Consider the following 48,424-nt stretch of genomic DNA (forward strand, 5'->3'; position numbering starts at 1 on the left):
ATAAGGGGTTTTGGGTTAGTATTCGAGCAGGTAATTCTTGAAGGTCAATTTGTGTTTTTAAAAATTGGAATGTAACAGTAGAAAACATGACAAAAACTCCTGCCAAATGACGTTTCGAGCACCTCCCGGTCAAAATGACCTATAGAGGTGCTCGATAACGGTTCAAATGAAGAGAATACAGAATATATCCGGGGGATGAGCTTTCAACTCGTGGCACAAAACCCGGAACAAAGGCGATCCTAGAACGCCTTTTTCTGTTTTTTATTATATAATATGCCCATCGGTTTATACAAGATATTCAAAAAATTAAAGTTAAATTTTTTAACTAAGCTTTTTATGATTTCCGTTTGTTTAAAAATCAATATCACCAATTTAGCTATCACTCAAGTGTCATCTCACTTAAAATTCTTATGGCTACATAAACTGCCCGGTATTCTTCCTATACTGTAATCTTTCGGCTTTTCGATATATCTGTTATGTATTGTCATCATATCCGGTTTTCACTAGCCAACACAGTTAAACGGCTCGCAACGGAACAAGATCTTTTTTGGAGCCCCGATTATTATCAGAATATCAAATTTTTCAAATCAAGTGGTATATAATCTCTGCCAACAGTCGAAATTCTCTTATCAAGTTGGATATCGTTAACCGGTCCAATATGTACAAACATAACTTGGTCATCTTGGTGATGAACAATATCTTCCAAGGCCGCTTTTAATTTTGCCTCTTGAAGCTCACTTAACTGGCAAAGGAATACAGAGTATTGAATGTGTTCCCCATAACCCTTCATGGTTTTATAAACTTTTCTCCAGCGTTTATCATCGGAAATGTCATATGAAACCAAAACATATTTTTTTGGCATACGGAACCCCTTCGTATAAAAGTTTCAATCATTCTTCAAACATTTTGTGATTCATCACCATCGAATAGCCTAGATTTTACCTCGGCATCAGAGGTCGGTATTCGGGCAATTCACCGTCAACGAATCTCGCTAGCATCCTCATATGTAAGTCAAGAATCCGTCGATAACTGATTTTATATCCGAAAATCGGATCCGTAATCGTATCGTGCATGCGCCGTTCATAGATGCCGAAAAAGGTATCGCGTCCGCTTTTCTTAAGCAAGCAGCTGTCTTTTCCAATATAAAAATCTTTAAGCGTAATTTCTCTAGTATTCACGGCCCTAAGCACCACACTGTCAACGATAATGGGTCGGAAAGGTTCCATCATGTCTAAAACAAGTGCCGGGCGTCCGGCTTCAGGGCGATGGTAAAAACCGTACATCGGATCAAGGCCTGAAGAAGCACAAGCTGCATAAATATCACGAACGAGCAAAGTATATCCAAGGGAAAGTAAAGCGTTGACAGGATCCTTAGGCGGGCGACGCTTACGTCCGTTCATGGCAAAATCTATAGGGCTGTCAGTCTTGAGCAAGGAAGGAAACGCCGAAAAATATGCCTTAGCCGCCATCCCCTCAATACCCAGCAATGCATCGAGCGAATCGACATTTTCCACTTTCTCACTCAATCGCTTCAACTCATCTAAAACATTTTGTGTATTCGACGGGAGATTCCTTCGCAGCAACGTGCGTTGATTGCGAATCTTCGCGTACACTATCTTTTTTGCCAAACTTAACGAATATTCTTGGTTAGTAAACTTAAGAAATTGTTTCCTACGCGTAAAAATATTTTTCGAAACCAGCGGTGAAGTCATGCCAATTAACGTACCGTGAGTGGTTAAATGACTAACCGTAATGTTGGAAAACATTAACGTCTGAAGTAATTGCTCTGAACATTGGACATTTCCGAATAAAGAAACATGAACGAGATCTTTAATTGGAATGCCCTTTTTCGAGCCGTCGGGTAACTGTATGATCAATTCTTCACCAGATTTCCCAAGACGGGCTCCCGGTTCGGATACATATAAAACACCGCCATCAATGCGTTGGGGGACAATTTTACGTACATTGGAACTCGTCCCTTGCAAGTAATTTGTTTCATCAGGCAGGCAAATATAATTTAATGAACAACGAAAGCATTTCTGTGAATCTAATAGCGGTTTAGGCATCTTTTCCGGTATTTGGGTAAGTTCGTGTGCCCGATTGATGCACTCCAATGTTGCGGCAACCAACGCTTCGGAAAACAGAATTTTAACCTTCTTTCGATTCCCCCTATAAAAAAGATACCCGTATGTGCACGGGTATCCGTTTGCACGCAATAATAGTCCTTGGGCGCATAATTGAATTTGGTCATTTGGCCAGGCGGAGCCGTCCAGTTCGTATTCCTTAAAATGAAAGGTATTTGACCCGTCCGGAGCATGACTATGTTTGGCCTCAACCGGTACCCATTGCCCATCTTCATGTTTAATCGTATCTAAGACACCCGTAATCTTATATTGTTCATCCCCCAAGCGTAGGCTTAAGGGGGCTTGGCCCCAGAGTTCATCCGGGGCCATTTGACCAGGGCGTCGCCTTTTTTCAGCGCGTTCGTGTTGGGCTTTACCTTCGACCGTATCGGCACTTTCTTCAAATAATCCTTGTACATGCATGAGATGAAAGAGGCGTTCACAATATTGAATCTCATTCAACATTCGTATTGGAATCGGTTCCATTAAACAATCCTCTCCTGGAACTCCCCCCGTCGAATAACCGTCGTTCAGCCAATTTTCTTTTTAGCAAATGCTCCAATGTCCCAAAATAACGCCCGCCGGTATACCAGCGGTCTTTTGGAAAGACATATCCGCTTGGGTCACGGAATAATGTTTTCCTGTTACCTTTTAGCTCATCGGCCATAACGGAAGCTTCCTGCAAAATCTCTGAAACTAATTCCTTATCATCCGATTGGGAGGAGGTTTTTTTACCTTTTATTTTTTCCCCCTTCACCCATTTATATACATCGTTTTCTTGTTTGAATGGTTGTAAATAACCAATGCCGAACAAGTTTTCCATTTTTTCTTTTTGATCTTTATCTGACGGAACGAGGACAACCGCGTCTTTTATTTCCCGACTTTCACAACGGATCCTATAGAGGCCGTGGGTGCGTGTCCAAAAACGTTTTTGTAAATTTTGTGCAGCATTGATATCAGCATGGGTGATGACAAGTTCACCCCGTTCGTCTAAAGTGGCAAATTTATCACCGCCTTGATCACGGATGAGGTCACCAGGCTCCAATCGCCGTGCGTCGTCGGGTTCAATAATGTTATTTTCAACAAGACTGTCCAAAAACTTTTGATTTCTTACCTTTTGACCACCTTCTGTAATATACAGCTCGTGCTCCTTCACCACGCGGCAACGTATGCCCGGCGCTCCGGATTTGGCATGAAAGCGCGAGCTATATTGGGCACCGACTTCTCCCACTAAAAGTCCGTACAATCCACCAATTTGGGCGACTTGTTTCGGAATTTCCCGCCGCGACCAACGCATCAGGTTGCGATTTTCAAGGCGCGAACGTTCGTCATAAAAGGCATATCGGGATAAATCTTCAAATAAGACTAATTGACAAGCCGGATGTTTTGCGATCCATTTCTTCCGTTTTCCATCGTAGCGATAACCAAGAGCCGTCATCACGATTTGATTAGCCAGTTTTTTGATGCGATCGTCTTTCAGATGGTTCAAATGGTTTTGCTGATCAATGGCAAACCGCTCACCGGGTTGCAGCTGCTTCACTTCACCTGGATTTTCCGGTCGCATTGACCAACGGAACAATAACCTCCGTGTTTTTTCAATATCCTCTATGTTTTTTAGAGAGATACCGTAGACGCCTTGACGACCTTGGCTAATTGATTGACGCCATTTCGAAATTTCCTTTCCCAATTGTTCTTCTAACTTGCGATGAATGCTTTTAAGTTGGTCCACCCATACCGAGTGCGGACTGTACAACACTTTACTTATCATTTCAAATTCCTGAACATAGACCGGATTCTCTTCTTCCCGTTCCCTGTCCTTGATCCAACGATTGACGCGTTTTTCTCTTTCATCGGTTTTTTCAAGCTTTTGCATGTTCAACACATTTTTCAAGAATTTGAGTTTCCGGCTTAAGTCACGGATGGCTTGGTCACGCTTTTGCTGTTCCAACATTCTTCTTTCTGTCCGTTTTTCTCCCGGGAGTTTTATGTTAAAACTCGTCCGATGAACGGCAAATAAATCCGTGTCCTTAACCGGATAGAATAACTTGTTATCATCCGGTTTCTCTGAGACGACTTCGAAAATGGAAATGGCGGCCGCTTGCCGTTGTCCGAGATCCACGCTCATGACCCGCAGCCCGGTTGGAAGTGACTCAACACCTAGAGTGAGCGTATTTTTTTCGCTTTCTTTAATATGCTCGGTGAGCTCCTTTGGTTTAAAATTGACGACTTTCGGATAACCATCAACATATACTTTCAAGGCTTTCCCAACGGATGTCTGTAGGTTCCCGGAACGCGAAAATGGCTGCATTGGTTCGATATTCAGCGTCACGTTTAAGAAAATGCGCCCGACATTTCCAGCTTTTACGCCCTGCCTCCGCAAGAGATGTTCACGATCAAACTGTATACGCGCCCCGCCAAGTGTCCCCTTTAATTCATAATTGATCCCTTTATGATAGTAAGAAAAGTTGTGTTTTCCTTTTCCCGTATCTTCTGAAGAAAATTTGATTTGATCATCAAATTGCTGGGAAGGAGCGAGGGGCACCGTTACATCTTCCTGTTCTTCATAGTGACCATCTGCATTTAGGCAAATGAGGCGATCGAATTGCACTACTTTTTCCTTCTCATTCATAATTAGGCGGTACTTGTTCAAGTTCGTGCCGCTTCGTTCTTCATAACGCACCCATAAAGGATGTCGGATGGGATCGCATAATGTAAAGGTAGCTTGTTTTTTGGCGGTTTTCATGCGTTGTTCGGCATGTCGATATTTGACATAGAGCGGCAAAAATTCGGGATATTCTCGCCAGGCAGCTTGATTTTCGGGACGGCTGAGCAATTCAAAGAGCTTAAAATCACCGCTTTCACGCGGATGACGTCTCTGGTAGTCTTTTACGACGTCTAAATAGTTGCCTTGGGGTGCGCTAGGGTCAAGCTTCATCCATTTTTTTACGATTTCCGTCCAGCCGCGAATCGCCCTGTTGCCGATTCGGTAAGTGCTGTTACTGAAAGTGATTTCGCGCAAATGGGCTTCATACGCTTTTTCCACACGTTCCATTATCTCAAAAGCCTTAGTGCTTATTCCCTTCAATTCTTTTTGTAATGATTCATAAATTGATACGGTTTTCTCGTAATCTTCAGCCACCTTCTCGTTCCAACTTTCCCATGAGAGGAATCTTTCAATGGCTTGATTAAACATATCCTTATCAAATTTGCGAACACTTTGGTTTTTAGATTTCGGCATCCACTTGACGGAAATGACGGCTTTGTGGTCATTTTCGGTAAATGGACGAAACAGCGGAATCAAACCGAATGACTGTAGAGCGGCTAATATTTTTAGTTTCGGGTCCTCTTGCCGTTCTTTTTCCCATTTTTCATATGCATCTTTCCAAGACGGGTCTCCTGCTTCCTTTAACTTCTTCCAACGCGGTTTTCGACCCGAATTAGCCGTCCCCTTGCCACTTTGACTAGCCGGGTCCGTTAAGGGGTATAAGTACTTGTTAGAAATTTGGTTCGCTTCCCCACTCTTACCGACGGCGCTGGGAACAAGCTCTTCATACAGAGCGCGCAGCGTTTCTAACACCTCATCTTTGGAAACCTCGCCGTGAAACCCATTCTTTTGTTGCGTTTCGCGAACTTTCATCCATAATCGCTCTTGGATTTCTTCTTTCTTTAACACAACGGGGTGGTCCGGATCCTCATCATTGTGCATATAGAGATCCTTTTGCCGAAAAAGTGACAAGAGATCCATGTAATAAGCCACCCCAAAGTTAAACAATTCATGCGTCTTCCATAGCGAAAGCCGCAGCTGCGGGTTATTTTTTGTTTTCATTTTAAGGATGAAGCTTTTTGTGGCCATTCGAATCAGCTCCTTCAAATGTATATTCATTGTGGCTTTGGGTAAATGTATGTATGTATCAGTAAGTCTTACCACTTTTACAAGACGATATTAATTTAGAGGTATTTATTATCGCAGTATTGGCCATCCTAGTCTTAGCTTTTCTTTCTTAGTGAACTACCCACCACTTCAACCTTACGGTTTGATTGAAGTCGGGGCTTCTCGGGTAATCCCGTCTCATGACAGGAAATGAACCGAGCGAACCCTCCCGTTCCAGGAGTTGATGTTTTTAGGCTAACGTCAATAAACGTAATCCTTCATTTTTGATATTGATCGCTGAATTGTGGTCTCTGTCCAATACTAGACCACAGGAACATTTATACACACGTTCAGATAACGGCATATCTTGTTCTTTACCGCAACAAGAACACTTTTTAGTCGAAGGAAACCATTTATCTATTTTGATAAGTTGTTTTCCTTGCTCTTTTAGTTTGTACTCTAGGAAAGTCGTAAACATGCCCCAACCGTTATCATGAACACTTTTCCCAAAATGGAGGGCTTGGGACATTCCTTGCATGTTCAAGTCCTCAATTTTGAACTTAGGAAATTCCGCACGGCCTTCGAAGAAGTTTTTATAAGCCTTTTGCAGGTTGATTTGGGCATTTGCTAAAGCAAGGGAATCCACTTCTTTAAGGAATGAGAATTCTTTTTTGTATTTGGCTGGTGTAGGAAACTTTTGTTTTTTAAGTATTTCTTTGTTATCTTTGAATTTTTCATAGGTTTCTTTGCGTTCAGCCAGCATTTTATTGTAAACAAACCGAACACAGCCAAAGGTTTTGGCGAATTGTTTTTCCTGTTCATTATTTGGATATAAACGGAATTTGAAAGCTTTGTTTTGCTTGGTCATATCCAATCACCTCACTTCTGACCTTGATTTTCAATGTATTTTCTTATGATATCTATTGGTGCTCCACCAGTTGTAAGCAGGCAAAAACTTCTTGACCAAAACATCTCTTTCCAAAGTTTATTTCGGATATGAGGAAAGTTTTTCTTGATTAGTCGAGAACTTGCACTTTTATAAGCATTGATGAACTTCGATAATTCTGAATTAGGGTGTGCTTTGAAAAGAATATGGACATGATCTTTATCGTGATTCCATTCTATCAAAGTGATGTTATATCCGTTTCCAATCTCAATAAACATATCTTTTGCAAAATCAGATATTTCATCGGTGAATACCTCTCTGCGGTACTTCACGACTATTACAAGATGGTAATGTAATAAGAACACTGAATGATTATTACTGTCCAATTTCATTGATATATCAATCCTTTTATTTATCTAAGACTGATTTTATCGAAACCTTTGGCTAAAGCCAACCGAAATTCATCTCCCGCCTACTCACTGGGCTGTCGCCCTTTACGTTCCTTGAGGTGGGAGACTTCTTTCGGAAATTCTGTTAAAAAAACGTAATAAACTAATTTAATATTTCGACAAAAATATCGTATTTCCTTTTTTTAACTTAAAAAGGAATAGCCCATAAAATTTTATGAATTTTTTCTGTGAAAAAAGATAAACTACAGATGTAACTATTTGTTACAGCATCCAAAAAAATTTTTTAAAACCCATTGTTTTTTAAAATGTGGTGCTGTAAAATTTAGTTACAAATGATCAAATGTCTGTCGCTCCTCGATATGCGACTCATAAATGGTCGAGTTCAAATGTCTGTCGCTCCTCGATATGCGACTCATAAATGGTCGAGTTCAAATGCTTCGAGAGGCTCTATCCGAATTGGGTAGAGCCTTATTTTGTAAGGGGTTAGTGAGAAAAATGAAAATGGGGAATTTTTATTTCATTAATGATGATTATTTTATCGATTTTCCGGACAATAAACTGATGGCAAATAGAGAAACAAGTTCAGGAACAGTCCATGATCGCCCCTGTTTTTATGCAATATATGAAGAAAAAACATCCATCTATTGGCTTATTCCCATATCATCGCAAATTGAAAAATTTAAATCCATATATCAGAAAAAAATTCAACGTTACGGTATATGTGACACAATTGTTTTCGGAAAAGTTCTAGGACACGAGAAAGCATTTTTGATTCAGAATATGTGCCCTATCATTCCCCGTTATATAAAAAACGAATATATTGATTCTAAGTCAGGCTTACCTGTTAAAATTGAAGGTGTTTTTGAAAGGAAAATTGTTAAAAAGGCGAAAAAAGTTCTTGCGCTTCAGCGAAAAGGAGTAAAATTAATTTTCCCAGATGTTCTGAAAATAGAACAAGAACTCATCAAATTAATCACTGTGTAATTTCGGTTAAGGATTACTGAGTATATTTACCCCGAGTATTCATTGAATTTCGTTGTTTCTAATAAATGAAATTCTATCGCAATAATTTAGAAATCGGCATTATTTCTAGATTTAACATTCTTATTTTTATCATTGAATTCATACTGAAAATTTCTTAAGACTTTAGCTTCTATAGCGTACTTTACTTTACGTGGATGATCAGAGGAAGTTTCAGCAAGAATGTTGCAGTGGAACGATATCATGGTAGAAGTTAAACTATGTTCTCAAACGTATTAGGTGTGTCCTTGAATAACTCATAACAGAGGACTTTTAAATAATAAAAAATTTACTTCCTGTTCCATTTGTTTCAATGATTGTGTTAGAGTCTTTTAATAAACTATTTGCAGTTGTAATATGGCTTTGAAATGGGTGACCATATCGATTACGTTTGTGATAAGAAATAATGATATCACTGAAATTAACCGTTTCCCAATCATCTTTCTTAAATTTCCCGGCATAGCCTCCATGATGTGGCAAGATAAAAATATATGGTTTGTTTTTATTGCTGTGATTTACAACATACGAATAAAGCTTTTCATATTTTTGATCACCGGTAAATAAGACATTATTATTTTCGGTTTCAAAATGCATTACAATACTATTTAGGTTTTTGGATGGTGTTTTGGTTGAACGATAAATTTTTAAACGTCCTAAGCAATATTGTTCTAGATTAAGCTCTATTTCTTTATTATGGCGGTTCCTTTTATTGGTAAATTCAATAGGATAAAAGGGAATTCCTGCACTGCTCAATATATTTATGACACGATTCACTGTTGCTGTTTTATGCTCATTTGATGGTGCGAAGAAGGCCCTTATTTGTTCGAGTTGCTGTGTACCCTCCAATTGTAAAATTGAATGATAATGATCAATATCCCAGTGACTAAGAAATATATATATTTCATCATCTGGTTCAATATTAACATTGTTAATTATTTGCTGAACTCTTAAATTCCCCCACCCCATTTGAGCACCAATATCAAAAAAGATTCTTGTATCTCCAAATTGGATTTCATTCCAATTTCCATGTCCCACATCATGTACAGTAATACGAAATGGTCCAGAATAATTATTTATTCTGTGTATAAGGTTGTCTAACATTATCTTTTGTCCCCCAGATCAACTTTATATTGGATAAAATCCCATTCACTTTCACCTTTGTAAAATCCATAGAGTCTAATGATTAGAGAAGGTCCATCCGGCCAATCTCTGCCTCTAAAACTTTCTTCACTTTGAAACATGAACTCATTCCAAAAATAGTCTGGTAAGTCGTACCAAAAACCTTCACGAGGTCCTCTATACTTCACTCTTTTTAATCCTTTTAATACGATTAAACTTCGAGGATCATTTTTATCCCACTCTTCATCCAATTTCAAGTTCCAGAGCTTCTCCAAATCTTTTAAATCATGTACATCAAATATAGCTAAGTCCTCATGTTTGGCTTCACAATAAAAAAGCATGTATTACACCTCACAAAGCAAAAGAAAAGGACTCTCGTAAGATTAAGAGTCCCTTTCTCAAAAATCACTTGATTATTAACGCAAGAGTTGAAGAACGCCTTGCGGCAATTGATTGGCTTGCTTCGCCACCGATTCTTTCGAGATCGGAACAGACTATATCTTCACCCATATGACAATGGGGCCGGGCACTTCGAGCGTTTTTTTCCGCCCTACGGATTTCATCACCATAGCTATCAGCTTTAGGTGGTTTATCCTAGTCGTTGGACCTTCTCCAGACTTTCATCACAGGAGCTTGGCTGCTGATTGTCCAATCCCTTTATTTTTCAAGCGGTTACGTCTGCCGTTTCCGGCTCCGTTGTCGCATAAAGGGCTCTAAGGATTTTCCAGCAATTCACCCGGTCATGATCCGGCCGGTTACCCCGCCGGACGCCCTGCAAATAATCCTACTTAAGAAGTTGCAAAACTCCTTGTGGAAGACTATTTGCTTGAGCCAACATTGCTTGTGCTGCTTGGTTAAGGATATTGTTCTTAGTGAACTCTGCCATTTCTTTGGCCATCGTGCCACAATCACTTTCATGATTGACAAGACCATATCTTCACCCTCAGCTTAACCTGTTAGGGGTCGGGCACTTCGGATCGGAAAGCTTCAGAGTTTAAGCTTTTTTCACCTACGGATTTCATCGCCATGGCTATCTGCTTTAGGCGGTATATCCTGGTCGTTGAACCTTCTCCAGACTTTCGTCACAGGAGCTTGGCTGCTGATTGCCCAATCCTTTCATTTTTCCAAACGCTCGCACTTGCCGTTTCCGGCTATGCTGTCGTATGAAAGGCTCTAAGGGTTTTCCAGCAATTCACCCGATCATAATCTCTGACCGTTACCAGTCAGGACGACTGTGCTTGTCACCGCTTAGGCGGCTAAAGCATAATCAACGTCACGAATACGAGATTCCGCAGCGGTTAAGTTCTGTGAAGCTGTACCCAAGTTGTTGATCGTGTGTTCCAGACGGTTTTGAACAGCACCAAGTTTTGCACGTTCACTTGATACCTTTTCAATAGCACTATCAAGTACATCAATAGCTGCTGAAGCACGATCTTTAGTAGAGATATTTAAAGCTGCTTCAGTTTTAATGTCATTTGTGCCATTTGTTACACTATTAGATGATGTAAACCCTTGTTGACCTGCGTTACCTGTGATGCCAAGAGCAGCAGCACGCATGTCATCAATTGTCAATGACATTGATTGACCAGTATTTGCACCAATTTGGAAGCTTGTAGAAAATCCAGAGCCTTGTGCACCTGGTCCTACAACTTGTTGAACATTTTTTACAGTTTCAGAGCCAGAAAAGCCTAACTGTCCTACTAGTGGTGTATTTGCTCCATCAGCAATTACTATATCTTTACCAGTTTCAGATATAAATTGAACTTTGTTATCTGCAGATAGTGATGCAGTTACTTTATCACTTAATCCTGCATCTTGTAATGCAGCATTTAAATCTTTAACTAAATCTTCCATAGCTGCTTGAGCTACATTTGGATCAGCATTTTTTGTATCGTATGTCTTAGCATTTTTTAATGTTACTGTAACTGCGCTCTCAGAGCCAACTTGTACAGTAAAAGTAGAATTAGCTGCAATTGTTGGGTTAGACTCTACTGAATCAAGTCCTTTACTTGCTTCAATACCATGACGTTCCATGGTTGTTGGTGTGCCATGAACTTCGCCTACTGCATTTAATGTTTCAGCATTTGCATAACCTAACATTTTCGCTGCGCTGTCGTCATTTACTGAAAGTTGGATTGAGCTGGTTGCCCCTTCAGACTTAGCAGTAAATTTAACTGCCCCACCATCATTTTCAATCTTAACAACATCTGATAATTTTACTCCACCAGCAGTGACATTATTAAGTTCATTTATAAAATTATCAATATTTTTCTCATTCTTAGTCCAAGATTGATTTAATACATTAGATATATCAAATGTGGTACCGTCTACTTTAATAGTGCCAGTTGCCTTAGTAATATCAGCAGCTTCCCAATGAGTTCCACCATTTACAACAGCACTTGTTGCAGCTGTAATTTTAGCACCATCAGTTGACCCAATCCCACCATTTAATAACTTCTGAGTATTGAATTCAGTAGTATTACCGATACGGTTAATTTCTGAAGTCAATTGATTCAACTCGTCTTGAAGAGCTTGACGATCTGAATCAGTGGTTGTACCGTTAGAAGCCTGAACAGCTAATTCACGCATACGTTGTAGAATGCTGTGAGTTTCGTTCAAAGCGCCTTCAGCGGTTTGGATCAAGCTGATGCCATCTTGGGCGTTCTTTTGCGCCATGTCGAGGCCGCGAATTTGGCCGCGCATTTTTTCGGAAATGGCAAGGCCTGCAGCGTCATCGGCAGCGCTGTTAATGCGGAGACCGGATGACAGTTTTTCCAATGCTTTTTGCGTGTTGGTGGCGTTGACGCTGAGTTGGCGGATCGTGTTCAACGCCGCAATGTTGTGGTTGATAATCATTGCTTTTTTCCTCCTTGAACATAAATTGATTCCCACATCCATGTGGTGCGTTTTCCGGAGCCGGCCGGTCATCCGGAAAACCGGTTACACCATTTATATCGGCTTATTTTTTTTGTGTTTAATAGTTTTTTACAAAAAAATAGGGTCTAATCACCCTATTTTTTGAAATCTTTCAGTTGGTCGAGTGCCGCGAAAGATATCGGTTGCTGAGCGGCATCACTATTGGCTTTTTGGATAGCTAGGTAAACTTCTTTCCGGTGGATGTCGACATCTCTTGGCGCTTTGATGCCGATTTTGACTTGCTCGCCATCAATGGAGAGGATTTCGATCTCGATGTTATCACCGATGATGAGGGATTCATTTTTCTTGCGCGTGAGAACGAGCATGTGGAATCCCTCCTTTTTCGTCCGTTTTTCCGAATAACGGTTCCGTCACCGTATAAATGGTTTTCTCCAAAACGACTTGTTTGCCAAGCTGCTTGGCGTGATTGACGAGCACCGGGGCAGCCAAATTGGCGGTCGATGCTTGAAACGGTTCTTTTATGGTCAAAATGACATAGACCGTCGCGTCGCTGGCCGATGCAAACGCCAATTGCTCAACCGTTTGTTCATTGATGTCAATGCTGTAATCCGGAAAAAAGAGAAACGGGGACGTCGTGATGAAGGCTAGACCTGGGGTCATGACTGATTGCATGACCGTAAACGGGGAATCTTCCGTCAACGGAAGAAAAATAAAGGCCTTTTCTTCGGGGAAACCGGGAATGCCATGCGAAAAACGAATCACATCGCTTTCCGTTATGTCCATTTTTCCAAAATATTTGGTGGCGATCTTCATGGTGGTCACTCCGTTTCGGTTAAACTCGCCGATCGACTTGGCCGCCGACGACTTGTATTGTCAAAGAAGGATATTGTTCCATATAGATATTGACCTTGCCCGGATGGTAAGTCATCTCGGGGGCGTGCGTCGTGGATTGAATGATCGGCGCATGCGTCTGCCAAAGGATATTCAAAAGCGCGGGATCAGCGCTGATTTTCACGGCCAGAAACGGCGGCGTGTGGCCGGTGTCAAAGCTCATTGTGATGAGGCTGTCACGCTTCGCCTGTTCAGCGATCGGATTGCCGCCTGCTTCAATCGCCATCAGCTCATTGCCTTCATCGACGCGCCGGGCAATGCCGTCGATCACCGCTTGCCTGCCGGCTTCAGCGGCTTCGCGAATGCGGACAAACGCCGATTTTAAATTCAGGTTATTCCAAGCTTCCTTCTGGTCAATATGAATTTGTGCCGGTGTTCGTTCAATCTGCATCTCAGCTTTCGGCTGCTCGATGGACAAATCGGCTTTGGCAGTTTGTATCTCTAATTGCGCGTTTCGGGTGGACAGACCGATCCGGCCGAACACCGAATGCATCTCCAAGTGTGGCATCTGCATGAGGCACTCCCCCCTTTTACTTATAACCTTCGCGTAAGAACATCCTAGTTTCTTAACATAAGGAAAAAGCGGTCCACCCGAGAGACCGCTTTTTTAACTTAAAAAGTCAACGAGTGTCGGTTGAATGATTTTCGAGCCGACGGCAAGCGCCGCGCGCTGCACGCTGAGTTGCGTCTGGTAGTCAACGAGGACTTGTTCAAATTGGGCGTCTTCGTTATTCGCCATCATCGTTTCGGCGATTTGCTTTTGCGCACCGATGCGGTTGTCGATCATGTCGACGCGGTTCATGCGGGCACCGAGTTCCGCCCGGGCGCCGACGACCTCATCAATATGCTGATCGATTTTATCTAAGAACGATCCAATTTGCTTCCCGTCGGATGGCGTCGTGGTCAATGCTGATTCCAAATCCTGAATGTCGGCGAATAGCGATGGCGGGAAAGCATCATTCGGGTTGACATTGACTGGGATTTTAATGCCATTGTTCACTTCAATCTGTACCGCATTCGCGTTATATGCGGTCGTCACATTGCCCGAGGCATCGATGGCAACCGGAGGAGTGGATGTGTTCGTGCCGTTAAAAATGTATTTGCCGGCTACTTTTGTATTGACGATGTTTACGAGCTGTTCTTTTAACTGACTGACTTCCTTTTGGATGTCTTTTCTTTGATCGTCCGTATACGTGTCATTGCTCGCTTCGACGGTCAGCTCGCGAATGCGTTGCAGGACGCTGTTGGCTTGATCTAGCGCCGATTCGGAGTTATCCGTCCAGTTATGCACTTCATCCATGTTGCGGCTGTATTGATTGATTTGGGCCACTTCGGTTCGGTAGGCGATGCCTAGCGAGGCAATGACCGGGTCTTGCGATGGTTTCGTAATCTTTTTTCCCGTGACAAGTTGTTGTTGTAAATCATAAAGTCGGCTGTTGGTATTGTTCAGTTGCCTTAGTAGATCTCTTGATATCATGCCTTGCGTCACCCGCATCATGACTCACTCCTTTCTCTTATTGTCCGAGCCGGATGATCGTATCTAGCATTTCATTAATAATACTCGTCATGCGCGCTGCTGCACTGTAAGTATGTTGAAATTGGATGAGGTTTGTCATTTCCTCATCGATCGAGACGCCGCTGATGGATTGCCGGCGTTGTTCGGCAGTGTCTTGCAGCGTTTGACTGTTCGTTTTCATGCGATTCGCTGACTGGGCATTGACACCCATTTCCCCGATCGTACTTTCCAAAAAGCTTTTGAGTGTTCCTTTATATGTGTCACCGTTTTTCATTGCAAAAGTCATGGACGTATTGTCTAAAACATCCGCCAGCGCTTGCGCATTGGTATTATCGCCGGAGCCCATGCCTTTGCCGGCTGCAGCGATATTGTTCACCGAATCCATAATGTCTTGGCTGACGCTGATTAAGCTTGCGGCATTATCTGCACTGGCTAACGGCGTGAAAAAGTCGATACCCGTCGGAATGGTTCCTGTGCCATCCGGATCAATGCCATCGCCTTGTTCGTGGACTTTATTAAACTCTGTGACCAATTGATAAGCCATTTGATTTAAGCGGTCAAGCATGTTCGGGTAATCGACGGTATAGCTTTCCATCAAGCCTTGGATATTCCCGCCGGTTTCTGTGACGATCTTCCCATCAATGGTTAAAGAGGGACTTGTCCCGCTGAAATCTACTTTCATAGGGTTGACTCGTAAATTTTTCCCGTCAACGAGTGTAAAAACACTTGACACACCCGCATCATTTCGAGCGATCAATTGAATGGTGTATGTACCTGCTGCCGTCGCCGGTGCATTGCCGCCGGTTTTCTCCTGAATCACCTTGACATTGACATATTGGGAAAGCTCATCGACTAACTGATCCCGTTTGTCATAGAGGTCATTCGGGGAATAACCGTTTGGCTCGACTTCCGCGATTTGCTTATTGATATCATTGATTTGCCTGATCAGGCCATTCACTTTATCGATGTTCACACCGATTTCCGTTTTTAAATTATCTTGAACTTTGGCTAACGAACTCGACAAATAATGAAAGGTTTCCGCGACGGCGATGCCGCGTTGACGGACGACGGAGCGTGCGCCGGAATTATTATCCGGATTGCTCGCAAGATCTTGGAGCGATTGCCAAAATTGGTCGATAACCGTTGATAAGCTTTGGTCGGTCGGCTCGTTCATGATATCTTCCATTTGGCTTAACGCATCGCTTCTCGCCGACCAGTAGCCGGTTTTCGTCATTTCCTGACGCACCTGGGTGTCGACAAAGCTGTCGCGAATCCGCTCAATCGTGCTCGCTTGCACGCCGGTGCCGATTTGCCCTGGGATTTGCGGGCGGTTGAAACCGACCGAAGGATACGGCAGCGTCGTCTCCAAATTAACGCGTTGCCGCGAATAACCGTCCGTTCCGGCGTTGGCGATATTATGTCCGGTCGTCTGTATCGATAATTGCGATGTAAAAAGCGCTCTTCGCATTGTCTCCAAACTCGTAAATGTCGATGTCATACGGGAACCTCCTAAGACTTAAGCGCGACTGTCAAAACGCGTAGCTCTCGGCTCACCCGGCAATTTTTGTTGCGCTTTTGGATTGGTGTAATTCGGGTTTTGCGGTTTCGGATTGAATAAATTCACATTCACGCGCACCCACTCGAGGGACTGTTTTAATAAGTCTTGATTTAGGTCATTTTGGTGTTTGAGATCAAAAACGTTTTCCGCAAGCCGAGCCTGCAAGTGTTGCAGCTTTTCACGTTCGCTTTCCGGCGCCTGCTCAATCAGTTCGGTGAAGGTGGTGCCGCCGCCCGTGTCTTTTGTGAAATCTTGGACAAGTCGCACGCGTTCATCTTCCAACTGCGCGAGCTTTTGGGTGGCGGCTTCCTCTTGATTCACAATGTGATCAAGGGTTTTCATATCGCCTTGAATAATCGCTTGCGTTTTCTTCCGTGCCAGCTCATTTAATGTACCGTGGATGTCGATCATTTCTTCAATTTTCGTTACGATCGCGTCGATCACGGCTACTCACGTCCTCCGACTTTTTTCCAAAAAGTGATCATTTTTTCTGCGACAGCCTTGTGGTTGATCTGATATTGGCCGGCTTCAATTTGGGTTTTGACGGCATTCACTTTCTCAGCTCGGGCAACCGCAGCTTGGCGAGTGGATGCTGGTCCCACTTGTCCAGGAGCAGTGCCTTGCATCTGGAGCGCTTCATGGGATATGTCCACCACATCGTGCTTGTGGTTCTTTTCAGAAGCGGCCGGCTCCGGACGCTGCCGGAGTTGATTTTTATAGGAATTAATCGGATGGAAGCCTTGCGTTTGGTTGATTTTCATCCGTTTCACCTCTTTTAGGAATTTAATCGTACGAAGATGATTGATTTAAATCGGCGTCAGGAGGCTTTCGCCGTGATGTTTATATTCAGCATGTGTCTTATGCCGTTTTATGAGTAAAAGGTGTTAGGTTTTAGGTGGCGGTGACCGATGGCTCACCTTTTGGGATGCATTGATTTTGCAGTCCAATTCGGTCGAAACTACGCTTGATTGGGTCTCAAAAATCTAAGGCCCAACGGCTACATCTATATCTCTTTTAGGAACATCCCATTTCTGGATCGAAATTTGCTCGTACTCAACAAATACACTATCCATTATATCGACATTTCCCCACAGATGTTTAATGGATCATATCATTTAACGCATATGATAAGTTTTCGTTCTAAATTTATCCTGATCTTCTTCATCGCTCAGTGCAGCGATTTCTTTTTTCAACTGATTGGCGCAGGCGTCGCAAAGCATCCCGCTCTGAATCATCGCACCGCAGCTCTGACACGGGTAAGCGAGATTGACAAAATCCTTCACCTTTAACCGTCCTTCCCGCACCCATTGAAAAATCAGTTTTTCCTCAACACCCGTTGCCTCGTGAACTTGATACACCGTGGCTTCCCGGTTTTTTTGCTGGCGAATATAGTGCCAAACCGTCTCGAATTTCTGTTCGTTTTCGCGGTAGCAGGTCGGGCAAATGGCTCGTGCAACTTTTACAAACACTTTGCCGCATTGCTCGCAGTTCGCTAATTCAGCCACATTGATAACCTCCATTCCATGACCGGCCCAGTTGTCGTTCTTGGCAACCCAACACGATGGTCTTCCCATCTTCAAAAAGTACCGGCCTGTTTTATCTATTGAGCATACATTCATTTAATGGACGACGCTTCTAGCAAAAAACCTTTCCGTTTTTTCTCAGTTCTTGATTCCTTGTTTCCATCCCAATTCTAATTAAAATATCGACAAAAACTTGCGATATTTCAAGAAGATTGATATCTGCCGCCTGGAGTCTCACTAAAAATTTTAAAAATTTAGCGTGCTAAACACATCGAATAAACGGCGGCGGGCCACAGGGTACTTAACGCGTGGGCGGCATGGCGCACCGTTGTTCCGGTTGTATAAATGTCATCGATAATGACAAACCGCTTTCCGGTATACATGGAAGCGTCCTCTGACAAGGCAAAAGGATTCTCTCCGGAAGAGAGGCGCTCGCTCCGTGATTTTTTGCTTTGTTTTTCTGTGTGCTTCGGGCGGATTAAAAGAGGCGCGGGAGGAACGGGCAGACAGTTTGCCAGTAGTTCCGCCTGATTGAAATGGCGCTCGGCTAGGCGCTCTGCGCTGAGCGGAATCGGAACGGGTATGCAGCCTTTGAAATATTTTTTATACAACGCCTGCCATTCGTCATGGAAAGCTTCGATGAGAATAGCGTCACCGCGAAACTTGAAACGGGTCATGACCTCGCGCATGAAAGCATTGTAGGAAAAAAGGCTGCGGTTCCACAGAAGGGGGTCATCGGTCGACTGCCACTTTCGGCAGTCCGTGCAAACCTCTCCGGAAACAAAAGCCTCTGGGAGTTGTTTCAGATCACGCCCGCATTTGGCACAGAGATCTGGCCCTTCAAGCCGATGTAATTTTGACCGGCAGCGTCCGCAAAAACCGCGCTGCTCCTGAAAGCTGAAAAGCTTCGCCCAGCGAAGCGGCGGGAAATAGGTATTCCCGCACCAAAGGCATTGGCTCATGTTTTTATCCCCCTTTTTCTTTGCATCGTTTAAATGCTGCCAGAGCCTAGCTGACTTCTGGGCTGGTTTACGCTTTCATCCCCCTTTTTCTTTGCAACGTGTGACATGTTGAAGCCGTCGGACCAAGTTCCTCCCGATAGCGCGTGTTTCTCCCTAAGCGAAGGCATTGGCTCACGCTTACATCCTTCTTTTTTCGCCTTGTTTCACATCTTGAAGCCATCGAATTTTCACCGGATACCGGGAATGCGCGCCCTTCCTAAAGCGATGTCCCCAGAAACCATTCAGTCCTTTTACACCTTGCTGGCACCATCCTTCTTTTTACCAACCCCTGTCTGCGATTGTACAATTCGTTAGGATTTTTCAATGTCCTTCGCCTCGCGATTCATCGCCCGAATGTGGCGGAGCGCTTTCAGCATGGCAACCGTCAACCCTTGGTGGAAAAACACGAGATCGCCATCCGGATGGTCCGCAGATCGACCAACCCGCCCGCCGATTTGCACAAGGGCTCGCTCATCAAAAATGGCCTCGTCAGCCCCGAGAACGGCGACATCCAACTTTGGAATCGTCACCCCCCTTTCGAGAATCGTTGTCGTGACTAAAATCGGAAGGTTGCCTTTGCGAAAAGCAGCCACTTTTTCATGACGACGGGGATCCTCTGAATGAGCGTAATCGATGGCGGGATCGACCGTTTTTAACAGATGCCCTAAGCGCTCGGCCACCTCAATGGTGGGAACAAAAACGAAACCGGGATGACCAAGAGCCAGCCGCCTTTCTACCCAGCGTTTCAATGGGACGGGAATGCGCCCACAAGCCACACGCTTTTGCCAAGCGCCGATCCACTGAAAGCGAGGTTCCGGAAGCGGGTGACCATGAAAGCGGCGAGGAATTTTTATTCCGTCGAGTTTTTTTGTGAGAAAAAGTTTTTTCAGACGCTCATCTGGCGTGGCAGTTAAGTAAAAACGGAGGTAACCGGGTTTCCCGGCACGGTGTAGCGCTTTTTCCAAAAGCGGGTTATGGTGGAAAGGAAAAGCATCGACTTCATCGATGAAAAAAACGTCAAAGTGCTGATGAAAGCGGAGCAGTTGGTGAATGGTGGAAAAAATGAGCGGGACATCGGCATAGGTGTCTGGGCTGTCTCCATATAGCGTTATGGCAGGCACGTCTGCAAATACCGGTTTCATGCGCGCGGACAATTCAAGAACGACATCCACCCGCGGCGAGACGATGCCGACACGTAAGCCTTGACGTAAAGCTTCACCCAATGTTTCATAAAAGATTTCGGTCTTACCTGCACCGGTAACCGCCCAAATCAGAAAATCCCGTCCGCCGAGGAGGGCCGCTTTTAACGCGTCCGAAGCTCGGCGCTGAAGGGGTGAGAGCGTGCCGTCCCAATGAATGATGACGGTCTCGGGCTTTGGAAGGCGCGGCGGTGGGCCTGACCATGTCAGAAGTTCGGAACAGGTTTTTACCACCCCCATCAAGAGACATGCTCGGCAGTAATGACAATGATGTTGACAGCGCGCGCATGAATAGGCACCAAAACGCTCTGGATCCGAATTGCCACAGCGGTTACAGACGGGGATGCCTTTCGAAATATCAATGCCCGGTTCTACGCTAATCAAATTTTGGGAAATTCGCTTGCGGATTTCTTTGATGGGAAAAGGGTGGCATTCTTCGATGAGGAGTTTGCGGCCCCATAAAAAGGTTTGGAGAGAAAGGTTGCTAAAAGAGGCAGCCTTACGTTTTTCATCATGACTCATTTGACATACCAGGCGAGGCTGTCCGTTCTCTCGCCAACTTGTGTCCCAATCACGGCTCCAAGGTACCCAGAGTAGGTTTCTTTGCCAAAAATGATACTTATAGGGACGTTCTCGACATTGAATTTGTCGATGACCGTTTTTGGTTGATAGGAATAGCTGTCGGAAACCAACGCCATGTTGCCCATAAAAAGCCTCCTTTTTCTCACTTTTCTATATTTTACACAATCCCCGCAGCTTGTGCATCTAACTTAGCTTCGCAAAGAAAAATGGGAAAATGTCTGGCCTTTAATGATACGTAATCGGTACCGGCCGCCTAATAAATGGTAAAATATTGCCTGTTTGATCAAAAAGCGTTACATTTTGGGCCGATCCGCTCGTCGAAATAATATGCAATCCGAAAAAGCGTTACACTTTACCTGCTTCTGGTTGCTGAAATGATACGCAATCTAAAAAGGCGTTACATTTCTCAAGCTTTTCGCCTCTGAAATGCAACGCCCATACCTGCGGTCATACGCAACTTAAAAAAGTTTCTCGGGCCCGCTAATTGCAATTTGGTTTGCCAGCCAACATTAAACAAACTCCTAGTTGTGAAAGCTGGCCGCATGGAAAACCAACCGGCAGCTCTCACCCAACGTGCACCCAGCCTTTTTTTATCGCTTCAACAACCGCTTGCGTGCGGTCTTCGACATTCATTTTTTGCAGGATGTTGCTGACGTGGTTTTTCACGGTTTTTTCGCTAATGAAAAGAATATCGCCGATCGCGCGGTTGCTTTTTCCATCCGCCATCAGTTGCAACACTTCGCATTCGCGCCGAGTTAATAAATGAAGCGGTTTGCGGTATTCGATATCACGAAAACCGGATGAGACACGCCTTGCTCCAGACGTGGCCAACCGACGATATTCATTAATCAGATTGACGGTAACCTTCGGATGTATATAAGCGCCGCCTTCAGCAACCACTTTGACCGCTTTAATTAAGGCATCCGCATCCATTTCTTTCAATAGATATCCGTATGCACCCGACTTTAAGGAGTGGGTCACGTAATTTTCATCATCATGAATGGATAAAATAATGACTTTCACATCGGGATGCTGGATGACGAGCCGCCTCGTCGCTTCCACACCATTTAGTCCCGGCATGTTAATATCCATTAAAACGACATCCGGATGAATGTCAGAGACAATTTTCTCGACTTCTTCGCCGTCGTCTGCTTCGGCGACCACTTCAAAATCTTCTTCCATTTCCAAAATGCGCCGTATACCTTCGCGAAAAAGACGATGGTCATCAATGAGTGCAATTCTGGTGATTCTCCGCCGATTTGTCATCAAACCAGTTCCTCCTTGAGAATGGGAATTTGAATAAAAATGGTTGTTCCACGGTTTGGCCCTGAAGAAATCGTCATTTTCCCCTCCAAGACTTCGGTCCTTTCTTTCATTCCGAGCAAGCCGAAAGAACCTTCGTTGTGCTGTTCCGGATCAAAACCGATGCCATCATCTTTTACGACAAGGATAACCGCTTGGCGACGGAACTCCAAAATCACCTGAACCAATTTAGGATGGGCATGCCGGCAAGCGTTTTGTACGGCTTCTTGAACGAGGCGGAAAATCGCCGCTTCCATTTTTTGCGGGAGCCGCTTTTCATCACCGAGCGTTTTAAACGTCAGTTCGATCGCCGGGTACTGCTCCTTTAATCGTTCGAGATATTTGTCCAAAGTCGGTACAAGTCCCAAATCGTCCAGTGACATCGGGCGCAAATCATAGATGATACGGCGGACTTCGTAAAGCGCCGATCGGATCATCTCCCGAAACTTTTGGATTTCTTTTGCAGATGCTTCCGGGCCTTTTTCGCGGCAGACTCGGTCCAAAATTTCCGAACTTAGCAGCACGTGAGCAAGCATTTGGGCGGGGCCGTCGTGAATTTCCCTTGAAATGCGCCGGCGTTCCTCTTCTTGAGCTTCAATAATTCGAAACCCGAATGCCTGCTTTTGTTTCGCGTCTTGGATGAGTTCCCCCATCTTCTTTAAATCCCCATTTAAATAATTCAATACAACAGTTGTTTGTCCTGCTAATTTTTCAGCTTTAACAACGGTTTCTTTTAAATTTCTCAGCCGCCGTTCAAGGTCATCGCGACGTTCCCTGAGTTGGACTTCTTTTTGTTCCACAAGGGATAACTGGATTTGAATTTCATTGGCTTTTTCATAAGCGATACGAATTTCATTTTCGCTGTATTTTTGAAAATGTTTACTCACTTCCGCAAGGCGGGTTCTTGCTAACTTCGCCCGCTGTTCCAGTCGATCATAAAGTTGGATAGTATCCGCCACTTTTCGCTTCACATCTTCAAGTTCCTGGGATAACTGCGTTAACTCGTTATGTGACTGTTCACTGATTTCGAAAATCTGCTCCTTGCTTTTGTTTACAGTCTCGATCATCGTATTCAGGATCTCATCCAACCTTTTCACATCCAGCCTCAAGCGTTCCGTGTTGGTTAACATAAACTTCCCCACCTTACTGTAACGCATTTCATCCCAAACCAGGCAGTCCGAATGTACCTATTTTTCATAGGGCTTCGTCTCTATTTTTATGTATGGCCTGCTTGATGAAGGCATTTGTGAAACTTTTTTCCGAGGTCTTTAGTCCAAATAAGAAAATGTATTTTTATTGGCACATCCGGCGATCTGTATGATCTCGAAATTTTTCCGTTGTGTCCCTACATCCAAAACATTTGAACGTCATCGTTTCCCCATTTATGATTAGGAAAGAAGGCTAAGGAGGAAGACGATGACATACCCTTATTATACAGTAAAAAAACCAACAATGGTGGAAATAACCATTCAAAAATCAAGATTTATCGGACATGTTCGCAGGATTTCATCCGAAGAAGAAGCGCGATCCGCTATTGAAGCCATATCTAAAGAACATTGGAAAGCTAACCATAATTGTTATGCTTATGTCGTCGGGGAAGATTCCGGGATACAAAAGGCGAGTGACAATGGGGAGCCAGCGGGTACGGCAGGTGTACCGATTCTTGAGGTCATCAAAAAGAAAAATCTTCGCGACACGCTGATTGTTGTGACCCGTTATTTCGGCGGCATTAAACTTGGTGCTGGCGGCTTGATCCGGGCATATTCTAAAACGGCCTCGGCGGCCATTAGCGCTTCAGGCATTGTTGAACGCCTAGCCATGAAAGTATTCGCCATAAAAATTGATTATTCGTTATATGGGACCATTGAAAACGCTTTGAGAGAGACGCCTTATTTGACACAAAATGCAACTTTTACGGACATTGTAACAATTGAAATCGCCGTTCGCACGGATGAAGCCGACATATTTACTGGATGGATGACGAACCTCTGTAATGGGGCTTGTTCGATCACTGAATTAGGGGAAACATTCCTTGAAGTAGATGTCGTATAAAACCTGAGCTGCCAATATGTTTGTCCATCAACGTAAAAAAAAATGATGTACAATTATTCGTTAAAGTATTATCATGAAAAAAGATGATGATTCATTGGGAAAAACTAATCAACATAATTCACGTAAAAAAAAACAATCCTTATAATTAAAGTGAATCTTAGGAAGGTGAAGACATGGGTTTTCTGAATGATTACACCATTGCTTTCCTCGTTGCAATGGTCGTAACAATCATCATGACACCCTTCATGAAAAAATTAGCATTTAGATTTAATGTGGTTGACAGGCCAAACGAAGATCGGAAAATCCATCAGAAAGTAATGCCATATTTGGGCGGTGTCGCCATCGCCATTGGCTTTTTTGCCGGTTATCTTTTTTTGTATCCTAAATTACAGTTTATGCCCGCATTCATTATTGGTGTTTTACTGATTTTGATTACAGGCATTGTTGATGATAAATATTCATTATCTCCAAAATATAAGCTGCTTATACAAATCATTGCAGCAGTTATAGTTGTCAGTTCCGGAATCACCGTCAACTTCATCCGAGTCCCGTATCTAGGTCAAATTGATTTTGGTTTTTGGGCTTATCCACTAACGATTTTGTGGATTGTCGGTATCACCAATGCCATCAATTTGATCGATGGCTTGGACGGCTTAGCCGCTGGGGTATCATCCATTGCCTTAGGGGCTACGCTGATCATGGGTATCATTAACGGACAGGCGGTTGCCATCGGTTTATGCGTCATTTTGCTTGGTGGAACGATCGGTTTCCTGTTCTTTAATATTCATCCAGCAAAAATTTTCATGGGTGATGCCGGTTCAATGTTCATAGGTTATACGTTGGCTGTCATCTCTATTCTGGGTTTATTCAAAAGCTTAACCTTCTTTTCTGTCGTTATTCCGATTATTGTTTTGGCTGTGCCGATTTTTGATACGTCATTTGCCATTATCAGAAGGATTGCTAAAGGTCAAAAAATCTCAACACCTGACCGCATGCATTTACACCACTGTTTAATGAGAATGGGTTTCAGTCATCGTACGACCGTCTTTATTATTTATGGTATTAGTGCCATCTTCGGTATTGCCGCAATTATTTTCTCGCGATCGGTTCTCTGGGGTTCTTTAATCATTCTTGTATTAGCTGCGATTATGATTCGATTTACTTCTGAGCTATTCGGATCGATCCAAAAGAAAAAACCGCTTGTGGAAGCCGTTAAAAAAATCGCCGTACAAGGATCAAAAAACCGCTCATAATGGAGCGGTTTTTCTTATTATTTATTAAATGGAAATGGAGTTTTTCATTCTTAGCGTTTCACTTTCAACTTAAGCGCTTTAAACGGAAACATCCTTATGCCGTAACTTCTGATATCTAGCCTAGCCATGAACCAAAACAACACCAAAATTATTCGGTTAACTCGAGTTCCTGTTTAAGTTGCTGGGTCACTTCTTGCACACCGGCATCATCCAGTAAGAAATACCAAATGGAGCCGATATATTCCCCTTTGCCCTTATCATCCAGCCTAATGGATGCAATGTTTTCCGGCTTTATGCTAGAGTATACCCACTCCAAAGAATACAATTCCTTGGGTTTAAGATTGGTTTCCACACTTTCGCCAATGATATTAGCTATTTCATCCACTTTAAATAAGGTATGGGCACTGACGGCCTTATTAATAGCCGCTTTAATGACCTGACGTTGCCGGTCATTCCTGCCGAAATCTCCTCGTGGATCACTCTTTCTCATTCGCACATAGGCTAAGGCTTGTTCACCGTTCAAGTGCATCATGCCTTTTTTAAAATAAATCGGTCGGTTATGGTGATAAATATCTTTTTCACTGAACGAAAACGGAACGTTCACATCCACACCGCCGATTTCGTTTATGGCTCTTGTGAAACCGTTAAAGCCAATCTTTATATAGTAATCAATAGGGATTTCCAGCAAGTTTTCAACGGTATCAACAGTCCCTTGGACACCGCCATAGGCATAAGCGGAATTGATTTTATCAGGCTCCCCGCCCCTGCTTGTGATCGGGACACGGGAGTCCCGCGGGATGCTTGTCATTGTCATACGGTGTGTATGGGGATTCAGCGTCACGACGATTAAGGTATCGGCACGGCCGTTTTTACCGCCTGATGAGTAATCTTCAACCCCGATCAATAGTATGGAGATCGGGTTTTCACCTATCGTGACTTCGCTGTCCCTGTATTTGGACTGGGAACCGCGTGCTAAAGGGTGGTAAGATTCCTTAGCAGCTTTATATATATTTAAAAAGGCATAAGCGGAATACCCGCCCACTACTAATAATATTGTTATGAATATAAAGACAATGGTTTTTATGATTCGCCTTCTTTTTGCCTTCTTTCTTTTACCTACGCGCGTCACCGCCATGCTCTTGTAACCCCTTTTAATCCCGATTTACCTTATCCCCTACAATATACTCTAAATCCGCTTCTTAACTGCATGAAAAACATAATTGAGAAAGCACCAAGCTGCATAGAAAAAACTCAAATTTTCTATTCGTCGATAAATCTCCCAGTTTCTTTTTGCCACCTTCAATTTATTGCTTGAAATCGAGCCTTTAACGACTCTATACTTGGCTAAAACCTCAGGAATACCATAGGCGACATAACCCTTCTTCAAAATAGACAGCCATAAGGCAAAGTCCTGACGGGTGCGAATTTCCGGCATTCGAACTGGACCGATCTTTTCAATGTCAAGCATGACGGTCAGACAGCCGATAATCGTATTTTTCAGTAGACCCTTATAATCAATTTTTGATGGAATGTTGATCACTTTATGTTTATCATGTCCGTTTTGGTCGATGACCATATATTTTGTGAAAGTGAACGCGACATCATGTTCCTGCATATAGGAAACTTGTTTTTCCAGTTTATCAGGCATCCAAAGATCATCGCTGTCGAGAAAAGCGACATACTTCCCCTTAGCCATACCTAGCGCAATATTTCTCGCACGAGCCGCTCCACTGTTTACCTCTGTTGACACAAAACGTATTCTGGGCTCTATCTTCATCATCTCTTGGATAATCTCTTGGGAATTGTCCGTTGAACAATCATCAACAATAATCATTTCCCAATTCTCGTATGTCTGATTCCGTACGGAGTCTATGGACTCCTTTATAAACCTTGATGAATTGTATGACGGTGTTATAATTGAAACTAAGGGTTGTCCCTGGCCGGTTTGATGGTTATTGGAAAAACTCAAGCGTATTCACCCCAAATAAATACCTGATTGAAAGAAATGCTGGCATTACTTAAAGTGCCAGCATATTTTAGATTATTGATTTTTAAGAAGTTGGCTTTCCGGAACTTCTTTATAAAATTTAGCAGGAGAGCCCAGTACCAATTCTTTGCTTTTCACATCTTTGGTTACCAAGCTACCGGCTGCGACAGCACCTTCTTCATGAATAACTTTCCCAGGAAGAATCGTGGCATTCGCACCGATCCTGCCCCCGTCTTTAACCGTCACACCTTTAAAATGCTTAAATCGTTCTTTTGAACGAGCCATATAATTATCATTCGTCGTGACGACACATGGTGCGATAAAGACGTGGTCACCTAAATTCGAATATGCTGTAATATAACAATTCGTTTCTAATTTAGATTTTACACCGACGGTACAATCGTTTTCAATAGCAACTCCTCTACCAACAATCGTGCCATGACCAATGGTCACTCTTTCACGAATCGTGGCCAGATCAGCGACAAAGACATCATCGCCGAGCGTGGCATTGGCATAAATAATGGAGGATGTGCCAATCGTGCACCCCGAGCCGATGACTGCTGGTGGCAGTTGACCGGCATCTGACAAAATCGAATTTTTCGCTCTAGAAGGTTGTTTGCCAATCACCACGTTATCCTGAATAACGACATTATCGCCGATCTTTGTTCCGGCGTAAATAATAACATTATGACCGATCACGACATTCTTGCCAAATGACACATTTTCCTCAATTATAACATTAATTCCTTTTGAAATTGGCTCCATCATTCATCCCCACTTCTAATTTTGTTCGGATAAAGGCTCTACTTTTTGACCGCTGATATGCCTATACAGACTTAAAAGTTTTTCGGCCTCCGTATCCCAGTTATATTTTGCTTTTACGGCTGCTTGTCCGCTTTTTGACATTTCTAAAGCAAGGTCTTCATCATTTATAATTTGCAAGATGCCTTGGGTGATATTCTCGATATTTAATGGATCAACAACAATCCCACAATGACTGTCTTCGATGATGCTTCGCCAAAGCGGAAAATCAGACGCAACAACCGGAATCCCAGCTGACATGTACTCGAACAGCTTGACGGGGTAGGAAACCATGTATCGGGGTTCGGGGTGAATCAGAACCAAACCGATATGTGACCGGCTTAAGACTTCTTTAACCTGTTCCCTGCTTAACCATCCGAGAAAATTGACATATTGCCAGCCGCCCAATTTTGAAACGTCATTTTGCAACTCTGAAGGGCTGAATTTACCGCCTAAAAGTAGTTCAATCCGCTTGTCCGTCCTCTTATTAATTTCCTCCATCACTTTAACCATTTCCACGATGCCTCGCGGCCGCGTGATGCTTCCAACATAGACGAGATTAATCGTTTGACTTTCGGTATCGGCTCTGTGTGAAACTTGACCTTCCCATTCAGCAAATAAAGGGAAGTTCTGAACGGTCACCGTATTTGGATTATATTGACGAAACCGTTGTGAGATATCCGGGGTGGCAGTGACAATCGCATCCAAACGGCTCGAAACGATTTTTTCCACCTTTTTGACCACCCATGAAACAGGTTTTTTCAAAGGTTGTGGAATCCAGTGCTTGGATAAAACTTGTTTCGGCACATCTTCATGAACATCATAGATGACTTTTTTTCCTTTTCGTTTCAGTAACCATCCAACCGGCATTAACTCAGGGTCATGAAAATGGTAAACATCGGCATTAATGTCCAATGACTTGTGATAGACCTTTTTGACTGTTGATGTCATTCGTTTCAAACGGTTTCCGCCATCCTTGTTTACTCCATGTATATAAACGCCATTTATGACTGTTTCCGGAGCTTCAGGAGCAATCAAATGGGTTTCATACTGGGTTGAAAGGGATGCACATTCCTTAACAAAAATTCTTGTATCTGAATATTTATGAACCGACGTCAGGTGACATACCTTCATCGTGAACCCCCAATGATATATATTTTCGAAGCTCACTTGAGTGATTGAACACTTGGTCTACCTATTGAGTAATACTCTATTTGCAAGCCTCTCATATCTGACAAAGAATAGGTATTGCGCCCGTCAAAAATGACTGGGGACTTCATCATGGTCCGCATTTTTTCCCAGTCAATTTCTTTGATGATTTTCCAATCTGTAATAATAAAAGCAGCATCTGCTCCCATCAAAGCCTCTTCAATCGATGTCGTAAATTGAATGCGCTCCGGGAGTACGCGCTTGGCATTATCAATAGCAAGAGGGTCAAAGGCTCTGACCACAGCGCCTTTCTCAACTAACCTTCTTCCGATTGGTATAGCCGGTGATTCTCTGACATCATCTGTATCCGGTTTAAAAGCAAGTCCTAGCATGGCAATGTTCAACCCTTCAAGGCTTGCGAACCGTTCTTCAGCTTTTTCAATGAGACGCAATTGCTGTTTGTAATTGGTCTCCATTACAGATTCAAGCAAATTGAACGCACAATTGACACTTCGGGCGATTTTAAGAAGGGCGCTTGTGTCTTTTGGAAAACATGATCCGCCATAGCCAATACCCGCGCGCAAAAAATGCGGACCGATTCTGTGATCCATTCCCATGCCTTTAGCGACATCATCGATATTAGCGCCCAGCCCTTCACAAATATTGGCAATCTCATTTATAAAGCTAATTTTAGTAGCTAGGAAGGCATTCGAGGCGTATTTGATCATCTCAGCGCTGCAAATATCGGTTTTGAAAATCTCTGTATCCATCGATGCATAAATTTTTTCCACCAACTCCGCAGCTTGTGGGTCATCGGCACCAATCACAATACGGTCGGAGTGAAACATATCCTTCACCGCTGTTCCTTCCCTTAAAAATTCGGGATTCGATACCATTTTGACCTTTATACCATTTGCCAAGCGGTTTTGAATGTATTCACCAATATAGTGATTTGTCCCAACTGGAACGGTGCTTTTAATCACCACGACCGTATCCTTGACAATCGAGTTTGCGATATCTTGCGCAGCTGTTTTGACATACGTTAAATCAGCCGAGCCATCCACGGCTTGAGGGGTACCAACAGCAATATAAATGACATCAGCGTCACGGTAACCTTCTGTCTTATTTGCGGTAAAAAACAATCGGCCTTCATTCATATTTTTTAACATTAACTCTTTTAATCCGGGTTCATAGATCGTCGGAATTCCCGCTTTAAGTTTGGCGATCTTTTCTTCATCGACATCGATGCATGTGACATGGTGCCCAATTTCGGATAAGCAAACACCTGTCACCAAGCCGACATATCCAGTTCCAACTATCGATATTTTCATAATACATCTCCCTGAGAGTTTAGTTTACTTTAAAGCTAAAATTTGCTCTAAATAGGCTCTTGTTTGTTCGCGTAAATCTTCTCGTGATAGTGCAAAATCCACTGTGGCTTTAATAAAGCCAAACTTACTTCCCACATCATAACGGTCACCCGTGAATTCATATCCGAGCACATCTTGGCTGTGAGTCAGTTGTTGAATCGCATCGGTTAATTGGATTTCATTGCCGGAACCAGGCTCCAAATGAGCCAAAATATCGAATATGTTAGGGGTAAGAATATAGCGACCCATAATCGCATAGGTGGATGGTGCTTCTTCCAATGAAGGTTTTTCAACAACAGACTTAATGGTAAAAACACTGTCTTCCTTTTTCGTTCCGGGATCAATGATACCGTATTGCGTCACCTGTTCAGGTGGTACTTGCTGAACACCAACGACAGATGATTCGTAGCTTTCAAAAACCTCTATTAATTGTTTTAAGCAGGGCTTATCCGCCCTCACAATATCATCACCGAGTAAGACCGCAAAGGGTTCGTTCCCGATAAAGCGATTGGCACAGAAAACAGCATGGCCTAGTCCAAGCGGTTCTTTCTGACGGATATAGTAGATATTCGCCAAGTTCGAAATCGACCGGATATTTTCCAGAAGGTCAAACTTCTCCTTCTTTAATAAAACTTCTTCGAGTTCATAAGATACGTCAAAATGATCCTCGATGGCCCTTTTTCCTCTTCCGCTGATGATGATAATGTCTTCAATACCGGATGCAACCGCCTCTTCAACAATATATTGTATTGTCGGTTTATCCACAATCGGAAGCATTTCTTTAGGTTGGGCCTTTGTTGCAGGCAAAAATCGGGTTCCAAGACCCGCCGCCGGGATGATCGCCTTTCTAACCTTCAAAGGGAACCCTCCTCATTTCCCATAGTTTGTGTGGTCTTACACAGAAAGGCCCGCGATTATTCGATCACGGGCTGATCCATTATCAATCAATGGATATTTATTGGTAAAATTCTTTAATTTTGCTGACGATGTATTCTTGCTGTTCCTTACTCAGTTCAGGAAACATAGGTAAAGACAACGCTTCCTTGCAAGCTTTTTCCGACTCCGGAAGATCGCCTTCCTTATATCCGAGATCGCTGAACACAGGCTGTAAGTGAAGTGGTTTTGGATAATAAATCATCGTTGCTACACCGTTGTCTTTCAAAAATTGCTGTAATTGATCTCGATCCTTTACCCTAATGGTATATTGATGATAGACATGATAGCGATTCTCTACCTCTACAGGTGTGATGACGCGATCACCGAGTTCCTTATTGAGCAATTCAGTATAATACGCGGCGTTCTTTCTTCTCATTTCGTTCCATTTATTTAAATGCTCAAGTTTAACATTGAGGATGGCGGCTTGCATTTCATCCAAACGGCTGTTGTAACCCAGAACATGGTGATAATATTTCGGCTTGCTACCATGGGCTCTTAAAACTCTTGATCTTTCCGCTAATTCTTCACTGTTGGTCACAATCATACCGGCGTCACCGTAGGCCCCAAGGTTTTTCGTTGGGAAAAAGCTGTAACAAGCGGTGGCACCGATCTCACCTGCGCGCTTCCCTTCGAATTCTGCCCCAATCGCTTGCGCCGCATCTTCAATGATATAAAGATGATGTTTGTCCGCAATGTCTTTAATGGCTTTCATATCCGCCATCTGACCATAGAGGTGAACGGGAATGATGGCCTTTGTCTTGTCGGTGATCAATTTTTCAATGCTTTTCGGATCAATGTTAAAGGTCACAGGATCGATGTCGGCAAAGACAGGTGTGGCGCCAGCACGGGCAACGGCACCAGCGGTGGCAAAGAAAGTAAATGCGGGAACAATTACTTCATCGCCTTCTTTTATACCACAAGCTTCCAAGGAAATATGTAGCGCGTCACTGCCGCTGGCAACGCCCACACCATACGATACGCGGCTGTATTTGGCCACACTTTCCTCAAGTTGCTTAACATTAGGTCCGAGAATGAACCGGGCAGATGACATCACTTTATCAAGTGCTTTATTAATATCTTCCTTTAAAGTTTGATATTGTTGAGTGAGATCTAACATTGGAATATTCATGATAGTTCCTCCGTTTTATTCGTCCAATCATTGCTGAACTTGACTTTTTTTATACAATACTGTTTTTCCCTAAAGAATACAATCCCATCATGACTTACTCGTTCGTTTCCTTACGCTTTGTATTCTTACCTAATAAAAGGATCATCGCAATCACAAAGAGCAGTCCAAAACCGAGAATATAAGACATGACGGCCTTGACCAGCGGGCTTTGGCCTTGAAGGTTCACGACAATCGGCTCAACCGTTTGCGCCTTATGCCAGTTTAACAATTTTTCCTTTAAATCATATCTCAGTTTTTCTGTATCATATGCGCTCAAGGAAGACGGTTCCTGCTGGTCAAGCCGGTCAATGGACTCTTTGACAAGCTTAACCTTGTTGTCATATTCTTGATTTCTTAATTTCAAGAAATAATCAACGACCGCATGGATTTGTTTATTCACTTCTTGTTCGTTTTTTCCGGTTAACTTAACGGTCAACAAATTTTCGTCATTAGGTGTAACGACCAATTCGGATTTTAATGCTTCATCGCTGATGTTTAAATTTTCTTCTTGAATCAGGTTTTGAAGGAACTGTGTCGTTAACATATATTTACTGTAATTCGTCGTTGTTAAGGTATTGTCAAAGCTCCCAATATCAAGTTGCGTCGAAGCCGCATAAGTCTTTGGGGCATTCTTTTCATTAAAATAGGAGTAGCCGGCAAAAATCAGCGGAAGTAATACAATAACCAAAATCCAGTATTTATACTTCATGATGTAATGGCTCCAACTCATTTCAATTTTATCCCCAGAACTCATTGTACAGCCACCTCACTTTGATTAGATTCTAAATCCCGATAAACGTCTAACAGTACCTTCTCTTGAGTTTCCCAATTATAGGTTTTGGCCATTTTTTTTGCGTTTACTGAATACGCGACCATATCGGTGTCCAACAACCTCTGTATGGTCTGTGAGAATCCTTCTACAGTCAGCGATTCGGAAATCACGCCACATTGATAGGTTTCAACAATCCGCTTTATTTCTGGCAAGTTGCTGGCAACCACCGGAAGTCCTGCCATCGCGTATTCAAACAACTTATTCGGAAGGCAATAATAATAATTTAAACAGCTGTTTTCAATGAGACAAATCCCTACATCCGCTGAAACGGTATACGAAAGAATCTCATTTGGGGCGACAGCCGGATGAAAATAAATATTCTTCGTTTCATTGGCAGCCAATTCGATATCTTTTTGCAATGCACCATAGCCCATAAAGACGAGGGCGAGATCGGTGCGATTCAATCGTCGAAAAGCTTCCATCAATTTTTTAAGTCCTCTACCCTCTGTAAGCGCCCCCTGATATAATAAAATTTTTTGGTCCTCTTTTATATCAAATTTTTCTCGAAACCGATTTTCTTTCCTTGGATCATCGTAATAAGGGCAATTCAATACCAATGCCGGCTTGGGTATGTGATAGCGCTTGGCGTATTCTTCGGCAATGCCGTCACTGACAGTGATGACTTTGTCCACCTTTTTAATCAGATTTTTCTCGAGAAGATAAATTAATGTCTTTCTCGTTTGTTTGCCCTGTAATTTTTGCGTTTCCGTTTGAAATTCATGGGCATCGTAGACAATTTTTACATCACGCTTTGACTTCCTCTTTAGTGAAACGGCAATCGGCAATGGCAAAATATCGTTGCAATGAATAATATCGACTTTATTTCGATACAGTTTAACGATCTTTGAGCGCAACTCCATATATTTTACCATTTGCATGGGAAGACTCTTGGAATATTTCCTCGTTGACAGCTTAATCCGCCGGACAGGAATCCCTTCGATAATTTCTTCCTCCGGGAGATCGCCTTCGTGAAGCGCGCAGACCGATATTTCATAGCCGGCCTTTTTCAAACTGATACACTCTTTCAATACCCTTGAGTCATTTTTGAAATTGTTTAAGACAATTGATAGAACCCTCATAAGTTAACCTCTTATAAATACTGTGTCACAGTAGACTGCAGCTTTTTCAAAAATGTTTTCAAATTATCATTTAGGGCCATCATAATCATTGTCAATATTATAATGGTCACAATCGCAATGTTAAATAGATAGTTACTGAAGCTTGTAATGGCTAAATCCTTCATTGTAATAATCATCCAGGTACAAAAACCAATCGTAATCGAATTAAACTTCAATTTAAAGATGATAACCTGCAGCAAATAAAGGACGAAAGCCACGATGATCGAAGATAAAACGATGCCGCCAAACCCGAAATTCGCGTACATCTCACCCCAAAAAACGGTCGGTGCCGAACGGACAACATCATGTTGATCGGGGTGAATAAAATTCATCACTTCAACGGTCAAGCGATAATGATCCCATGGAAAGATGCCTTTCGGATTCGGAAACGATTGAAAGAACAAAAAGGGATGATAATCCGGAAACATTTTTAAGTAAAAATAAGCTGGTGCGATTTGTCCGGTGAATGCGCGGCTGGCAATGGCCTCTAGCACTTGTGACAGAGGTCTTTCACCAAGCCCCATAATCGTGCGGTACAAGACCGTAAGAATAGCGACCGCTGCAACACCAATGAGCATCGCCACCCTTATATTGACGGTTTTCTTCATTGTAATGAGATACACAATGACCAAACCGATCACATACCACACAATAGGCGCCTTTTGCGTCGTCATCAAGGAAGTAAACGAAGTAAACGCAAACACCAGTAAGAAAAATAGGGTATTAAATACGCTTCGTTTCCTCAAGAACTCTGCGAAGGCATAGAAACTTAAAAAGAGAGGGATTGAGGAATAGAATAATCTATACCAATGCAAATCCCCTTCCAACTCATTCGTCGCCGCGCTCCTCGCTTTCGCCAAAGCATCAGCTGAGGCACCGTGCAATTGGGCAAGTAGTGGCACGGTTTGAATTTTAGAGATGTATAAAGCGGTCACAGCAACGCTTGCCAGGAAAATGATGACGGAAAAAAGTTTTACTTTACCACTCGTTTTTTCATGAGGATCATACATTTCCTTATAGCTGTTCAAAAAGTCAACTTTCAGAACCTTTCTGATAAAAAGGAATGTGAGGGCAATAATTAAGAGAGAACCACTGGAAATGACCCACATAAGCAAAATTTGGTTTTGATCATTGACACCGGCCGCAACGCGCTGTGCGTTCCAAAAGAAATAGAGCGGCAAAATTCCGATATACGCAAACGCCAAATAACACCAAATAAAGATGCTCGGTATCGTTGGGACGAAAAGATTAATATTTGCTTTGTGAGTGATATATAAAGCCAGTGCAGCGATCACGATAAAATCAAGTACAAATAATAAGGAAACCATGGTTCTCACCTCAAAAATTGCGCAATGGATTAAGCCGTTTTCTTTCCTATTAATACTTTTAAACAATGAAAAACAATGAACATGATGTTAATGAGGTAATACGCCCCCATCGCCAGAGAAAAAGCCAAAATGGTTTCTCTCGCGTTGCTGTGGAAAATCCAGAAAATAGCCGCGATTAAAGCCAATTGAAAAAAGTGAAGACCCAATGTCATTTCTTGTCTGTTAATCAGTTCCCAATAATTAATCGGCGCTTTAATAAAACGAAAAACAAACCATGGAATGAGCAGAACCAAATAAGTCGCCGCTTCATGAAAATTCTTTCCTAAAAAGATTTTGATGATCGGATTTCCTAGGAAATAGAGGAAAATCGCACCGACAACCGCCAAACCGCTTAAAGCCGCAATCGTCTTAAGCGTAATCGACGCCGCGTTGCCTTTTTCATTCAGCTCCTTCGCTGCCCGTTCATAATACACCTGGCTCATCGATTGCTGCATCAACGACATCGGCATATTGACTAACCTTTGAACGACGGAATAATAACCTACTACAGCCGCGTTAAAAAACAAGCCCAATAATAACATCGGCGCTTGCGCCGCAAGGGTGTTGGCAAATGTCGCCGGCGTCAAAAACAAAGGAAACTTTTTATATTCTTTCATATAATGGCCCAATAACTTTTTCTTGAATTTCGTAATGTCAATTTTTGATCTCGTAACTAAATTAATGGTCGTAAAGATCTTGCTCAACATATATGCGGCTATTAATGAAAAAACTGATGGACTGAGCCATCCGAATAAAATCATTAATGGCCTGTTGATCAATTGTTCCCATACATTATTCTTGGAAACCAATCCATACTGTCTTGTGCGGGAATACCAGGACAAATAAATCGGTTTAATGGCTGTGAGAAAAATGAGCAACGGCAACAGCCAAGCCGCATATTCCGGTGCATGAAAATACTTCGCGATTTCGTTATGAAAAAACAACGTCAAAATGTAGTAGAGGAAAGTTACTCCAAGCAAGATATAAACGGATAACCTTACTATGGAAGTTGCCGAGATATCCTTTTTCGGCAGCACAATGGACATTTCGTACCGTAAAGTGGAAACCGCACCGAGCGTTAATATGAGAGCGAGCATGGCTTGATAGCTTCCGTAAGCCTCCGGGCTGTAGATTCGGGTAATGATCGGAAGGGTAATGACGGTCAAAATGTTTACCAAAACCATGCCGCTCATAACTTTTCCTATATCTAACAAATAATTGTTAATACGCATTAAAAACACCTGTAATTATAAACGGTGATATTTTTTGGATACTACTTTTCCTCTAGGTATGGCGTTTCTTGTATCAAAAATAACTTTTGCATATTTTTGAACCATATCATAGTCAAAATCAGAATGATCCGTACCGATCAAAACCAAGTCTGCGCTTTCGACAGCCTCCTGTGTCAGTGCACATGTTTCAACTAATTGACCGTTCAACTTAAAGGTTTTGACATAAGGATCCGCAACAACCCATTCGGCTCCAGCATTGCTTAACAATGTTAGAATGTCCAATATTGGCGATTCACGAACATCGTCAATATCTCTTTTATAAGCGACACCGAGAACCAACACTTTAGAACCGTTCAGCGGTTTTTTCTCTTCATTCAGTATTTGCATGCAGCGGTTCACAACGAACTCAGGCATACTATTATTGATCTCGCCGGAAAGTTCAATTAAACGGGTATGGTAGTTATATTCGCGGGCTTTCCACGTTAAGTAGAATGGGTCAATCGGAATGCAGTGGCCGCCAAGTCCGGGACCGGGATAGAAAGGCATAAATCCATAAGGCTTGGTTGCAGCCGCATCAATAACTTCCCAAACATCAATACCCATTTTATTGCAAAGAATGGCCATTTCATTGGCTAAAGCAATATTGATATGCCTAAATGTATTTTCATGGATTTTTTCCATCTCGGCTACGGCTGGAGAAGACACCTCATATACATCACTTTCAAGCACGCTTGAATAGAGCTTTGCTGCTACCTTGGTACATTTTTTCGTGACGCCTCCGACCACTTTCGGGGTATTTTTTGTTTTAAATTGTTTATTACCGGGGTCAACGCGTTCTGGGGAATAGGCAAGGAAGAAATCCTCCCCGCAAACTAGACCGGTAGATTCCAATTTAGGCTTAACAATTTCCTCCGTAGTCCCCGGGTAGGTCGTGCTTTCCAAAACAACAAGCATGCCTTTGTGGAGATATTTCGCAATTTCACTTGCGGAGTTTTCGACATAGGATGTATCGGGTTGTTGATAAATATCCAAAGGTGTCGGCACACAAATAGCCACCGCGTCAACATCCTTGATAAAGGAATAATCCGTTGTTGCCGTCAACCTCTTTGTTTTTACGAGTTCGGATAGCTCTTCATTAATAACGTCACCAATGTAGTTGACGCCTTCATTGACCAACTTCACTTTTTCTTCTTGCACATCAAAACCGATGACTTTAAAGCCTGCTTTGGCCTTTTCAACTGCTAGTGGCAGGCCCACATAGCCCAAACCAACAACACCAACTGTTGCTTGTTTCGATTCAATTTTGTTTAACAGTTCCTCATAAACACCCATCAATGATATCCTCCTATTCAACCCAATTTAACAGGTTGATTTCTTTCAGCAGATTCGTAAAGTGCGAGAACCAAAGCTAAGGCATTCTTCCCATCAACACCTGACACAATTGGTTCCCTGTCTTCTTTTATAGCATTAACCATATCTTGAATAATCCATTTGTGCCCAGGTTGCCCAAAGGGATCATTTTCTATTTCCTTAATGATTGCTTGCGTTTCTTCGACACTCATCGACTCAATATCCCAATGCGCTATATTATTCGCAGTGCGTCCGCTTATTTTAACTGTACCTGATTCACCAAAAACACTAAAGGACTCTTCGAAATTTTTGGGATAAATGGTTGTCGCCGCCTCGATGACACCAAGTGCACCGTTTTTAAAACGAACCACTCCGACGGAAACGTCCTCCGCTTCAATATTTCGCAAACGCGTTGCTTGCATGCTGTAGACTTCTTCAATATCCCCTACAATCCATAACAAGAGGTCAAGGTTGTGGATCGCCTGATTCATAAGTACGCCGCCATCTAACGCTTTTGTCCCCCGCCATGGCGCTTGATCATAGTAGGCTTGGTTTCGATTCCAGCGCACGGTTGCATTAGCGTGGCTTAATTTACCAAACCTGCCCTCATCCATGGCTTGCTTTAGCTTCATGATGGCCGGACGGAATCGGTTGGGATGAACCACCGATAATTTCACACCATTTTCTTTACAAGCTTTTATAATTAAATCCGCATCCTCAAGGGTTAACGCAATCGGTTTTTCAACAATCACATGTTTTTTCGCCTGTGCAGCTTTAACGGCTAAAGGAGCATGAAGACCGCTTGGCGTGCATATACAAATAACATCAATGCGACAATCTTTTAACATTTCATCATAGTCTTGATACGCTTCAACATGATATTGTTCGGTGAAAGGCACCATCGCTTCCGGAATCTTATCACAAACAGCGATAAGATTGGCCTCTTCTGTTGCGGCAATTTGTTCAGCGTGCTTTTTTGCGATATGACCGCATCCGATAATGGCGAAGTTAATCATACGAAAGAACTCCTTTTTTTAACATCAAAATAAAATCCTGTACCATTATAACTCAATACCTGTCCAAATGCTATTTCATAAGAATAACTATTTCTTTACAATACGGGAGTTACAAGATGGCATTAATAGCATTCCGGACGGCCGCATCATATTGATCGGTGAGGGGAGCGAGAATCGTCTGCAATTCTTTCTTCACCTCATCCCTCTTTTCCATCTGTTCTACTAAAAGTTCGAGCAATTGATCCTCCCGCCAGTGATCATGGACCGTACCAATTAGCGGTTGATGACAGAGCTTTGCCATCGCTTCTACTTTAGGGTCATAAGACAGGGCAACATAGGGGATGCCGCCTGCCGCCGCAAAGATCAATGCATGGAGGCGCATGCCAAGGACCACACCACATTTTTGAATGATTGCCATTTTGTTGCGAAAGGTTAAAGTCGGCGAAATGACCGTCGCACTGTCTGATAACCGCTCGGCCGCCTGAAGAGAAATAGTGAAGTCTTCTCCTTCATGCATCGGCACAAACACGACAGAGTATCCCATGGCTTCGCATTTTTGCAAAACCCTAACTATTTTATCCAAATAATCTTGCTGGCTCGGCCATTGACGAATCGAAACGGCAATGGTCTTTCTGTTTTTTTCCTCATCGATTTCGGGAGAAAAATGGCCGCCCATCGCGAGGACAGGATCCGGGATGACATCGATCTTTTGTTTGATACCCATTTGGCGCAATGTTTTTTTCGACGCCTCATCCCTTACTGAAATATAACGCGCTTTGGAGATGATAAACGCAGCAAGCCGCCGGATGTAGGCATGACGAATCGGACCGATACCTTGTGAAAAAACAATAAATGGCTTCCTTTGAAACCATGCCATTGCCATGATGCCTGTATAATATGGCACACTCTTCCAACCCGTTTCATCTTGCAAGAGACTTCCGCCCCCTGAAATTAACCCATCGGAAATCTTTAGCGCTTCCCATATTTTTTTATAGTTCCAACGATTCACAGCATCAACGTTTAATTCTTTTTTCGTTCTTTCGGGTTGATTGGACAATACAATAAAATCTATGTTTTTATCATGACTTTGAAAACCTTTTATAATCGAATAAAGAATCGCTTCATCACCGGCATTGCCAAAGCCATAATAACCCGAAATGACTAATTTCATCGAAACCCTCTTTTCGGATTCATTTTCGAACAACTTTTTCAAACATCACACCGATTAGCGGGAGCTTGCGCAGTTGACTGGCGCCCATAAATATCAAAATGATACCAAGATAAACACCGGCTCCAACGAACGCCGTAAGTAATACGTATACTAGCGAAAACATTCTTGACCATGTGGCAACATGAAAATAATAAGTCGGGATGCCAACCACCATTCCCATTACCAAGCCGGCTCCAATATAGATAATTTTTGATTTTGTCAACATCGAAACCGGGTACTTTCCCCTTATGAGATATAAGTTAAAGAAAGAAATTAAACAAAAAATGATGAGGGTGGATAATGCCGCACCTATTAATCCCCATACCGAAACAAACAGAAAGTTTAATGCGGCTTTTAAAACCGCGGCGAGCAATATGATTTTTGCCGATTGAATTTGCAAATTCATTCCGGCCAAAATCCCGGTATCAAGCACCGCCACTGCATTAAAGAATGATGTGAAACCAAGCAGGGCAATAATACTGCTCCCCCTTAAATCGCCAAACAAAGCCATGTTTAGTGGCATCGCCAGACACATCACACCAATAGCCGCCGGCCAAGAAATCATCACATTCAGCCCGCGGGCTTTTTCTATAAGTTGTATATTTTTTGCATGGTTTTTTAGCGCAATGGAAGCGCTAATGGCGGGAACCATTGGCAAAACAAGCGATGTCGAAAACACCGTCGCAATTTGGACAAGCGCAAGTCCGCGTCCATACACGCCGTACCAATCGCTTATATGACTTAATCCGTATACTTTTAAAGCCGTCGGTATCGACAGCGAATCCACCAAATTAAGTAAAGCCATCATTAACGATCCAACGGCAATTGGTATTGACAGCCTAAGGATTTTTATTACCCCACTTTTAAATTGCTGAAAATCGTATGTGTATCGCTTTTCTCCAAACTCGGACCTTTTCCCAATAAAACGGGCATAATGCCAGCGCAGATAAACCAGTGAGCTAAGCGCGCCGATCACTGAACTTCCCATAACCCCTGCAGCAATCTTGGAGGAAGGGAAGCCTTTATTTACAAAGACATAAGCCAAGATTAATATGAATGCCACGCGAACAAATTGTTCAATAACTTGAGAAAAAGCCGTGGGGCGCATATCGTTGAACCCTTGAAAAAACCCGCGGTAGACGGACATATACGGTGCCACAAGCAATGTGAAAGACACCATAATAATCGACCATAAAGACGAACGCCCGCCGAGAACAGCGGATAGCGGAACCGAAAACACGTTCAAAAAGATAAAACCGATCAAACCAAATGAAAAAGTTAAAACCGTTGATGTTCTGTATATATTTGTTATACTGTCCAACTCGTTTTTTGCCAGCGCTTCTGAGATGAGCTTGGAAATGGCAAGCGGTATCCCAGCTACGGACAATGTCAAAATAACCATATAAATAGGGAAAACAAGGGTAAAAATACCGAGCACTTCATCACCGGCAATGTTTTGTAAAGGGATGCGGAATAAACTCCCTAAAACCTTTGAAAGAAACGTTGCGGCGGTAATGAAGAAGGCGCCTTTTAGAAAACTTTGTTTCATTATGACTTACCTTTAACTTTCTGCCGGATGACGTGATACGCAAACAAAGGAAGAGCAATCATGCGCTTCCCTCTAGTTGGTTTCTGCAGAAATCGGTACAGCCACTCGGCGCTAAGCCTTTGCCAGCTCTCCGGGGCCCTTTTGGCCACACCTGCCAATATATCGATGGTTCCGCCCACCCCTATAAAAATGCCTTTATCGAAATGATGGAAGTTTTGATAAATCCACTCTTCTTGACGTGGAAAACCCATGCCAACGAAAATAAGGTCTGGTTTGGCAGACTTCACTTCATTAATAACTTCCTTGTCATTTAAATCGATGTAGCCGTGATGACAGCCAACAAGCTTTAAGTCAGGAAATCTTTTCTTTATGTAATTTTTGGCTCGTTCCAATACCTCATCCTTTGCGCCTAAAAGATACACTTTTAGTTCTTCCTCATTCGCTACTTCCAATAAATTTAGCACCGTATCCACACCCGTCACTCTTTCGCTGATGGGCTGCTTGAGCAACTTCGATGCTTTAACAATGCCAATCCCGTCTGGAGTGATATAGTCGGATTGAGATAAGATTTCTTTGTATCGCGGATGACGCAAGGCGTACATAATGATTTCCGGATTGCCTGTTACAACGAACACTTTATCTTCATTTTTTATATGTTTTTTTAATTGCTCGATCATTTGACACATCGTCACGTTGTCAAAATCTATGCCTAAAATGTTTACTTTCGGAAAAGGCATTGAACCACCAACTTATTAATTGCATTTATGAATAGCTTTTTTACTTTTAAATATACCACATTGAAAACAATGCTGAAAGATGTAACATTATGTCATGTCAATTTCTGATATTTCCTAATCTTGGTCGCAAAAGAAAAACACATCAAACTCAGTATATGTCGAAAACAGCCGCATTTATAACATTGCCTTCAGACGTAGCCAAAAATGAGAAAGGATCATCCATTAAAATACCGCATCGCCGACTTCTTATACCTCCATCGGGATGCGGTATCTTTCACTTCATTTATAAACAGGCACATCAAAGACTAATGTATAAAAATCAAGCATGTCGTAAAGTTTTTTTAGGTTATTCACCTGTTTTACGGCCCAGCCGATGTCTGTAGCGTATTGGTGGGTGCCAGGGCTATCCGGATTCCACCGCATTTTATACAGGGTATCCTGTCCCTTATTTATATAGTTTTGGGCAATTAACTGCGCACCGCCAATTATTGCTTTCTCTGGTGTTGTCCAACCATGTTCATAAGCAAATGTCGCGCCTCCAAGCAAAGGATCGCTATCCTTCGCCCCGTAACCATACATGTTGTATACCGTGACATCATATGGCTTCCCTGTCTCGGCGATCGTCACTGTCCCATTATCTTGGATTTTAAGATGAACGCCCTTAGACAAATCGGAAGTGCCATTGCCTGTTTCCAGTAAAGCGTGTGAAATCAAGTAAAGTTCATTAATATTATATTGCTTTCCGGCATCAATGAAAGATTGAGCTTTCCCAGCCAAGATGCCTTTACCTGCCAAAATCTTCTGATTCACTTCATCGGCATTAATGGATGCGCTCTGGGATAATTTGATGAATTGGTAATATTCGTTGTAATCCGCCGAGAAGTGATTCGGATCCAGATATTTTAAGACATCAGACTGAAGCGGAATCATCCATCCGGTAATCTTGTACCATCTTAACCCATTGGCATCGGTAACCGTTTGGCCGCCGTAATAAACTTGATCATCATGTTTTAAATAACCAATGATAGGGTAATTGCTTCCCGGGCCGTTTCTTACCGGATATAATCCTTTATTCTTCGTATCATAAGTGATGATCCACCGGCCTTTGTCATCAATATCAAAGGCATCTCTAGCAATATATTTCGTATACAAATCGGTTCGCGGAATTGCCGCCATTTGTTTTGTTAAAGCATCATTTAGGGTGATGTTATATACGGTTTTAATAATTTTTGTTTGCTTTTGTTGATTTTCCGATGTGGCACGATCAATGACTTGGTAGGCGAGATAAATGACTTTTGCCGCTTCCGCACGGATCGCATGATCTGTTGGGCGAAAAGTGCCGGCAGGGTCACCTTGAATAATTCCCCAACCAACGACATTCGATATCGCCTGATCGTATTCATCTGATTTAAGGATTTGATCTTTATCTGTGAAATTAACCGTTCCCGTCTTTTCTGGAACTTTTTTGTATCGGAGCATGCGATCGATCATCAGCGCCATATCTTGTCTCGAAATTTCACCGTCGGGATCGAACGTCCCGTTGTTGTAACCCTTAATAATTCCTGCTGCTGCCGCCGCAGACACTTCGTCATAGGACCAGCGGCTCTGTGGCACATCGGAGAAAGTTTTCCCAGTGTTAGTGGTTGATAGATTAAGAGATCTGACAATAAAAGCGGCAAATTCTTCCCGCGTCACATGCTTATCGAGCATGAAATCACCGCGGCTGTTTCCTTCCATAATATTATGGCTCGTTAGAAAATCCACTGCCTCCTGGGCATAATCATATGAAGTAGCATGGCTTTGTTTCGGGACAAGGGCAAAAATCAGTATCAGAGCGCCGGCTAACATAATCCCTTTAAAAGATCCATGTAAAAAATGTGTTGTTTTCATAATGTCCCCCTTCTAATCTCTTAAATAAACTACCAGATTTTAAAGGATAAATCTAGTTCTCTTTAAAAAATGAAAAATACCATTTTACCCAATCCTTGAGTGAAAAAGATTATCGAATGGGGGTTCACTCTATGCTATACTTGGGGTAGCCTTTTTCAAATCCAAGGAGAGAATTTTATGATTCCGCTTTTAAATAAAATGAAAATCGATGTTCAACAGAAAACGTTAAAAAAGTATAAAAGAATTGTTGCAGAAATCAATGAAATGGAAGCTGCCATTTCTCGGCTTACCGATGAAGAACTGAGAAACAAAACCATCCAATTTAAGGAACAAATGAAGGAAGGCTGCCGCTTGGAAGACCTTATTCCGGAAGCCTTTGCCGTTGTCCGCGAAGCTTCGAAGCGGGTTTTGGGCCTTAGGCATTACGATGTTCAACTCATGGGCGGGCTCGCCTTATTCGAGGGAAATATCGCCGAGATGGCCACTGGGGAAGGAAAAACGCTTGTTGCCTCACTTCCAAGTTATCTACGCGCGTTGGAAGGTAAAGGGGTCCATGTCATAACGGTGAACGACTATCTTGCCAAACGGGACCACGATTTGATCGGTCAAGTGCATGAATTCTTGGGACTAAGCGTCGGTTTGAACATACCGGAAATGACTCCCGAAGACAAAAAGAAAGCCTATATGGCTGACATTACATACGGTGTCGGGAATGAATTTGGATTTGATTATTTAAGGGATAACATCGCCCAATCGAAAGATCAACGTGTCCAACGGCCGCTGTACTATGCCATTCTGGACGAAATTGACAGCGTTTTGATAGATGAAGCAAAAACGCCGTTAATTTTAGCCAGAAAGTCGACTGTCAGCAAAGACTTATTTTACATTACCGCACAAATCGTTAAAGGAATGGAGAACGAAAAGCACTTCACTTACGATCCTGAAACGAAGGCGGTCAGTTTAACTGATGAAGGCATTACTTTAGTTGAGGAAGCGTTTGGTATTGAGAACCTTTATGATATTGAGCATCAAACACTTTATCATTATCTGATTCAGTCCTTGCGTGCTGAAGTGATGTTTAAGCGCGATGTCGACTACATCGTAAGGGACGGCGAAGTCCATCTTGTGGACGCTTTTACTGGCCGGATTATGGATGGGCGCAGCTTAAGCAACGGGCTTCATCAGGCCATTGAAGCTAAGGAAGGGCTGAAGCTCACCGACGAGAATAAAACACAAGCTTCTATTACCATACAAAACTATTTCCGAAGATATCCGATTCTATCCGGCATGACCGGAACGGCCAAAACCGAGGAAAAAGAGTTTCAAACCATTTACGGGATGGATGTCATTCAGATTCCAACCAACCGACCAGTCATCCGCCAAGACTTGCCCGATCAAGTCTATTTAACTGTAAAACAAAAATATAAAGCGGTAACCGAAGAGGTTAAACGGCGCCATGAAAAAGGACAGCCTGTTCTGATCGGAACAACTTCCATTCAACAGTCGGAAATCCTCGCCGAATATTTGGATCAAGCGCATTTGCCTTATCAGCTCCTAAACGCGAAAAGTGTGGAGCAGGAGTCACAGATGATCGCCCTCGCTGGTCAAAAGGGACAAATCACGATTTCTACCAACATGGCCGGACGCGGTACGGATATATTACTCGGTGAAGGGGTGGCCGAACTTGGCGGTCTACATGTTATTGGCACGGAACGTCATGAAAGCCGCCGCATTGACAATCAGCTTAAGGGGCGCGCCGGAAGACAAGGCGATCCCGGTTCGAGCCAATTTTTCCTATCCCTCGAAGATGAACTCGTCAAGCGATTTGCTGAAGATGACCTTGAAAAGAAACGTCAATCGATAAAAACCGACGAGAAGGGGAAAATCTTAAACACTTGGATTCATGATTTCTTTGATAAAACACAAAAAATCTGTGAAGGCAGTAATTTCTCCATTCGTGAATACACGCTGAAGCTTGACAATGTCGTCAGTGAGCAGCGTAATGTCATTTACGAAGTGCGTGACAACATCTTATTTAAAGATAATATGCTGGAGATTGTCTACCCAATGGTTGAAAATGAAGCGAAGCGGGTCATTGAAGCGCATTGCCCTGAACACGTCATTCCCGAAAATTGGGACCTCGACGCGCTTCAGAAAGAATTAAACCGGGTCATTGCCCACTTCGGAAGTATTAATGAAAAAATGCTCGATGTCAGTGACATTCAAGATCTTGTTTCAGACCGGCTCCATGAATACAAAACACGGCTTGAAATGAAGGCTGAAGATGAGTCGTTCCAACAATTCTTGAAATTCATCCTTCTTACCACGATTGATGATCAATGGATGAACCACCTTGAAAAAATGGAAGAATTGAAAGAAGGCATTGGGCTGCGCGGTTACGGACAAACGGATCCGATAATCATGTACGAAAAAGAAGGTTTCTATGTTTTCAAAGAGACTTTTGAAACCATCGAAAAAATGATCGCCATTCAACTTACGAAATATGTTGAAACCAATTGGGGATTGGACGAGGGAGAAAATCGCGATGAAAAATGAGCGCACAAACATGAGAAAAAATACAATTCATGAGAACCAAACCATTAAAACAAAGCTTTCCTTCCATCCTAGTTGGAATATTAAACCTGAAGAACGTTATGTTTTCATGTTCAAAAATAATCAATGTCCGCCACTCGCACCTAACCAAATTTCCATCTACGGACTCGACTGGGCGCCGCAAGAAGATGGGATTGTCGTCACGGCATTCATCAGAAGTTCTTTATCCCAGTCTATTCAAATTGGGCAAACTACCCTACTCTTGCTGTCATCCCAAGGAGAGATTCTTGGCAGAAAAACGATGGACCTTTCGGTGATCGGTGAACTTCCACCGAACAGCAGCCGTCCTTGGCGGTTCCATTTCAGTCCAACGGAACTTTTTGTTCAAAAACTGCCAAAAGAAGATTGGAAGATTGCCTTCGAATTGAAGCCCAAACATCAGCTCGATCTTGATGACAGTTGGGAACAAAACCTTTCATCAGAAGCTAAAGCCCATTTACAAGAGATGGTCAATCAATTGGAAGTCCCAAAACCTGGGGAAATCAATTTGTTGGGCATTCAAGCCAAAACGCAAGATAATGGGGATCTATACGTCACGCTTCTCATACGGAACGGCAGCGGCAAACATGTGACACTGAAACAGCTCCCACTTCAATTCATTGACGCTGACGGTGACGTGGTAGCAAAAGGGGTTTTCAAGCTCGATAACTTAACCGTTAAGGCGAACACGAGCAAACCATGGACATTTATTTTTCCAAATACGGTTGTCCAAAAAAAGAACCCAAACTTGAAGAAATGGCAAGTGGAAACACCAAAATAAAGGATTTTCGACCGGGCATAGGCCTGGTCATTTTTTATACCAGGTAAGGCAATCGAGTAGGAGGGGGTGACTAACCCCCGACCTCTCACACCACCGTACGTACGGTTCCGTATACGGCGGTTTCATTTAAGTCCAACGCATCGTTTGATATCGATT

42 protein-coding genes and 3 pseudogenes are annotated in these 48,424 nt (G+C 42.8%); 5 read left to right on the forward strand and 40 right to left on the reverse strand.

The genetic code is table 11. The annotated features are described in order from the left end of the window. Window positions 1–565 precede the first annotated feature (565 nt). From cas2 to tnpA, 5 genes are all read right to left on the reverse strand, one after another. Entirely contained in the window at window positions 566–862 is a 297-nt protein-coding gene (cas2, locus tag H532_RS0116400) for a CRISPR-associated endonuclease Cas2 (RefSeq protein ID WP_027726360.1), read from the reverse strand. Window positions 863–938: 76 nt separating this feature from the next. Beyond that, window positions 939–2,609 (reverse strand): CRISPR-associated endonuclease Cas4/Cas1, encoded by a 1,671-nt coding sequence (locus tag H532_RS0116405; RefSeq protein WP_027726361.1) that lies wholly within the window; start codon window positions 2,607–2,609, stop codon window positions 939–941. Beyond that, complete coding sequence (gene cas12b / locus H532_RS0116410) at window positions 2,578–5,976, reverse strand: type V CRISPR-associated protein Cas12b (RefSeq protein ID WP_027726362.1); 3,399 nt, start codon at window positions 5,974–5,976, stop codon at window positions 2,578–2,580. Before cas12b ends, H532_RS0116405 begins: the two co-directional genes overlap by 32 nt. A gap of 268 nt (window positions 5,977–6,244) precedes the next feature. Beyond that, a complete protein-coding gene (locus tag H532_RS0116415) occupies window positions 6,245–6,862 on the reverse strand; it encodes an RNA-guided endonuclease InsQ/TnpB family protein (protein WP_027726363.1) in 618 nt (205 codons plus the stop codon). 11 nt (window positions 6,863–6,873) lie between these two features. Next, the gene (gene tnpA / locus H532_RS0116420) at window positions 6,874–7,272 is read right to left on the reverse strand and encodes an IS200/IS605 family transposase (RefSeq protein WP_027726364.1); all 399 of its coding nucleotides are present in this window, start codon (window positions 7,270–7,272) and stop codon (window positions 6,874–6,876) included. 513 nt (window positions 7,273–7,785) lie between these two features. Between tnpA and cptIN the strand changes: the two genes are divergently transcribed. Further along, on the forward strand, window positions 7,786–8,274 hold the full coding sequence (cptIN, locus tag H532_RS0116425) for a type III toxin-antitoxin system CptIN family toxin (protein WP_027726365.1): 489 nt from the start codon (window positions 7,786–7,788) through the stop codon (window positions 8,272–8,274). Between the two features lie 309 nt (window positions 8,275–8,583). On the opposite strand, the gene H532_RS0116430 is transcribed toward cptIN, so the two are convergent. From H532_RS0116430 to H532_RS0116515, 17 genes and pseudogenes are all read right to left on the reverse strand, one after another. Next, the gene (locus tag H532_RS0116430) at window positions 8,584–9,411 is read right to left on the reverse strand and encodes a ComEC/Rec2 family competence protein (RefSeq protein ID WP_027726366.1); all 828 of its coding nucleotides are present in this window, start codon (window positions 9,409–9,411) and stop codon (window positions 8,584–8,586) included. After that, window positions 9,411–9,770: a hypothetical protein gene (locus tag H532_RS0116435; protein WP_027726367.1), complete on the reverse strand. Its 360-nt coding sequence runs from the start codon at window positions 9,768–9,770 to the stop codon at window positions 9,411–9,413. The genes H532_RS0116430 and H532_RS0116435 overlap by 1 nt, the downstream gene beginning before the upstream one ends. Before the next feature lie 443 nt (window positions 9,771–10,213). After that, window positions 10,214–10,327 (reverse strand): annotated as a pseudogene (locus H532_RS20125) (flagellin); the annotation flags it as partial. A 350-nt stretch (window positions 10,328–10,677) separates the two neighbouring features. Beyond that, a complete protein-coding gene (locus H532_RS0116445) occupies window positions 10,678–12,285 on the reverse strand; it encodes a flagellin N-terminal helical domain-containing protein (protein ID WP_027726368.1) in 1,608 nt (535 codons plus the stop codon). A 155-nt stretch (window positions 12,286–12,440) separates the two neighbouring features. Continuing rightward, on the reverse strand, window positions 12,441–12,671 hold the full coding sequence (csrA, locus tag H532_RS0116450; protein WP_027726369.1) for a carbon storage regulator CsrA: 231 nt from the start codon (window positions 12,669–12,671) through the stop codon (window positions 12,441–12,443). Next, window positions 12,643–13,119 carry a flagellar assembly protein FliW gene (fliW, locus tag H532_RS0116455; protein WP_027726370.1) on the reverse strand — a complete coding sequence of 159 codons (477 nt, stop codon included), beginning with the start codon at window positions 13,117–13,119 and terminating at the stop codon, window positions 12,643–12,645. Before fliW ends, csrA begins: the two co-directional genes overlap by 29 nt. A 19-nt stretch (window positions 13,120–13,138) precedes the next feature. Beyond that, a complete protein-coding gene (locus H532_RS0116460) occupies window positions 13,139–13,711 on the reverse strand; it encodes a DUF6470 family protein (protein WP_027726371.1) in 573 nt (190 codons plus the stop codon). A 93-nt stretch (window positions 13,712–13,804) separates the two neighbouring features. Beyond that, window positions 13,805–14,692 (reverse strand): flagellar hook-associated protein FlgL, encoded by an 888-nt coding sequence (flgL, locus tag H532_RS0116465; protein ID WP_027726372.1) that lies wholly within the window; start codon window positions 14,690–14,692, stop codon window positions 13,805–13,807. A gap of 19 nt (window positions 14,693–14,711) precedes the next feature. After that, entirely contained in the window at window positions 14,712–16,211 is a 1,500-nt protein-coding gene (gene flgK, locus H532_RS0116470; RefSeq protein WP_027726373.1) for a flagellar hook-associated protein FlgK, read from the reverse strand. 18 nt (window positions 16,212–16,229) lie between these two features. After that, entirely contained in the window at window positions 16,230–16,715 is a 486-nt protein-coding gene (locus tag H532_RS0116475; protein ID WP_027726374.1) for a flagellar protein FlgN, read from the reverse strand. Window positions 16,716–16,717: 2 nt separating this feature from the next. Then, on the reverse strand, window positions 16,718–17,032 hold the full coding sequence (gene flgM, locus H532_RS0116480; RefSeq protein WP_027726375.1) for a flagellar biosynthesis anti-sigma factor FlgM: 315 nt from the start codon (window positions 17,030–17,032) through the stop codon (window positions 16,718–16,720). Between the two features lie 354 nt (window positions 17,033–17,386). Beyond that, window positions 17,387–17,776 (reverse strand): TIGR03826 family flagellar region protein, encoded by a 390-nt coding sequence (locus H532_RS0116485; protein WP_027726376.1) that lies wholly within the window; start codon window positions 17,774–17,776, stop codon window positions 17,387–17,389. A 272-nt stretch (window positions 17,777–18,048) separates the two neighbouring features. Further along, a complete protein-coding gene (locus H532_RS0116490) occupies window positions 18,049–18,756 on the reverse strand; it encodes a ComF family protein (RefSeq protein ID WP_027726377.1) in 708 nt (235 codons plus the stop codon). Between the two features lie 350 nt (window positions 18,757–19,106). Next, window positions 19,107–20,234 carry an ATP-dependent helicase ComFA gene (locus H532_RS19250; RefSeq protein WP_245566492.1) on the reverse strand — a complete coding sequence of 376 codons (1,128 nt, stop codon included), beginning with the start codon at window positions 20,232–20,234 and terminating at the stop codon, window positions 19,107–19,109. A 278-nt stretch (window positions 20,235–20,512) separates the two neighbouring features. After that, entirely contained in the window at window positions 20,513–20,701 is a 189-nt protein-coding gene (locus H532_RS0116500; RefSeq protein WP_027726378.1) for a hypothetical protein, read from the reverse strand. A 439-nt stretch (window positions 20,702–21,140) separates the two neighbouring features. Then, window positions 21,141–21,842 carry a response regulator gene (locus H532_RS0116510; protein WP_027726379.1) on the reverse strand — a complete coding sequence of 234 codons (702 nt, stop codon included), beginning with the start codon at window positions 21,840–21,842 and terminating at the stop codon, window positions 21,141–21,143. After that, window positions 21,842–23,008 carry a sensor histidine kinase gene (locus H532_RS0116515; RefSeq protein ID WP_038112818.1) on the reverse strand — a complete coding sequence of 389 codons (1,167 nt, stop codon included), beginning with the start codon at window positions 23,006–23,008 and terminating at the stop codon, window positions 21,842–21,844. The genes H532_RS0116510 and H532_RS0116515 overlap by 1 nt, the downstream gene beginning before the upstream one ends. A 286-nt stretch (window positions 23,009–23,294) precedes the next feature. On the opposite strand from H532_RS0116515, the gene H532_RS0116520 reads away from it, so the two are divergent. Together H532_RS0116520 and H532_RS0116525 are read left to right on the forward strand one after the other, a co-directional pair. Continuing rightward, window positions 23,295–23,930, forward strand: a complete 636-nt coding sequence (locus tag H532_RS0116520) for a YigZ family protein (RefSeq protein ID WP_027726381.1) — start codon at window positions 23,295–23,297, stop codon at window positions 23,928–23,930. 173 nt (window positions 23,931–24,103) lie between these two features. Further along, window positions 24,104–25,183: a glycosyltransferase family 4 protein gene (locus tag H532_RS0116525; protein WP_038112820.1), complete on the forward strand. Its 1,080-nt coding sequence runs from the start codon at window positions 24,104–24,106 to the stop codon at window positions 25,181–25,183. A gap of 148 nt (window positions 25,184–25,331) precedes the next feature. Here H532_RS0116525 and H532_RS19255 read toward each other — a convergent pair whose 3' ends face one another. From H532_RS19255 to H532_RS21155, 18 genes and pseudogenes are all read right to left on the reverse strand, one after another. Continuing rightward, complete coding sequence (locus H532_RS19255) at window positions 25,332–26,318, reverse strand: LCP family protein (RefSeq protein WP_051263395.1); 987 nt, start codon at window positions 26,316–26,318, stop codon at window positions 25,332–25,334. Between the two features lie 51 nt (window positions 26,319–26,369). Beyond that, complete coding sequence (locus tag H532_RS0116535) at window positions 26,370–27,152, reverse strand: glycosyltransferase family 2 protein (protein ID WP_027726383.1); 783 nt, start codon at window positions 27,150–27,152, stop codon at window positions 26,370–26,372. 72 nt (window positions 27,153–27,224) lie between these two features. Then, window positions 27,225–27,935, reverse strand: a complete 711-nt coding sequence (locus tag H532_RS0116540; protein WP_155995087.1) for an acyltransferase — start codon at window positions 27,933–27,935, stop codon at window positions 27,225–27,227. Between the two features lie 15 nt (window positions 27,936–27,950). Continuing rightward, window positions 27,951–29,105, reverse strand: coding sequence for a glycosyltransferase family 4 protein (locus H532_RS0116545; RefSeq protein WP_027726385.1), 1,155 nt, complete (start codon window positions 29,103–29,105; stop codon window positions 27,951–27,953). A gap of 32 nt (window positions 29,106–29,137) precedes the next feature. Next, window positions 29,138–30,451, reverse strand: a complete 1,314-nt coding sequence (locus H532_RS0116550; protein WP_027726386.1) for a UDP-glucose dehydrogenase family protein — start codon at window positions 30,449–30,451, stop codon at window positions 29,138–29,140. A 24-nt stretch (window positions 30,452–30,475) separates the two neighbouring features. Next, entirely contained in the window at window positions 30,476–31,348 is an 873-nt protein-coding gene (gene galU, locus H532_RS0116555; RefSeq protein WP_027726387.1) for a UTP--glucose-1-phosphate uridylyltransferase GalU, read from the reverse strand. Between the two features lie 97 nt (window positions 31,349–31,445). Beyond that, entirely contained in the window at window positions 31,446–32,555 is a 1,110-nt protein-coding gene (locus H532_RS0116560; protein WP_027726388.1) for a DegT/DnrJ/EryC1/StrS family aminotransferase, read from the reverse strand. A 94-nt stretch (window positions 32,556–32,649) separates the two neighbouring features. After that, on the reverse strand, window positions 32,650–33,348 hold the full coding sequence (locus H532_RS0116565) for a YveK family protein (protein ID WP_027726389.1): 699 nt from the start codon (window positions 33,346–33,348) through the stop codon (window positions 32,650–32,652). After that, on the reverse strand, window positions 33,345–34,505 hold the full coding sequence (locus H532_RS0116570) for a glycosyltransferase family 4 protein (protein WP_027726390.1): 1,161 nt from the start codon (window positions 34,503–34,505) through the stop codon (window positions 33,345–33,347). The genes H532_RS0116565 and H532_RS0116570 overlap by 4 nt, the downstream gene beginning before the upstream one ends. 11 nt (window positions 34,506–34,516) lie before the next feature. Next, on the reverse strand, window positions 34,517–35,872 hold the full coding sequence (locus H532_RS0116575) for an O-antigen polymerase (RefSeq protein ID WP_027726391.1): 1,356 nt from the start codon (window positions 35,870–35,872) through the stop codon (window positions 34,517–34,519). 29 nt (window positions 35,873–35,901) lie between these two features. Then, window positions 35,902–37,143: a lipopolysaccharide biosynthesis protein gene (locus tag H532_RS0116580; RefSeq protein ID WP_027726392.1), complete on the reverse strand. Its 1,242-nt coding sequence runs from the start codon at window positions 37,141–37,143 to the stop codon at window positions 35,902–35,904. A gap of 15 nt (window positions 37,144–37,158) precedes the next feature. Then, the gene (locus tag H532_RS0116585) at window positions 37,159–38,475 is read right to left on the reverse strand and encodes a nucleotide sugar dehydrogenase (RefSeq protein ID WP_027726393.1); all 1,317 of its coding nucleotides are present in this window, start codon (window positions 38,473–38,475) and stop codon (window positions 37,159–37,161) included. A 17-nt stretch (window positions 38,476–38,492) separates the two neighbouring features. Continuing rightward, window positions 38,493–39,509: a Gfo/Idh/MocA family protein gene (locus H532_RS0116590; protein WP_027726394.1), complete on the reverse strand. Its 1,017-nt coding sequence runs from the start codon at window positions 39,507–39,509 to the stop codon at window positions 38,493–38,495. Window positions 39,510–39,618: 109 nt separating this feature from the next. After that, on the reverse strand, window positions 39,619–40,680 hold the full coding sequence (csaB, locus tag H532_RS0116595) for a polysaccharide pyruvyl transferase CsaB (RefSeq protein ID WP_027726395.1): 1,062 nt from the start codon (window positions 40,678–40,680) through the stop codon (window positions 39,619–39,621). Window positions 40,681–40,699: 19 nt separating this feature from the next. After that, window positions 40,700–42,268 (reverse strand): putative polysaccharide biosynthesis protein, encoded by a 1,569-nt coding sequence (locus tag H532_RS0116600; protein ID WP_027726396.1) that lies wholly within the window; start codon window positions 42,266–42,268, stop codon window positions 40,700–40,702. Further along, window positions 42,268–43,005, reverse strand: coding sequence for a WecB/TagA/CpsF family glycosyltransferase (locus H532_RS0116605; RefSeq protein WP_027726397.1), 738 nt, complete (start codon window positions 43,003–43,005; stop codon window positions 42,268–42,270). The genes H532_RS0116600 and H532_RS0116605 overlap by 1 nt, the downstream gene beginning before the upstream one ends. A gap of 279 nt (window positions 43,006–43,284) precedes the next feature. Further along, a pseudogene (locus tag H532_RS21150) lies at window positions 43,285–44,031 on the reverse strand (N-acetylglucosaminidase); the annotation flags it as partial. A 282-nt stretch (window positions 44,032–44,313) separates the two neighbouring features. After that, window positions 44,314–44,895, reverse strand: a pseudogene (locus H532_RS21155) (S-layer homology domain-containing protein); the annotation flags it as partial. Between the two features lie 177 nt (window positions 44,896–45,072). Here H532_RS21155 and secA2 point away from each other — a divergent pair. Together secA2 and H532_RS0116620 are read left to right on the forward strand one after the other, a co-directional pair. Next, window positions 45,073–47,451 carry an accessory Sec system translocase SecA2 gene (secA2, locus tag H532_RS0116615; protein ID WP_027726398.1) on the forward strand — a complete coding sequence of 793 codons (2,379 nt, stop codon included), beginning with the start codon at window positions 45,073–45,075 and terminating at the stop codon, window positions 47,449–47,451. Continuing rightward, on the forward strand, window positions 47,441–48,268 hold the full coding sequence (locus H532_RS0116620) for an accessory Sec system S-layer assembly protein (RefSeq protein WP_162142939.1): 828 nt from the start codon (window positions 47,441–47,443) through the stop codon (window positions 48,266–48,268). Before secA2 ends, H532_RS0116620 begins: the two co-directional genes overlap by 11 nt. Window positions 48,269–48,424 lie beyond the last annotated feature (156 nt).

Origin of the sequence: Tuberibacillus calidus DSM 17572 (assembly GCF_000430685.1) — a bacterium.
GTDB classification, from domain to species: Bacteria; Bacillota; Bacilli; order Bacillales; family Sporolactobacillaceae; genus Tuberibacillus; species Tuberibacillus calidus.

Bases quoted from the DNA above. Each gene is read 5' to 3' on its own strand.
- csaB (WP_027726395.1), bottom strand. From the start codon at position 40,680: ATGAAATTAGTCATTTCGGGTTATTATGGCTTTGGCAATGCCGGTGAT.
- H532_RS0116520 (WP_027726381.1), top strand. From the start codon at position 23,295: ATGACATACCCTTATTATACAGTAAAAAAACCAACAATGGTGGAAATA.
- H532_RS0116545 (WP_027726385.1), bottom strand. From the start codon at position 29,105: ATGAAGGTATGTCACCTGACGTCGGTTCATAAATATTCAGATACAAGA.
- secA2 (WP_027726398.1), top strand. From the start codon at position 45,073: ATGATTCCGCTTTTAAATAAAATGAAAATCGATGTTCAACAGAAAACG.
- H532_RS0116510 (WP_027726379.1), bottom strand. From the start codon at position 21,842: ATGACAAATCGGCGGAGAATCACCAGAATTGCACTCATTGATGACCAT.
- H532_RS0116585 (WP_027726393.1), bottom strand. From the start codon at position 38,475: ATGGGTGTTTATGAGGAACTGTTAAACAAAATTGAATCGAAACAAGCA.
- H532_RS0116575 (WP_027726391.1), bottom strand. From the start codon at position 35,872: ATGGTTTCCTTATTATTTGTACTTGATTTTATCGTGATCGCTGCACTG.
- H532_RS0116570 (WP_027726390.1), bottom strand. From the start codon at position 34,505: ATGAGGGTTCTATCAATTGTCTTAAACAATTTCAAAAATGACTCAAGG.
- H532_RS0116525 (WP_038112820.1), top strand. From the start codon at position 24,104: ATGGGTTTTCTGAATGATTACACCATTGCTTTCCTCGTTGCAATGGTC.
- H532_RS0116445 (WP_027726368.1), bottom strand. From the start codon at position 12,285: ATGATTATCAACCACAACATTGCGGCGTTGAACACGATCCGCCAACTC.
- flgL (WP_027726372.1), bottom strand. From the start codon at position 14,692: ATGCGGGTGACGCAAGGCATGATATCAAGAGATCTACTAAGGCAACTG.
- H532_RS0116430 (WP_027726366.1), bottom strand. From the start codon at position 9,411: ATGTTAGACAACCTTATACACAGAATAAATAATTATTCTGGACCATTT.
- H532_RS0116565 (WP_027726389.1), bottom strand. From the start codon at position 33,348: ATGAGTTCTGGGGATAAAATTGAAATGAGTTGGAGCCATTACATCATG.
- flgK (WP_027726373.1), bottom strand. From the start codon at position 16,211: ATGACATCGACATTTACGAGTTTGGAGACAATGCGAAGAGCGCTTTTT.
- H532_RS0116515 (WP_038112818.1), bottom strand. From the start codon at position 23,008: ATGTTAACCAACACGGAACGCTTGAGGCTGGATGTGAAAAGGTTGGAT.
- H532_RS0116590 (WP_027726394.1), bottom strand. From the start codon at position 39,509: ATGATTAACTTCGCCATTATCGGATGCGGTCATATCGCAAAAAAGCAC.
- H532_RS19250 (WP_245566492.1), bottom strand. From the start codon at position 20,234: ATGGGGGTGGTAAAAACCTGTTCCGAACTTCTGACATGGTCAGGCCCA.
- flgM (WP_027726375.1), bottom strand. From the start codon at position 17,032: ATGAAAATCAACCAAACGCAAGGCTTCCATCCGATTAATTCCTATAAA.
- H532_RS0116405 (WP_027726361.1), bottom strand. From the start codon at position 2,609: ATGGAACCGATTCCAATACGAATGTTGAATGAGATTCAATATTGTGAA.
- H532_RS0116460 (WP_027726371.1), bottom strand. From the start codon at position 13,711: ATGCAGATGCCACACTTGGAGATGCATTCGGTGTTCGGCCGGATCGGT.
- H532_RS0116600 (WP_027726396.1), bottom strand. From the start codon at position 42,268: ATGAAACAAAGTTTTCTAAAAGGCGCCTTCTTCATTACCGCCGCAACG.
- H532_RS0116540 (WP_155995087.1), bottom strand. From the start codon at position 27,935: ATGGAGCCAATTTCAAAAGGAATTAATGTTATAATTGAGGAAAATGTG.
- cptIN (WP_027726365.1), top strand. From the start codon at position 7,786: ATGAAAATGGGGAATTTTTATTTCATTAATGATGATTATTTTATCGAT.
- H532_RS0116580 (WP_027726392.1), bottom strand. From the start codon at position 37,143: ATGCGTATTAACAATTATTTGTTAGATATAGGAAAAGTTATGAGCGGC.
- H532_RS0116500 (WP_027726378.1), bottom strand. From the start codon at position 20,701: ATGGGCAACATGGCGTTGGTTTCCGACAGCTATTCCTATCAACCAAAA.
- tnpA (WP_027726364.1), bottom strand. From the start codon at position 7,272: ATGAAATTGGACAGTAATAATCATTCAGTGTTCTTATTACATTACCAT.
- fliW (WP_027726370.1), bottom strand. From the start codon at position 13,119: ATGAAGATCGCCACCAAATATTTTGGAAAAATGGACATAACGGAAAGC.
- csrA (WP_027726369.1), bottom strand. From the start codon at position 12,671: ATGCTCGTTCTCACGCGCAAGAAAAATGAATCCCTCATCATCGGTGAT.
- H532_RS19255 (WP_051263395.1), bottom strand. From the start codon at position 26,318: ATGGCGGTGACGCGCGTAGGTAAAAGAAAGAAGGCAAAAAGAAGGCGA.
- H532_RS0116435 (WP_027726367.1), bottom strand. From the start codon at position 9,770: ATGCTTTTTTATTGTGAAGCCAAACATGAGGACTTAGCTATATTTGAT.
- H532_RS0116605 (WP_027726397.1), bottom strand. From the start codon at position 43,005: ATGCCTTTTCCGAAAGTAAACATTTTAGGCATAGATTTTGACAACGTG.
- cas2 (WP_027726360.1), bottom strand. From the start codon at position 862: ATGCCAAAAAAATATGTTTTGGTTTCATATGACATTTCCGATGATAAA.
- cas12b (WP_027726362.1), bottom strand. From the start codon at position 5,976: ATGGCCACAAAAAGCTTCATCCTTAAAATGAAAACAAAAAATAACCCG.
- H532_RS0116560 (WP_027726388.1), bottom strand. From the start codon at position 32,555: ATGAATATTCCAATGTTAGATCTCACTCAACAATATCAAACTTTAAAG.
- H532_RS0116490 (WP_027726377.1), bottom strand. From the start codon at position 18,756: ATGAGCCAATGCCTTTGGTGCGGGAATACCTATTTCCCGCCGCTTCGC.
- H532_RS0116415 (WP_027726363.1), bottom strand. From the start codon at position 6,862: ATGACCAAGCAAAACAAAGCTTTCAAATTCCGTTTATATCCAAATAAT.
- H532_RS0116620 (WP_162142939.1), top strand. From the start codon at position 47,441: ATGAAAAATGAGCGCACAAACATGAGAAAAAATACAATTCATGAGAAC.
- H532_RS0116550 (WP_027726386.1), bottom strand. From the start codon at position 30,451: ATGAAAATATCGATAGTTGGAACTGGATATGTCGGCTTGGTGACAGGT.